Here is a 57,671-nt window from a genome sequence, read left to right on the forward strand (position 1 = left end):
TCCGGCGGTGCAGCAGCCAGCAGTTCCGGGATGATGTTGTTGAGCGAGAACGGTGCGGTAAGCCGGATCGCCCTTCGGCTTTTGTCGATGTCGGTAAATGCGTTGCCACAACCGGTGCAGCGGCATGGCCGCTCTGCCTCGACATCGTGCATCGCCATGGAGGACTTTCTGCTGTAGGGGTTCCAGACGATGCCTGCGAACTGCATCTCGCCATCCAGCGAGGCGATCTCGCCTGTCAGCGGGTTGAAGAAGGCCTCCCCGGTCGGTACACCTGCCCTGTTGTCCTCGAGGCTGCAGACAAGGACGCGGCTGTAGAGTCTTTCTTCCAACTGGTCATCGTCATTTGCTTCCACGTCAGCAAGATACTCGTCCTCCCGCTCTGCTTCCGCACGGACAAAGCGTCTGTCGGCAGACAACACGCCCTGCAGTGCAGCGGTACCACAGTCATTGCACAGCGACACCTCGAGAACCATGCTTCTGCAAAGCGGACAGGCCTTGTGCGACTGCATGAACAGTGCCCCGTAGCGCCATTCATCCAACGCGGCGTCCATGCGACCGGAACAGGCTGAGTTGATGCATGACCAGACGGAAGAAATCGTCCGTTGGAACAGATGGATTCTGATTGGCAGGAAGCGGCCGTCTGAGTGGTCTTCGTCCGCCACCTTTCCGGAAGAGGCTACATCGATCCAGCGCGCTGCATCCTGGAGGGTGGGCAGGTCTGCATGATCCGCAATCTCCCTAAGGTTGGCAGCTGACTTTCTGGTGAGGAGGTCTCGGATCGACATGGCAACAGGTGATCTGCGGAGCGCCATATGCAGGTCTGCCGCGCTGGTGTCTGCGTCCTGGCAAAGCAGCTCCAGTTCATCCAGTGCTGGTGCCTTGCCGCTTGCCGATGTGATCTGCGGGATCTCGCGATGGCCGCGCACCACCTCAACAGAATCCTCCGGGCACCCAGCGAGGTCGGCCAGAAACTTCCGGAGCGCGCGCGTAGATTCATCGCTCGCGTCACCAATCGTTGCTGAGGTAGCGATGAATCGGACATCTGACGGCTTTACGTTGAAGGCTTGAAGCGTGCGGCGCAGCAGAAGCGTCAGCTCGGCAGCGGCGCTTCCGGTGTAGGAGTGCGCCTCATCAATCACGATCCAGCGGAGCTTTCCTGAGGACGCTTCAAGGATCGGACGATCCTCCGGCCTGATCAGCATCAGTTCGAGCATCGTTGTGTTGGTGATCAGCAGTGGCGGTGGACTCAGTCGCAGCGTCTTCCTGTCAGGCACCTCGCAGGAAGAAAAGGCTGCGTGCTCATGGACCTTCAAGCTTTGCTTCATGTCACCGTTGTACAGCGCAAACCGGTGCTGTCCTGCACTCGGCTCCATCCATGCCTCGAGGCGTTCCTTCTGGCTGCGGATCAGCGCATTGAGCGGGTAGATGAAAAGCGCCTGCACTCCTGTCAACGGGGCCTTCCGCTCTTCAGTCTGCTCCCACAGGCTGCTGAGGATCGGGAACAGGAACGACTCGGTCTTGCCCGCGCCGGTACCCGCTGAGACCAGCACAGACTTGCCAGCCGCCACTGAATCAAGCGCGGCGCGCTGGTGCAAAAACGGCCTGCGGCTACGCGGGAAGTGGTAATCGCCGGACGCCTGGTCCAATGCATCAATGAAACGCGGATGCAGCAGGCCCTGCAGTTGCAGGTCGTCCAGGGTTGCTTCGCCACTCTGCCAGCGATACATGCACTCGATGAGTGGGACCCCGAGCACGGCGCCATCCTCGTTCGCGTAGCTGCCGAGCCATGACTGCAGCCAGTCGCGAAGTCCCGAATCCGCCGGCCGGTACATGCTCATCACGGCATCCGAAAGGCGCTTTGGAATGCGCTCCAGCAGAGGGTGGGTCTTCAGATTCTCGTAGGTGTTCAAGCTGCATTCTCCAACATTGCGATGGCCGAGCAGTAAGCGTCGTCAAAGAGCATCGGGTCGATCATGTAGCGCGCAAAGAGCAGGTTGTCCCGTAGCGATTGATCCATGTCGTGCCGGTACCAGGTGGCAACGGCAAGTTCATATGGGGCAAGAAGGAATGTCCGGTCAAGATCCACGCTTGGCGTGATGCTTCTTGAGCGGGTCCGCAGCGTGTCGACCAAGCCTGGAACGGAAAGCCTTTCCCACAGTTCCGCAGCCGCGTCCCTCACGGGAGGATCACGAAACTCCAGCTCCTGCTGCCGCCGGTCAGACCACTCGCCCACCGAGGTCTGCCATGCATCACTCCAAGGGCCAAACGCCGCTCTCAGCTTGACGAGCTCTCCAACACGTCCCGCCAGCGGAAGGCTGGCGAGAAGGCAGGACACATCGGTGGTCTGGGATTCGCCAAATTGCCTTCTACTCCATTCGAGCAGCTCTGCAGATGCCTGCGCGAGCGCCGCGTGCCAGAAGAAAGGCAACCCATCCAGGCCCCAGCGCAACCCCTGCTCTGCCTCCGTGTACCCGCGAAGGCGAGCCAGCGCGAGCAACCGAAGTGCCAGAAGCGGTTCTTTTGCCAGTACAAGGAACGGATCAAGCCAGCGCAGATAGAACTGGAATGAGCCAAGCCAGCCCAGCAATACATCCAGCTCCGCTGACGACTTTCCGCTGTGCGGGTCATCGGTGATGCGCCGGTAGAGCCCAATCAGGGCTGCAGATCGAGCGTGCGACTCACTAATGCCCACCGCCTGGAGAAACTCCGAAGCAGTGTCGGCCTGGTCTTCACCCAGGACCACGAGGCAGGGTGCGGCCTGGCGCGATGGATCAATCGCCAGGTAGACGCCAGGGAAGAGCTTGGCGTCAGGCAGCAGCCAGGCCTGGCTGTACTTTCGCTGCAGTTCGATTGGCTCATCGCCAGTCACGTGCGTAAGTTCCCTAAGCTGCACCCGCACGTCATCGGATGCGCCTTCCACCGTCACTTCAGCGCCGATACGCCTGATCCGATAAGGTTCGATCTCGATTCCGGGCCCATTGGGGAACTGGACCTTGAGTGCATGGGTTCTCGCGCGCGGATCGAATGAGAGTGCCTCAAGGAAGCCGCTCACTTCAGAAAGTGGCAGGCGGTTGGCACGCAAGGAGAGGCTGTGGACGGCATTCCAGGACGCGCTGGCCCGCCTCACCTCGAGACGGTTGTGCAATGCCGTGCCGGCCTGGGCCACGATCCTGCCCGCGGCGATCGAACTCACGCGGCGCATTCCAGTCGCAGTTTCCTCGCCACTTGCCAGGTCAATGAATGAAGCCGGCTTTGGGCATTCGAATAGCAGATCCGCCCTGGTGCCTGCAAACAGAAGTGTGACGGTGAGCAGGCTGGAGCCTGCGAATTTGATCGTGCAGGTTCCGTCGGCCGCCGTAGCGTGGCCAGCAATCGTAACGCCGGCTGGCAAGGACAGCGACAGGTGACGATTGGTAGTGCGGTGATCGAAGCCTTGAGGAAGCACGAGAACGCGTCGGCGCTCGGCAATCACTGCACTGGTGTCATCAACCAGACGGAATTGCATATCGCCACTGGCGCCTCTGGCCGATTGGCCTAGCCACGCACTGTCTCCCGCCCTGCGCCATTCAATACGGCCTGAGAGTCCGCCGAGCTTTCGGGGGTTTGCGTCTCCAACAAAGACTGTTGAATAGCCCTTCACGCGGAAGTGTGGAGTGCGTCCGGAGAAGTCGAGATAGCCTTGCGGGCCTGCATAGCCTGATTCAACAACGGCGAAGTCTCCGTCCGCAGCCGTAAAGACGGCCTTGCCGGAGACGCTCCAGAGTGGTCGCGCCGAGCCATTCACCATCAGTTTCTCGCCCAGGGCTGTCGCCTCTCCGGTGACGATAGTGCCCTCGGGTGCCGCAGCCAGCAGTGTGCGCGTGCGGAGCCTGACCGGTGCCGGAGAGCGGTAAACGGGATCGCCATCTCCAGGCTCGAAGACCCATACGCAACGTTCGTCGAGCGGTTCGCCACCGATACAGTCGAGGCGGCGATACGTGCCGGCGTCACTGATGACAAGCGAAACCGCGCGGTCGGAAACGTTCTCGGAAAGGTCCTGGACCGCGCTCGCCTGAAAGAACCTGCCTCCGTCTTTTCGCCTTGCCTTGAAGGCCTCGCCGACAGGCTCTCCCGCAATCGCATAGTGGACAGCAACAAGGCCTGGCACCTCTCCGGCTGCTTCGAAGCCCGTGCCGTCGATCATCGCGCGGGTGTTAAGCGTCCATGCGCCATGTCGCCTCGATATGATTCGCTCGATGGCACAAGCAGCGCCTTCGGTCGCAGCCAGCGCCACGTTGAGCAGATGCCCAACGATCTCCTTTGCCGCATCTTCCTCAACACGGAATGGCAGGGCCTGCATCCAACCCGGCATGCTCCAGATCCTGTCCAGCGCCCCACCTTCCCACTGCGCATCCGTGGTGAGCTTGAGGACTGCGCGAACAAGGTCAACACACAGGCCTGGCAGGTGCTCCGTGTGTTCATGTGCTTTGCGAAGGTCACTTCTTGCGTCCGCTGCACCGATGAGTGCCTGTGCAGTCGCTTGGGCATCCACTCCTCCGGCAACTTCGTGCTGCATGAGGCTGTCCAGGATCTTCCGGATGGGCTTCCCTTGCCGGATCATGCCACTCGGCAGTCCAGCTTGGCCGATCACGGTCTCAAGCAGAAGATCGGCTCCTGGGCGGCTGACGACAGGTATCCGATAGAAGCTGAAGCTCTCATCCATCAGCTCGCGGAAGCGCGCGCCATTCCGGTTATAGAGCCGCAGGATTTCCTCGCCGCAATGATTCCAGGAGGGTGAGCCCCCGTCATAGTTGGAAGCAAAACGTGCGGCCGCAACAGGTGCAAGCGCTTGCACCTGTATTTTCCTGGAGACCAGCGGATTATTGATTGAGGCTTCGAGGGCGGAAAGTGCCCAGAGACCTGCCCTGTAGCGGTACAGCGGCCGACCATCGACCGGCTCAGTGCCGAGCATTTTGATTCCCTTCATCGCCGCCCCCTCAGGCGCTTCCTTGCTATGCTCCAAGCATTACACAGATTTCGGGCAGTTGAGTAGCCATTGCTGGTGGCGCAGTCGTAGGACCTGAGGCCTTTGAGCGCCGGCGAGCAGTCCGCTGCCGATCGTGCTGTTTTTCATTTGGGCACTACTCCAGGCGCGCGTGCCATCGGCCTGGCTGCCAAGCGGTTTCACGAGAGAATGTTGTCTTCGCTTGCCGGCAGGGTTATCCATTCACGCCATGCAGTTGATCAGGCGAACGATGCCGAGACATCCAGATCCTTGATCAATAACGCGTTTTTCCGCGATTTCGTGCGTGAAGATCCGGCCATATCTTACTGGGGCCTTTGATCGGTATTCAACGAAGCGATCGTTGCTGACAACGTAGTCATGCTTATCTGGTGCAAGGTTCAGCACGGTCTCGTCACGATGTGGACAACGGCGCCTGGTCCAAGGACGTCGCGAATTAGCCGCTCGTCGAGCCCGTGCCGGGTACGGATGTTCTCGGTCCTGGTCGAGGTTTAAGACACGAGGCCAGGTAGGGAGTCGAGCATGCTCGACTCTACTTTGCGGGCTCCTGGAGGGAAGCTTCCAGCAACGCAACGTAGGTATCAAGTCGGGTTCGCTGGGCGATCAAAACCTACCCGATCAGGTACAGCAGCACCAGGGCGAAGATCAGGACGGCGCCCGCCCAGCCGATGTCGTAGACCCCCGTCCAGTCGCCCCAGCGCCAGTTGCGGAACTGCAGGTACAGCGCGATCAGGAGCGGAAATGGACCGAGGCGTTGCAGCCCTCCGTACATGATGCCCATCCGTTCGGTCATGCGGGTGCGCAGTGCGCTGACGTAGCGGAGCCGCTGCTCCCTATCTTCGCGCGGAAACATGCAGTGTTCGGCAATGACGGACTGCCAGTGCAGGAAATCGTTGTCCATTTCCCTGGCGTGCGACAACCGGGGCTGGGAGTACTGACGGTACTCCCGGCGCAGACTCAGGAATCCGCCAACCAGGAAGCCTCCGATTTCCACAATCAGGCAGGTAAGCGTCACTGGCAGAAGCACGATCGCAGGTATCCAGCGAACGAGCAGCAGGCCGCTGACCAGCCCGATCAGCGCCGCCCCCACGCCTACGCGGTACGACCATTTCTCAACCACGCCAGCCTCGGGGTAGATGGACTGGTTCCTCAGTCCCTGAATCCGGCTGTGCAGCCCATGGAACGTCAGGGCATTACTCTCTTCCAGGCCCGGAACCTGGGTGTCCTTGCCCATCTGCATTTCCATTGCGTATCCCGTTCCGAAGGCGCCTCTTGGCCGGCATCTTAGCCTTTGCGAGACCGCTGGCGGCGTCCTATCAGCTGTCGGACGAAAGTCGAGCAAGCTCGACCCTACCGGGCTCGGCACCAGGTACCACTCAATCCGAATCCCAGTAACGATTGAAGCGTCCCGTCTTTGTATCGTAGAGGAAAAACGAGGTGCTGCTTCCTTCTCGGAAGTAGTTGAGCGCCTGTGTCCGGCTGCAGATCCTTCCACCAGTGTCAACAAGGTCGTTCATCGTGTTGTAGAGGTGACAGCCCGGGGCGCGCACATCCAGCCCCATGATGTCATAGGCGTCTTCCAGGTCATCATCGACAAGAATATGGCAGTTGGACGGCGATTTTGGCGCCTTCTTCCCAAAGCAGACCCGCAGCCCTGAGTGGTGCCTGGCGCGGTCGATGACCAGTTTCGCTTAGTCTTTCAAGCCATCGCCGTTCATGTCGAGGCTTACTTTGGCGAACGCGGTAGGCGACGCTCGTCGCCATTCGTCCTGCTTCTTGAGCGCTTCGAATTTGACCGTCTCCCAACGCACCGAACGTTCGCCTGCGCTTGCTGGCACGGGTGCAGACAACGCCACTGCAAGGGCGGCCGCTGCGCTGAGAGGAGCTAGTCGATTCAACATGTGAACGATCCGTCTATCCAGCTGCCGGGATTCTGCTCCTAATACAGAGCGGGTGCGCAGTAGGGATTTTCCGTTTCGTACTGTAGGCAGCTCCTGATAGTGACTCCAGCGGTCATTTGGGCGCTTTCGACGGGTCCACCCTCACCCCTGAACCAGGCCCCGCGGAGTCAAAGCGGGTGCACGCGCAACAGCAACCCAGCCACAGAAATGCTGTTCACAGCCACATGATGGACGACTGAAAGCCAGTAGCCCTTATTCCCGCGCTTTGCACGCAGGATCAGAAGGCTCATGACAAGGAAGCTTGGGGACACAGCAACGTAGGCCGGCTGCCCAGACGCCAGGATTTGCGCGATCGCAGCGAGCATCGCTGCAGTGCCGGAGATCTGGAGGTCTCCCCTGAAGGCCCTTCCCAGCAGCGCGACAACTGCGTAGAGAATGAGGTTCTCGAACACTGGCGCTATCGACAGAGCGTAGACCATTTAGCCCGCGCTGACGCTGGCTTCTACTTGAGCCCAGCCGCCGCTCTCCATTGCGCTGGGAGTGAAAAACTCGACCAGCGAAATCAGTGCGCTCGAGGCGAGGAAGAATAATGGTGCTACGAAAATCGCTAACAGCCAGAGCTGCCTTTCATTCCAGAAACGATGCATTCGCGAGGCTTCCGAAGTGGGTGTGAACATGCCCCAGGATCACTGTCGCCACGCGCTACCCAATCCATGTCCAATCACATAGAACTCAACAAGCCCGAAGACGCCCAGAAACACCCAGGTTACCCAGTTGAGCGTCTCGAACGAGAGCCCAAGCGGAGCCTGCAGGGCGTCGGCGGCTGCGAAGGCCACCAGAGAGAACGGTAGCGTCACCATCACGACCAGGTAGATGAAATCCACGCTGTCCAGCAGATCCAACAGCAGGCAGGCCAGGTACAGGAGCGCGAACGCCGCCGCCTCCCACCTGCCCGATCTGGACCATGCTCTGCCCAGGACCGAACGCCATTCAATGGGGTAATGGCGTTGCTTTTTCGGCAGCCTCGCTGCCTCACGTGGTACACGGCGAACTCGGCTGATCATGGGCGCGCCCCTTGGCGAGTGGATCGTCGTCCAGATGAAGTCGGGACGTCAAGGGCCGAGTGATGGCCGGGATGACCACGCCGGTTCTGTTACTGCGCGGATGGCGGGTTGGCAGCCCCATGGCACTTCTTGTACTTCTTACCCGATCCGCACCCGCACGCCTCGTTGCGGCCGGGCGTCTCCACCGCCCTCAAGGGGCGGGTCACCGCTACCTGCGGTGCCGCGGTTCGTGCAGGCGGATCAATGCATGCCTCCCGACACATCATGAGGGTGTTGGTGATTACAGCACTACGTTCCGTCGACCGCACGATCTGTGACTGGATCTGGTCAAATCGCGCAGATCGATCTGTGACGGGGACGCAGTGTCTGTCGAAGAGCCAGAGCGTGTGCAAATGCCAAGTTTCCAGGGCGCCATGGTCGGCCTGCCTGATCAGATCTCGAGCTCGACAAACGATCCGCTTGCAGGCATCCAGGCAGTCATCCCGCAGCTGATGAGGATCCTCCGTGGCAACCATTTCAAAACAGACCTGCAGGTACTCGGCTGCCTTCACCCAGTCTTCCAAGTGCGTGGCCCGGCGTTCGATCATTCTGGCAGCGTACAAGGCAGAGCGCGCCCTGTAGTCGGGAAACTGTAGCGCACGAATGTACTGCTCCTCAGCGTCGAGTTCGGATCGTCCGGGGATGAGCCCACCCTCAATCGACGCCGCAAGGTTATAGATGGCGTCTGGATATCCTTGGGACGCTGCCTCCTGAAGATAGGTAAGCCCCTTTGCCATGTCCTTCTGGACGCCGTCCCCATGTAGATACATCACGGAAAGGTTGTACTGGGCCTGGGGGTCACCGGCATTGGCAGCCTCGGTTGTGTACCTGGCTGCGGCCGCCTTGTCCGCGATGCCGCCAATCCCAAGAGAGAGCATTGCTCCCAGTTGCGCGAGCGCTTCCGGATGACCTGACCGTACGGCCTTTTCATACATTTCCCTGGCCAGCGCGGGATCCTTCTGGAAGATTCCATTTCCGTGCAGGTAGGCATTGCCCACATAGACAAGCGCATCAGGAAGATCCGCCTTGGCGGCATGGGCTATGAAGTTCTGTCCACGGGTGTGCTGCGGATCGGTTGGCGTTGACTCGCTGACAAGGTGATGTCCAAATGAGTAGCTTGCGCCGACGTGCTCCTTGACTGCGGCCCTGCGCATCCAGAAGAGTGCGTGTTCCATGCTTTCCTCAGCAGCGACGCACTCATGGGCAGAAAGTTCGTAAGGCTGGCGGCCAGCGGGACTCGAGCACTCCATGAAGTACGATCCGGCTTGGAACATTGCCTCCGGATCACCGTCCAGCATGGCTTTCCCACACATCTGCCATAGAGCGTTGGACTTCACGGGGGCTACGATGCAGTCAATTTCGACATGATGCGTTCGCCAATACAGCTCCTTCAGAAGCCGCAGAGCGGCGTCGAGTGACAGCTTGGACATGCCACCGAAGTCGTGTGAAGTGTAGCCGTAGTGCTCGGGATGAGCCGCTATGTTGCCGTTGAAATGCAGTACACCCAGAGCACTCAACACAGGCCGGTTCGCTATGCCGCGAGTGCCGAGGTTTCGAATCTTCTGTGCAAGGGGCTCATTACTCTGAGCATTGCGCTCATCTACGAGCGTACAGAATCTATGGGCGAAGCCGCGAAGATGGGAAAGGCTGAGTGCCGGGGCCTCTCCACTCAGGTTCTTGCCGCTCTCGTACAGCCTGCCCAGCTCAGGGTCGAGCGCCATGGCAAGCTCAATGTCATCGATCATCTTGCGTGGCAGAATTCAATAGGTTGGCGAGATTCTAACGGTTGCCGCGAGCGCCGCAACGACGTCATGTAGGCGGTATGGAGCGGGTACACGAGAGTGGCCAGTTCCCGCACCCATTAGATTTCCCCAGCAGTGACCCGATGCCCTCTGGTCTTTATCGAACGTGATGACAGCGGCCCTCGATGCCTATAATCGCGAGCGATGGCCAGCGTGCCATCCAGGACATCACATAGCCACGAAGGCACAGGGGGATAACTTGGCACTGATCAATTGCTCGGAATGCGGGAGGCAGGTCAGTGACCGCGCTTCCTCATGTCCACACTGCGGAAACCCGATATCGGTCGCGCGGGAGCCCGCCTCTGGCATGCCCGTCAATGGCGACACGCCTGGGCCCCAACAGGCCGCGACAGCTTCAGCTGGCGATACTGCGCCGCTGCAGTTCAGGCAAAGCAAGGCCGAGCGGAATGCCCGGCGGAGCCCTTGGCCAGCGCCGCTGCTGGTTGGCGCTGTCCTCGCTGGCGCTGCTTGGTTTGCCTGCGGGCACCTTCCTACGGGCCAAGGTGCCGAGAACGAGAACTACGCGCTGGACTCAAAGGGCTACATCGCATCGATTGGGTCTGCATTCTTTGACAAGCCGAAATCCTTGCTTCTCGTGGACGACACCACAGGGAAAGCGCTGGCATCGAGGGCGCTGTCCGGGTGAGGGTCGATGTCGATGCGCAGGGTTATCCCACCGATGTGTCGGTGGAGACATCCTCCGGTAACAGCGACCTGGGTCGCGCCGCCAAGGAGGCCGCGCGGCGATGGACCTTCAACCCGGCAACCATCGATGGAATGCCTGCAAGAGGGCGTATCGTGGTTCCGGTGACGTTCGCCCTGAACTGATCGCTCTCAACGCGGCGCTGGGAAGTCCGGCCTCGCTCTCGTGAGTAGAACAGCTGCCCGGCTGATGAGCGCCGGGCAGCTGCCTTGAACCCTTGGTGGGCTTCCTGCACCGGGCTACTTCTGGAGGACGTCGCGCACCTGGTCCAGCTTCTTTGCGCTCCTGATGTAGTCCTCATGAAGGCTTTTGATGCGCGCACTCAGTGAAGCAGCAAGTTCTTTGCGCTGCGCCCCCGTAGTGGCCTTTGCCATGAGAGCCAGTTCCTTGTTGATCGCCTTGAAGCGACCAATCGCTGACTGCGAACCCGTATCGAGAACCACGGCGCGGAGCGCGGAGTACTTGACCTCCGGGAAGTGTTCCCGACGGATGTCGACCAGCTTCATCCCTTCCCGCGCAAGTCGATTTACCTTCTTCTGATCCGCACTGCTCAGCGTCACTGCCTTCTTTTCTTCAGCCATCTTGCTCTCCTTGAAAAAACGTTGATTCCATCCGCGGTGTGGGTCATGCGGCAAGGCCGCTACTGCTTGGGTGGCCACTGCTCCAGCCACCAGTCCTGCTCATCGCGTAGCACGGGAACCCACACGCGACTTTCATAGGAGGGGTTGTAGACGGCGGCCATCGAATCGCTCAGGGCGGATCGCTTCCTGGACACATCAACAGCGGGGGCAGTCCACCTGCGGCGCTTCCTGATGCGGAATCGATCCTCAGGATCGACCGTGACGTGAACACCAATGGCATCGCCATTACCAGCAAGCGCATACTCAAAGTTCGAAAGCTCCCATGAACCCTTGAGATCGGCAAGAAGCTCCAGTTCACCGAGCAGTTGTCCGTGATCGGTCGCGAGAACGATTGCCGTAAACGCCCTCTTGTTTGGATCCTCGATCGTCTGACTGCGGACCACGTTCAAGCGCGTACGAACAAGCATGGCAGTTGGCCCGTGCCTCGTCTTGGACACGCTGGTCAACACACCTCCGCAAGCGACGAGTTCGAATTGGAGCCAGTCGAAGGCGTCCCTGATGGCGACGCCCAGGCTGAACTCCCCATCGTGATCTGGAACCGCGTCCATGAATGGCAGCGGGTTGGGATAGCGAGGCTCGCCCTCAACGCGCACCTGCCGAACAGCGTCCCGATAGTTCATCCCCGCCAGTGCGTAGGCCACCAGATCTCTGATGTTCCGGCAGGCCTTGGGCGAGCTCCAGTTCTCTGGGAAGATGCGAGCAATGTCCGACGCGGCGCGATCGGCAACAAGCTCCAATACTGTCTTCATGCAACACAGTCCTTTGCGTTCAAAGAGGCGACGCAGGCGCAACCGCCCAAGTCCATGGCTACTTATCGGCTCGAACACAGGAACATTGAGTACTTTCTGCTGCGCACGTCATGCATGTCTGCCCGAGCAGAGGATCAACGACCGCAGATCGCAGTACGCCGCTCGGCGAGATACTGCTGGGAAGCACATGGAGCTGATCCGTGGCGAGGAGCTTCTCGGCATGATCCGTGCAGTGCAGAAGCCAGCTGCGAATCGTGTCGAACCACAGCTTGAGCCTGCACGTTGCCCCATCCCCAAGGCAGCTGCCTGCAGAAGGTGCGGAAGCGTGCTCGTCCAAAGGACCAATCGCCGAACCGGCGAGCAGTTCCACGGATGCAGCCAGTTCCCACGCTGCCGCGGCACGGCATAGCCATCGCCCGCAACGCCCTCACCCACATTCACCCCGCAGCAGCGAGAATGAGCAACCGGGCCCGCTGTCAGGCGTGCCGCTCACTGCCTGCAGGACCGCCGCCATGCCCCACCCGCCCATCGATCCGTCATCCTCCGCTGCCGCAGCCAGCGGTTGCATCGAGGTCCGCGGAGCGCGCGAGCACAACCTCAAGAATGTCGATGTCTCCATTCCCCGCAATGCGCTGGTCGTGCTCTCGGGGGTATCGGGTTCGGGAAAGTCATCGCTGGCCTTTGGCACTGTCTTCGCTGAGGCGCAGCGGCGCTATTTCGAGTCCGTAGCGCCTTACGCACGGCGCCTTATCGATCAGGTGGGCGTGCCCGATGTGGATGCCATCGACGGGCTGCCGCCGGCGGTAGCGCTGCAGCAGCAGCGCGGTGCCAGTAATGCACGTTCGTCAGTGGGCAGTGTGACCACGCTGTCCAGCCTGGTGCGGATGATGTATTCGCGTGCAGGGGCCTACCCGCCCGGCCAGCCCATGCTCTACGCCGAGGACTTCTCACCCAACACCGCGCAGGGCGCCTGCAGCACCTGCCATGGTCTTGGGCACGTCTACGAGGTGACCGAAGCGCTGATGGTCCCGGACCCGTCGCTGAGCATCCGCGAACGGGCCATCGCCTCCTGGCCGCCGGCATGGCACGGCCAGAACCTGCGCGACATCCTGGTCACGCTGGGCTACGACATCGACGTGCCGTGGAAGAAGCTGCCGAAGAAGGACAGGGAGTGGATCCTGTTCACCGAGGAGGCGCCAAGCGTGCCGGTCTATGCAGGCTTCACCCCGGCCGAAACCCGCGCCGCCCTGAAGCGGAAGCTTGAACCGAGCTACATGGGGACCTTCACCGGCGCCCGCCGCTACGTATTGCACACCTTTGCCACTACCCAGAGCGCGCTGATGCGGAAGCGGGTTTCCCGCTACATGGAGGGCAAGCTGTGTCCCGCCTGCCACGGCAAGCGTCTGAAACCTGAAGCGCTGTCGGTCACCTTCGCCGGCGTGGACATCGGCGAGTTCATGCACCTGCCATTGGATCAACTGGCGGATCTGCTGGAGCCTGTGGCACAGGGTGATTTCAGCGCACATAGCCGTGGCTCACGCAATAAGAACGCGACACGCCGCGACCGCGCCCAACGGGTGGCAAGCGGGCGAACTGCCCACGCGGCGGCCCCTGACGTACGCCTGACCTCGTCCCTGTCAGAGGAAAAGCGCATGGCGGCCCAGCGGCTGGCGGGCGGCATCATGGCGCGCGTCTCGCAGCTGCGTTCGCTCGGGGTGGGGTATCTCTCCCTGGATCGCGCGACACCCACGCTTTCGGCCGGCGAACTGCAGCGTCTGCGACTGGGTACACAGCTGAGCTCGTTGCTCTTCGGCGTGCTGTACGTACTGGATGAGCCATCGGCTGGCCTGCATCCTGCCGACAGCGAGGCGCTGTACGATGCGCTTGGCCAGCTGCGCGACGGGGGTAATTCGGTTTTCGTCGTCGAACACGATCTGGAGCTGATGCGCCGCGCGCAATGGCTGGTGGATGTTGGCCCGCAGGCGGGCGAGCACGGCGGGCGCGTTCTCTACAGTGGCGAGCCCGATGGCCTGCGGCAGGTGCAGGATTCCCGCACCGCCCAGTATCTTTTCGACCAGGTGCCTGCGCCTGCAAGCCGCACGCGCAAAGCCGGTAGCTGGCTGGAACTGAAGGGTATCCACCGCCACAACCTGCAGGGGGTGGATGCGCAGCTGCCGCTGGGATTGCTGACTGCAGTGACCGGGATTTCGGGGTCGGGCAAGTCCAGCCTGATGGCGCAGGCGCTGCCGGAGCTGGTGCTGCTGCACCTGGGCCACGAGCCGCCGGAGGATGGCGCCGATGTCGCGCCCACCGATGGGCCAACCGTCATCGAAGCAACGCGGGGGCGACTGGCAGGCGATGTGGATGCCATCCAGCGGGTCGTCCAGGTGGACCAGAAGCCCATCGGCCGCACGCCGCGGTCGAATCTGGCTACCTATACCGGGCTGTTCGACAATGTGCGGAAGCTGTTCGCCAGTACCCCGGACGCACGCCGACGCCGTTTCGATGCCGGCCGCTTCTCGTTCAACGTGGCCAAAGGCAGATGTCCGACCTGCGAGGGCGAGGGGTTCGTCAGCGTCGAGCTGCTGTTCATGCCGAGCGTCTATGCGCCCTGCCCTGCGTGCCATGGCGCGCGCTACAACGAGGCCACGCTGAAGGTGCTGTGGAATGGCCGCAACATTGCCGAGGTCCTGCAGTTGACGGTTGACCAGGCGCACGCGTTCTTTGGCGAGGAGGATGCGATTGCCCGCTCGCTGCAGGTGCTTCGGGAAATCGGGCTGGGCTATCTGCGGCTGGGCCAGCCGGCCACGGAACTTTCAGGTGGTGAGGCACAACGCATCAAGCTGGCAACCGAGCTGCAGCGCGGCCAGCGAGGTCGCACGCTCTATGTACTCGACGAACCGACTACCGGCCTGCATGCGTCGGACGCGGACAGGTTGATGCTTCAGCTGCAGCGGTTGGTTGATGCAGGGAACACGGTGGTGATGATCGAACATGACATGCGGGCGGTCGCGCAGGCCGATTGGGTGATTGACGTGGGGCCTGGCGCAGGTGCTGCGGGCGGCACCATCGTGGCGAAGGGAACGCCGCATCAGGTGGCTCGTGCCAAGGCAAGCAGGACGGCCCCTTTCCTCGCGCGCGAGCTCTCGCGCGGGGGCTGAGCCGGGAGCAGCAGTGTGCCGGCCTTGGTTGCCCTAGAAGGAAGCCGGATGCTGAGTGGGCTCAGCCACCTGCAATCTTGCTTAGCAGGTTCACGAGGACACCCTCGCCCATGCGCCTCACTACGCGTACCACAGGGTGCGGAGGCTGGCTCAGCTGCGGGAGATAGACGTAGCAGCCGGTTTTGAAGGTAAAGTGCTGGGCCAAAAAACAGAGTTCGGCAGCAATCGCCTCCTCGTGTACGCCGGTGCCATGCAATCGCACAAAGCGCTCCAGCGCAAGTGCTGCGATCGTTTCGCCTAAGACCTCCGTCTCCCGTTGCCGATCACCTTGCCAGCAGACCCGAATCCAACCTTCGTTGCCCGAATCTTCGCCCGCACTAAAAGGCAGGATGAGCGTGCCGTCCTGCAGGCTGCGAGCGCACCAGGCATTCTCATGGTGCTCACCGAAATAGAGAGGCATCAGGTTGGCAATGAAGCCGACGATTGCTGTACTTTTATTGGTCATTAGCATATCCATGCCGGTCCGTCATCCATTGCGTAATTGTGCGCACAGATACGATAGCCGCTCAAGCAGGATCATCGCGGTATCTCGCTCTCCCACCTCAAACCAAACCTCAACTCCAGCCGCTCCCCTGCCACCAACCGCCTCGGCAGCAACGTGAACCCATCAGGCGGACCCGTCTGCGGTTCCAGACAACTCGCGTGCGCAGCCCCGTCATACACCACCCAGTGGTCCGTATCCGCTCGCAGCCGCAGCCGCTGCCCCGCATATTCCAGCGTCACCTCAGCCTGGTTGATGAAGCAGTCATCCCACGGCCCAGGCACTGGGCTGACACAAGGCAGCGTGGCGATGCCCTCCCCGTCCCGCGGATACATCGCACGCGGCGAAAACAGCAGCTGATCCGGCTTGCGAAACCACGGATGCCAGCCGATCACGGCAGGCATTGCCCTGTCGCCGGCCTGCACGGCAAGTCGCAGGTCGAGCCCATCGGGCAGCACGCGGACAGCCTGTGTCGCAACGCCTCCAAACGGCCAGTGCCGGTCCTCGGGAAGCGCCAGTGACAGCGTGGCGGTGGCCGCATCGAGATGATCGATCTGCCAGGGCCGTGTGAATCCCACCCCATGGATCGCATGCGCCCCAAGGTTCGCAGGCAGCACGAAATCCTTGCCATCAAAGCTGAAGCGCCCACGCCGGATGCGCCCAGCCCAGGGCACCATCGGGTAGCACCCCCAGCCGATCACAGCCGCCCTGCCCTCGCACTCGCCTACCAGCCAGTCCACGTCGTCGTACCGCATCTGCGCGATCCGTCCGCCGGCTTCAGGAGCGAGCGCGATCGCCACCCTGCCCGCCCGCAGCCAATGCAGCTGGCCACCTGCCAGCGGCGCATGCGCATCATCCAGCGGTGAACTAGCCTCAAGCGCCATAAGGGTCGATGGTGCGGATGCTGCCATCGGCTTCCATGTGCAGCGGCGTGCACTTGACCGAGCGCAGGTGGGTGACCCCGCCAGACGCCAAGGCATCGTGGTAGAACAGATACCACTGCCCCTCGAATGCGCAGATGGAATGGTGCGTGGTCCAGCCCACCACTGGCTTGAGGATCACCCCGCCATAGGTGAACGGTCCATACGGACTTTCGCCCGTTGCGTAGCACAGAAGGTGCGTATCACCGGTGGAGTACGACAGGTAATACCGGCCTTGGTACTTGTGCAGCCAGGGGCCTTCGAAGAAGCGGCGCGCATGGTCATCGGCGCGCAGCGGCAGTCCGTGCTCATCCAGGATCACGATTTCCCGTGTGGGCTCGGCAAGCTGGGTCATGCCTGCTTCCAGCCGACCAACGCGTGGCCCCAATGCAGGCGCATCGCCGGTGGGCTCCTCGTGCGCCGCATCGAAGCGGTTGTCACGGTACTTCTGCAGCTGCCCCCCCCAGATGCCACCGAAGTACAGGTAATGCGTGCCGTCGTCGTCCTCGAACACCGCCGGGTCGATTGAGTACGTGCCCTCCATCGCCTCTGCGTCGGCAGTGAACGGGCCCTCCGGACGATCCCCTACCGCCACGCCGATGCGGAACATGCGCTGCGCATCCTTGGCGGGGAAATAGAGGTAGTAGCGGCCATCACGGCTTGCCGCGTCCGGCGCCCACATCTGCCGGCTGGCCCAGGGCACGTCGCGCACATGCAGCGCGATGCCGCAGTCGATGGCCTCGCCAGCGGGCGTATCCATCCGCAGCACGTGGTAGTCCTCCATCCCGAAGTGACCGCCCTCGTCATCGAACGGAGCACCGCTGTCGATGTCGTGCGAGGGATAGATATACAGCCGCCCTTCGAACACGTGGGCGGACGGATCTGCCGTGTAAAGGTGGCTCAGCACGGGCTGGGAGATCGCACGCGCCGCCAGCTGGTCAAGGTTGCCGGTCTGCCGGCGCTGCAGCAGCTCCTGCTCGATCCGGTTCTCCATGCGCTTGTCGATCTCATACAGGAACAGCAGCGCCACCGCGAGCAGGAAAGGGATCGAGCAGTAGACGCTGACCGTAAGACGGATGCCGTCCACCACCGCCTGCGGTTGCTGTTCCGCGCCAGCCTGGTAGCCATGGTGCGCGAGGATCCCCGCGACCAGCGCACCGCCAATGCTCAGGCCGATCTTCAGGCCGCACAGCATCGCGGAGAACACGATCGCGGTGGCGCGGCGATGGTTCTTCCACTCCGAATAGTCTGCGACGTCGGCGATCATCGCCCACAGCAGCGGGATGGTGATGCCGTAGCAGAACCCATGCAGCATGAAGGCGATGAAGGCCACGCCGACTGCGGTGGGCGGAAAGAAGTAGAACGCCAGCAGGAACAGCGTGCAAACCAGCAGCGCGCCACCGAAGACATCCCGCTTGCCAAAGCGGTCGGCAAGCCGGCGTGAGACGCCAATGCCCAGGATCATGCAGAGGATGCCGCACGCATTGAACAGGCTGAAGGCCGAGGTCGCCGGGTCTTCCGGCCAGGTGAATCCGGCCAGGCCCCACCTGCTCAGCGTTGCGTTCAATCCACCGATGAAAGCGTTGAAACCGGAGCTGTCGAGGAAGCCCGCCAGCGCGGCATCTCGCATGTAGTACTGGAAATAGTAGATGTAGGTGCCGCCCTTCAGGGCCAGGTTGACGAACACCAGGATGGTCAGCAGCAGCATCACCTTCCACGGCCGGTTGCGCAGCAGGTCGGACAGGTCCTGCAGTACGCCGGCGGTCTGTTCCCGGGCCGGAACGATGCGTTCGCGCGTGGTGGCGAAGGTGGTCAGGAAGAACAGCGTGCCCACCACCGCGAACACCGTCATGACCCGCTCAAAGCCCAGCATGCGATCGCCATCACCGAGGATCAGCACCAGCGGCAACAGCAGCACCTGGATGATGAACTGCGCGATCATCACCGCCACGAAGCGGTAGGCTGACAGGCTGTTGCGCTGGGCCATGCTGCCGGTAAGCACCCCGCTGAGCGCGGAGTACGGCAGGTTGTTGGCCGCGTACACCAGCATCAGCAGGCCGTAGGTGGCCACGGCGTAGACGATCTTCGCGCGGGGCCCCAGGTCCGGCGTGCTGAAGGCGAGCAAGGACAACACCCCGAACGGGATCGCCGTCCACAGGATCCACGGCCGGAACTTGCCCCAGCGGCTGACCGTGCGATCGGCGGCAATGCCGATCAGCGGCGTGAACACGAACGCGCCGAGCACACCGATCACGAAGATGATCGTTGCGGCGGTGGCGGGCGGAAGCCGGTATACGTCGGTGTAGAAGAACGCCAGGTAGGTGATCAGCGTCTGGAAGATCAGGTTCGCTGCGAGATCGCCCAGGCTGTAGCCGAGCTTTTCCCGGATCGACAGCGTGTGTTCGGTGTTTGCCGCGCTGCCTGCATCAGTCACGGCCGGCCTCCACGGTGAACCTGCCGGTCGCACGGATGTCGGTGCTGGAGCTCCCTACCCTCGCCTCGTAGGACCCGGCCGGCACGGCATACGCCGCACGGACCTCGTCGTACTGGCGCAGGGCGTCCTTCGCCTGCAGATCAAAGGTGACCGTTCGGCGTTCGCCCGGGGCCAGGTGGACACGCTGGAAGCCGCGCAGCTCCTGCTGGGCATCGTCGGGTTGTGCCTGCATGCGCCGCACATACAACTGCACGACTTCATCACCCGGGCGCTTGCCGGCGTTGATTATCTCGACCTGCACCTTGAGCGTCCCGTCGTCGCCGATGCGGGCGGAATCGAGCTGCAGCGTGCCGTAGTCGAACCGGGTGTAGGACAGCCCGTGTCCAAACGGATACAGCGGGGCGCCACGGAAATAGCGGTAGGTGCGTCCTTCCATCGTGTAATCATCGAACGCCGGCATCGCCTGGTCCGCCTTGTAGAAGGTGACCGGAAGGCGTCCGCCGGGGTTGACGTCGCCAAACAGGGCCTGGCCTACGGCGGTGCCACCACGTTGCCCGGGGTACCAGCTCATCAGGATTGCCGGCACATTCGTATCGGCCCAATCCACGGCCAGCGCGGAGCCGCCGGTCAGCACCATCACCACCGGCTTGCCGGTGGCATGCAGCGCTTCCAGCAGTGCACGCTGCGGTGCGGGCAGGCGCAGATCGGTACGGTCACCGCCGGCGAAACCGGGGTAGTTGACCTTCATTTCTTCGCCTTCCACATCGCCGGTCAGCCCGCCGACAAACACCACCACGTCCGCTTCGCGGGCTGCGTCCACTGCTTCCTCGAAGGGCGGCTTCGCTCCGGGCATGCGCCAGCCCAGCCGCACGCCGGCATCGCGCTCGGCATCGAAGTATTCAAGCTTCAGCGCGTAGGCGCGTCCGGCCTGCAGGTCCAGTTCCACGCCATCGCCCTGCAGGCGATCGCTGTCACCCCACCGGTCCAGTACCCGCTTGCCATCGATGTACAGGCGGTAGCCGTCGTCGGCGGCTGCTTCTATGCGGTAGCGGCCAGACACCGGCGGCATCAGTTCGCCACTCCAGCGGATGCTGAAACCATCGCTGGGAATGCCCTGCCCCGGTGCGGCTTCACCGCGGGCCAGCAGGTTGTCGGTCGGTGAACCGCGATCCCAGCGGAAGCCGATCTGGGCGTCGGTGCGCACCAGGGCCGGCGTGCCGGACAGATCGGCTGTGCGGAAGTACTCCCCGCGCAGGCCCCGTTCCGGCGAGTCGGCCGACGGCCGCAGGTAGGCCGCTTCGATCAGCGGGGTGGCATTGGGATCGTCGCGCCCTTCGACCAGGTCCACGCCGCGTGCGTAGCGCACCTCGATGCCCTTCGCTGCACCGCGTATTCCCTGCAGGACGGTCACCGGTGCGGCCGGGGTGCCGAAGTAGTTGCCGAGCAGTGCCATGGTGTCATCGGCGGTGGGGCCGACCACGGCGATGCGCTTGAGGTCGCGTGACAGCGGCAGCACGCCTTCGTTCTTCAGCAGTACCAGCGATTCCTGCGCGGCCTTCAAGGCCAGCGCATCGTGCGCCGGGGCCTGGTTCACCGATGCGGGGATCCGCGCCCAGCGCACCCGTTCGGCCGGGTCGAACATGCCCAGTCGCATCCGCGCGGTGAACAGCCGGGTCACCGCATCGTCGATTTCTGCTTCCGTGATCAGCCCTTGCCGTACCGCGGCAGGCAGCGTGGCGTACTCCTGGCCACACTCCAGTTCGGTACCGTTCTTGACCGCCAATGCCGCGGCGGCTTCACGGCTGGGAACGATTTTGTGATGCTTCCAGATATCCACGATGGCCCAGCAGTCGGACACCACGTAACCCTTGAATCCCCAGTCACGGCGCAGCACATCGCGCAGCAGGAAGCGGCTGGCGCTGGCGGACTCGCCGTACACGCGGTTGTAAGCGCCCATCACCGCATCCACCTGCCCCTCCTTCACCAGCGCCTCGAAGGCCGGCAGGTAGGTGTCATACAGATCGCGCTTGCTGGGGCGGGCATCGAAGTGGTGGCGGTCGGCCTCCGGCCCGCTGTGCACGGCCAGGTGCTTGGCCGTGGCATCCAGCTTGCGGTACACCGGGTCGTCGCCCTGCAGTCCGTGCACGAAGGCCACGCCCATGCGCGCGGTGAGGTACGGGTCTTCGCCGTAGGTTTCCTGGCCGCGGCCCCAGCGTGGGTCGCGGAAGATGTTGATGTTCGGCGACCAGTAGGTCAGCCCCTGGTAGCGGCCATGTGACCCTTCGCGGACGAACTGGTGATGCTTGGCCCGCGCTTCGTCACTGATGGTGGTGGCCACTTCGCGCACCAGCGGCACGTCGAAGGTGGCGGCCAGTCCGATGGCCTGCGGGAACACCGTCGCCTGCCCTGCGCGTGCCACCCCGTGCAGCCCTTCGTTCCACCAGTCGTAGGCGGGAACGCTGAGGCGCTCGATGGCGGGCGCGGCGTTCTGCATCTGCGCCGCTTTTTCCTCCAGGGTCATCCGGGCCACCAGCGCGGCGGCGCGGCTTTCAAAGCTCGCCGAGGTGTCGCGCCAGGGCTGGGTTTCGGCCGCCTGGCCGACGCTGCTCAAGGCGATGGCGGCGCACAGCGCCAGCGTGCGGAACATCGGGGGATGGAGCCGGGGCGTGCGCGTCATCATTTACTCCTCAAGGCACGCTCATCGCGTGCGAATGGTCCCAGCAGAGCGCCCACGAAGCCGCCTGCGCGATCAGTACTCAATACCGTTCCATCCACCTCGCCTGCGAGGGTCTGCCAGCCGTGCCCGTCGCCGCTGTCGAATGCAAAGGCATAGCGGGCTTCATCACCGGTGATCTTCAGCCGCAGTGAAGCGCTCGCGTCCACGTCGCGGCTGGCCAGCAGCCGCGTCGTCCCGCCGCCGTCGCGTCCTTCCAGGAAGACCGTCACGCGATCACCGCCGAGGCGGCGCACGCCAAGGAAATACCAGTACGCCTCACTCTGGAACGCAGCCAATCCAGCCGCCACGCCTGCTGCCGGGCGGCTCATCGCGGTGCTGGCCTCGAAGCGCAGGTGCTGCTGGCGTCGGCCCAGGAAGGCGGGATTGCGCAGCGTGTCCAGGTCCTCCGCCAGCGGGTGCACGGTCAGCGCGCCGGGGCGCTCGCGCAGGTCCGCCCATGGTTGCTTGGGCACACGCACGCGCAGCCAGCCGCTGCCCAGCGTCGGCGCATCGAACTCATCGCGATCGACGAAATTGCCGGTGAACGGTGCCTGCGACGCATCGCCCTGCATCCATGACGGTGCCTTGAGCGCATACGGAATGGCCTGGTTGGCTGGCAGGACCACCGGCCAGCCATCGCGCCATCGTACCGGCAGCAGGTAGGTCTCCCGCCCCGTGTTGTAGTGGCGCTTGGCATAGTTGCGGCTGGCAAGGAACACCGCCCACCACGACCCATCCGGTCCCTCCACAAGGTCCGCATGGCCGGCATTGGTGATCGGCAGCGGCCGGTCCTCCGGCAGGTCGCGCTGGGTCAGGATGGGGTTGCCCGCATACGGGACATAAGGTCCCCAGACATCACGGCTGCGCAGCACCACCTGCGAATGCTGCGGCCCGGTGCCGCCCTCTGCATCGGACAGGTAATACCAGCCCTCGCGTTTGTACAGGTGCGGTCCTTCGATCCAGATCGGGTTCTTCGCCGGCTCCACGCCGCCATCGATCAGCACCTTGCGCGGGCCCATCGGCGCGTAGTTGTCCATGTCGATCTGCTGCATCCAGATCGCACGGTGGCCCTCGTAGCGCGGCGGACCGGGCGGCACGTCATTGTTCAGCAGGTAGACGCGGCCGTCGTCGTCGAAGAACAGCGATGGATCGATGCCCTCCACGCCCGGCAGCCAGTGCGGGTCTGACCACGGCCCGGCAGGATCGCTCGCGGTAGCAATGAAGTTGCCGCCACTGTCCACTGCGGTGGTGACCACATGGAACAGGCCGTCGTGGTACGAAATCGCCGGAGCGAAGATGCCACGCGACACGCCCAGGCCATCGAAATCCAGCTGCGTCGGGCGGTCGATGACGTTGCCGATCTGCTTCCAGTGCACCAGGTCCACACTCTCGAAAACGGGGATACCGGGGAAGTAGGTGAAGCTGGAATTGACCAGGTAGAAGCGGCCGTTCGCACCGGTGATGCTGGGGTCGGCGTGGAAGCCGGCGAGGATCGGGTTGCGGTAGTGCCCGGGTGGCAGGGGCGCTTCGAAGGCAACGTCACGACCGGTGTACTCGAACCAGTCGAAATGAACCGGTGGCGCAGCCCGCAGCGGCGGCGTCGCAGCGGCTGACAACAGGATCATCGTGGCGAGCAGCAGGCGCGTCAGCATCATGGAATCTCCGCAGCGTCGAGGGACAGTTCGAAGGGTCCGGCCGGTGCCCCGCTGCGATCGCGCAGCGTGCAGATCGGGCCATCGGCCCAGCAGTAGCGCACGCGCGCGCCGGGTACTGGCTGCGGGCTGCGCAGCACCACGTCATGGCCGTCCAGCAGCGCTTCCGCATAAGTGCATTGCCGCGCCTGCGCATCGCACAGTTCGAAGCCGATGGGTCCGTTGGCACCGGTGGTGGCCAGGGCGCCGGTGACATCATCGAAGGCGATCCGTATCCCCGCAGGAGTACGCGATGCCGTGCGTGCGGTCGGGCCGGACGGGGCGATCGCGCGCTCGCCGTAGACGACGTGGCGTGCCACGCGCGCCAGGCGCCGGCCCAGTTCCTGTTTGTTGGGCGGATGGATGTCGTAGGCGTCGCCGATGTCGATCGCCAGTGCGAGGCCGGCGTGCGGGTCTTCTGCCACGACCCGCCGCTGCGCCTCGCGGACCTGTGCCCAGCCGCTTTCCGCCGGTGTCTCGGGCGGTTGGCCATAACCGGCCAGCTGCACCACCAGCAAGGGCGTCTGCGCACCGAACCGCCCGCGCCAGTCAGCGCGCAGGCCGCGCAGGCGTGCCGCATAGGCCGCGGCGTCGCCGGTATTGGATTCGCCCTGGTACCACAGCATTCCGCGCAGCCCAGGCTGGCCCAGTGGGGCAATCATGCCGTTGTGGAGCGTCGACACGCCCGTGGCGGCATGCCACGGCGCCAGCGGCGGGGCCTGTGCGGTGGGCGCTGGCTGGTACTGCCACGGTGCGTCCAGCACCAGGCGCGTGCCATCGTCCAGCACCACCGCGTGGGCGCTTGCAGGGCCTGCCAGGCCGCCATCGCCATAGGTATCCAGCACATTGATCACCACCGTGTTGGCGCCAGCCTTCAGCAAGCCGGCTGGCAGCGCATAGGACCGCGCCGAACCGGGCGCGTTCTCGCTGCCCACGGCCACGCCGTTCACCCAGGTCATGTCCGTCTCATCCACCGCCCCCAGTTCAAGGCGTGCGCCCTGCCCTGCCTGTGCCACGGTCAGGGTCACCTGGCTGCGGTACCAGACCATGCCGTTGTAGCGGGAAAGCGCAGGCACGCCCCAGTGCTCCCATGCCCCCAGCAGGGACGGCGCTTGCTGCCAGCCAGTGCGATCTGCCGCGGGCTGCCATGGGCCTTCATCGGCGCCCGCGCCCGTGTGCGCGGACCACCACTGCTGCCAGTGTTGACCCCATCGGGCGTTGGCGGCCATCGGATCGGTTGCGTACAGCGCCAGTACGTCCAGCGCCGGGTCCATGCCGCCCTGTCGGCGCAGGGCAGAGGCGCTGGTCCATGCCTCGATGCGGGAACCGCCCCACGCCGCTTGGATCAGCCCCATCGGTACCGCGACGGTCTTCTGCAGCTCGCGTGCGAAGTAGAAGCAGGCAGCGGAAAAGTCGCGCACGGTATCCGGCGACGCGGGGTGCCAGGCAACGGGTCCTGCAAACTCCCGTCGTGGCGAAACGGCCGCTGCCTTTGGCACGGTGAACAGGCGGATCATCGGCTGCGTGGCGGCAGCGATTTCGCTGGCTGCGTCGAGCGCGCGCCAGACCGGAAGTTCCATGTTCGACTGCCCGGAACACAGCCAGACATCGCCCATCAGCACATCGCGCACGACCTGGATGGCATCCCCGGCCCGGATCGCCAGCTCGTACGGGCCGCCTGCCGCCAGCGGCGGCAGCACGGCCTGCCAGTGGCCGCTGTCATCGGCGCGGGTGGTGGCTGTCCGGCCGGCCAGCTCCACCCGGACCGTGACGCCCGAAGCGGCGGTCCCCCAGACCGGAACCGGCTGGTCCCGCTGCAGGACGGCGTGATCCTGGAACAGCGGATGCAGCAATGGCGCCATCGTGTGCTGCGCCGGTGCGGGCCCTGCGCAGCAGCCCAGCGTGATCGCCAGCAGCCAGCCCCTCCACGCTGCCCGGCTCATCGGCCATCTCCCGGCGCAGACGGAGACTGCAGGGCCTGGTACCACGCCAGCGGATGCGGTGGCGCGGCCTCTCCCACCGGCAAGGGGCGGCCGCTGACCGACTGGAAGTACGCCACGCTGGCGTCGCGCCACCACTGTGCTTGGCGGCGCTGGATGCGCAGGAACGCTTCAACCTGCGCGTAGCGTTGTGCATCCACCCTGCCGCGCAGGCCTGCCCAGGTGCTCTGCATGTCCTCGACTCCGCGCACGCCCTGCGCATAGCGCCGGACCAGTTCGTCCCACAGTGTCTGGCCGGACGCCATGCGGTGGTCCCATGGCAGGTGGTGGAACCACAGCAGCAGCGATTCGGGAACCTGCTGCAGGTCACCGTAGCGGCGTGCCACGTGCGGCGCGTACTGGGCCACCGCATTGCTGCCGCGCGCCGTGCGGTCAAAGCCGATGCCATCGCGGTCGGCGCGGTGGTAGTACACCGACGTCCAGTCCGCGCGCGGACCGCCGTCCACCCAAGGACCGGGGCCATGGTGGTGTCCGCGTGCCATCAGGTGATGCAGGCCTAGCGGGGTCATGTAGTTCACCGCCGCCTCGCGCGAGCCCATCATCATGCCGACGATGGGCTCTACCACCTCGCGATCCGGGGAGAACGTCATCGCCGCCCACTCCGCCGCGATGTCGGCGGCGGACTGCGCGGGATTCCACGAAAGACGGCCGAAGGTGTACCAGTTGGCCTGGTCGAAGTGCGATCCACTCCAGGTGCGATCGTTGCCGATATTCGCGACGCCGGCCATGCCCGTCAGGCGTTGCGCCACGGTGGAACGTCTGTCGCGTGCATGGGTATCGGCGTGCAGTACTTCCTCGTACAGCGGCCCCAGATACACCAGGTGCGTGGCGAAGCCGAGATACTCTTTGGTGATCTGGACCTCCATCATCAGCGGGGTACGCGGCATGGCACCGAACAGCGGATGGAACGGCTCCCGCGGCTGGAAATCGATCGGCCCGTTCTTTACCTGCAGGATCACGTTCGGGCGGAAGCCGCCATCCAGGCCGGCAAATTCGGTAAAGGCCTGCGTGGCACGGTCTGCAGGAACGTCGTGCGCATAGACGAAGGCGCGCCACATCACCACGCCGCCGTACGGGGCCAGCGCATCGGCCAGCAGATTGGCGCCGTCGGCATGAGAACGACCGTAGTCCTGCGGGCCGGGCTGGCCTTCCGAATTGGCCTTCACCAGCAGGCCGCCAAAATCCGGAATGCGGCTGTAGATCTCTGCGGCCTTGTCCCGCCACCAACGTCGTACCGCCGGGTCGAGGGGGTCGGCGGTTTCCAGCCCGCCCAGCTCGATCGGCGCGCTGAAGCGCGCGCTCAGGTAGACGCGGATGCCGTAGGGCCGGAACAGGTCGGCCAGCGCCGCTGCCTTGTCCAGATACTCCGGTGTCAGGCTCTGCGCGCTGGCATTCACGTTGTTCAGCACCGTGCCGTTGATGCCCACCGACGCGTTGGCCCGTGCGTAGTCGGTATAGCGCGGGTCCCGCCATTCCGGCAGGGTCTGCCACTCCCACAGCGAGCGGCCTGCATAGCCGCGTTCCACATGGCCGTCCAGGTCGTCCCAGTGGTTGAGTACGCGCCGACCGAGCTGCGGCGATTCGCGCACCGCAAGGGTGTCCAGTGCCGTGCCGGCCTGCAGCAGGCGCAGCAGATGGAACGTGCCGTACAGCATGCCGATATCCGTGCGAGCGGCCACCAGCACCACATCGTGCCCACCCAGACGCGTACGCTTGAGCAGGTAGCCCTCCCCGCCCAGCGATGCAATCTGCTCGCCGAACGGCGCGATCAACGGCGATGACTGCGGCGTACCCAGCACCACGGCAGGGCCGGTGGCCGCCGCAACCCGCATGGGCGGGGCGCTGCCAAGCAGTCCGGCCAGGCCACGCTCCAGCTCTTCGCGCGCGGCACGCTGGGTCGGTGTGTGATCAGGCGCCACCACCTCGGCCAGCTGTGTGCGGTAGACGGCGGCAAGCGGAGCATCGAGCGGTACATAGCGCATCCACATCGCGTAGCCATCCTCTGCCTGCGCGCTGCCGATGCAGGCCATCAGGGCCACCATGGCAGCGAGCATCCAATGACACCGCTTGCCATCCGGGCGACCCCGCAGCGCGGGCGGTAAACCTTGTAAGCTCGGGACGTGCGCGGCTGGCGATGGCGCCACGAAGCACAACGGGAGCGCGTATTGGAGAAGCCGAAGAAATCGGTCCGCCGCAAAACCAGCGGCGTGACGATCGATGAAGTGGCGGCCTTGGCCGGGGTCTCGCCGATGACCGTATCGCGCGCGATCAACCAGGGCAAAGTCCGCGATGTCACCCGTGAGCGCGTGATGCGCGCGGTGCGTGAACTCGGCTATACGCCCAACCTCGCCGCCAGTTCGCTGGCCGCCGCACAGCACACGCGCATCGCGCTGATCTACACCGACCCCAGTGGTGCTTACCTGCGCGAACTGCTGGTCGGGCTGCTGCGCGTGGCGTCGGGCGCCGCCATCCAACTGGTCGTCGACTACTGGGACGATCTGGGCCCTGCCGCCGAGCGCAGGTCGGCGCGTGCGCTTGCCGGTCGGGTCGACGGTGTCATCCTGCCGCCGCCGTTGTGCGAGTCGCAGCCTGCAGTGAACGAACTGCTGAAGGCAGGCATCCCGGTGGTCGCGATCGCATCGGGCCACCTCGGCAACGACATTTCCTGCGTGCGCATCGACGATTTCCACGCCGGCAGGGAACTGGCCGAACATCTGATCCAGCACGGCCACAGCCGCATCGGCTTCATCTGCGGGCGCAGCGACCTCAGCGCAAGCGCGCGGCGCTACGACGGCTTCGTCAGCGCGCTGCATGACGCAGGGCTGGAAGTCGACCCTGCCCTGGTCCAGCAGGGCGACTACACCTACCGCTCCGGGCTTGCCGCTGCCGAGAAGCTGCTGCGCCACCGTCGGCCGCCCACCGCGATCTTCGCCAGCAACGACGACATGGGGGCGGCGGCGATCTCCGTTGCCCACCGACGCGGCCTTGAGGTGCCACGCGACCTGTCGGTGGTCGGTTTCGATGACACCTCGGCCGCAACCACCGTCTGGCCCGAGCTCACCACTGTCCATCAGCCGATCGCCTCGATGGCCGATGCCGCGGTCGAAATCCTGCTGCGCACCATCCGCCGCCGGCAGGAAGGCGTACGTGTACTGACTGACCACGTCGTGCCCCACCGCCTGGTGGTGCGCGATTCGGTCGCGCGTCCTCCCGGGCCTCGCTAGCGCAGCACGCACCGTCACGCGCCCGTGCACTCGATGGTGGTCTCCGCCTCGTTCAGCGCCCCGAGCGCTACGCGCGATACCGCCAGCGTCATCTTCCCTGCCGTGCCGATCGACCAGGGGCGATCCAGTTTGCCGACATCCGCACCCGCGGCGGCAAGGCACTTCAGCGGCACCCCTACGCGGGTCCATTGGCCTGCCGGCAATCGCCCCAGCGTGGGTCCGATCGCAATGCGCGCCGAGCAGCCCGTGCCGCAGCCCACCGACAGCCAGGTATCGCCCTGCGGTGCGGACTCCACCCGCAGGGTGGTCAACAGCATCAGGTCGCCGTTGCTTTCCCGCTGAAGGTCCAGCGCCGTGTGCGATTGCAGTGCGACAGTGGCCTCGCCCTTGCCGGACCAGCTGAGCTGGCGCCCGTCTTCCTGCGCCAGATGATCCACGCCGGCAACCGTGAGCAGGTCGGACCCGAGGGCATCCGGCACCTTCGTGACCGTCACGCCCTGCCCGGTGCCGCCTTCCAGTCGCAGTGCCATGCCGGGGCCGGCATCACCGCGTGCGAAGAACACCCCGACCGCCCCTTCCTTGCCGGTCACGCCTGAAATTTCCGGCAGCGGGGCCAGCGCGCCGTTGTCGGCGTAGGTCAGTCCGAAGCCGAACGGGAACAGCGGGTTGTAGTCCTTCTGGCCCACGTTGTTGGCGTACTGGGTCGCCGTGCGCGGCCAACTGAAGCTCAAGGTGCCTTTGAAGTCGTGCTGGACATTGCCATCGGCACCGCGCAGCAGTACATCGGCGATGCCCGCGCCCTCCGATCCCGGCAGCCACGCCGCGACGAAGGCATCGGCGGCATTGAGCTCACGGTTGACCCACAGCGGGCGTCCGCTGAGGAACACCGCGACAACGGGAATGCCATCGGCTTTCAGGCGCTTGAGCAGCGCCAGGTCCGCATCGTCGCCCGGCTTGTACGCCAGTGTCGGCAGATCGCCCTGGAACTCGGCGTACGGGTCCTCCCCGAACACCACCACGGCCGCATCCGGCCGGCTCGCATAGCGTCCGTCAACCGCAAGTTCGGCGTGGCCACCTGCTGCCTTCACCTGCTGCGCGATGCCCTCGAAGATGCTGTCTGCATTCGGGAAATCCTTGCGGGTCGTGCCGGTGCCCTGCCAGTTGAGCGTCCAGCCGCCCGCCTGCTTGCCGACATCGTGGGCGCCGTCACCGGCCACCAGGATGCGTTGCTTCGGCGACAGCGGCAGCACGCCGCCCTGGTTTTTCAGCAGCACCAGCGACTCGCGCACCGCCTGCCGGGCCACCGCGCGATGGGCCGGTGCACCGATCAGCGCGAACTGGCCGCCGACCGCACGCGTCGAAGGTTTCCCCGCCTCGAACAAGCCCAGGCGCAGCTTGACCCGCAGGATGCGACGCACCGCGTCATCCAGGCGTTGCTGGCTGATGGTGCCGGCCTTGGCCGCCGCCAGCGTGGTTTCGTAGAAGCCCTTCCAGCTGTCCGATGCCATGGCCATGTCCAGGCCGGCGTTGATGGTGGCGGGGCAGTCCGTGGTGGTGCAGCCCTTCACCTGCCCGTGGCCGTTCCAGTCGCCTACCACGAAGCCACCGAAGTTCATGCGTCCCTTCAGCGCATCGGTCAGGTACGGCTTGTGGCCGTGCATTTTTTCACCGTTGACACTGTTGAACGACGCCATGACGGTCTGCGCGCCTGCGGCAATGGCCGGCGGATAGCCGGCCGCGTGGATGCGCACCAGTTCGGTTTCATCGATCCGGGCATCGCCCTGGTCTTTGCCATCGACGGTCCCGCCATCACCGAGGAAATGCTTCACCGAAGCGATCACGTGGCGCCCGTCCAGGAAAGTGGGCGAGCCCACTTTGCCCTGCAGGCCTTCGACCATTGCAGCGGCGTAGCTGGCCACCACCTCCGGCGACTCGGAGTAGCCTTCGTAGGTGCGTCCCCAGCGGTCGTCCTGCGGTACCGCCACGGTCGGTGCGAAGGCCCACTCCATCCCGGTCACGCGGGTCTCCAGTGCGGTGATCTCGCCGATCCGGCGCAGCAGTTCCGGATTGCGGGTCGCGCCCAAGCCGATGTTGTGCGCGAACAGGGTCGCGCCGATGATGTTGCTCTGCCCGTGCACGGCGTCGATGCCGAACAGCACCGGGATCGCCTTGCCGCCCTGCGAGGTGTCCATCGACGCGGCATGGAAATCATCGGCCAGTGCCAGCCATTGCGCAGGCGAGGCATCGTAACGGCCGCCGGGGTCCGAGTTGCCGCCTGCCAGGATGGAACCCAGCCGGTAGCGGCGCACGTCGTCCGGGGTGACGCTGGCGATGTCCCCCTGCACCAGCTGACCGACTTTGTCCTCCACCGTCAGGGTAGCCATGAGCTCGGTGATGCGTTTCTCCAAGGCCGCATCCTCGGCCAGCGGCCAGGCGACCTGCGGCCACGGATCCGGGTCGGCCGGCGCAGCGGCAACGGGTTTCCCATCGTTCCCGCAGGCCGCCACGGCCAGCACCAGCGCGGTCAGCAGTACGCCACCACGGGCCTGCATGAAGCGTCGATTCGTCATGGTGTTCATCCTTCCATCTGCTCCAGTTCCTTGCCCTTGGTTTCGTGCACGAAGCGCAGCACGAAGAACACGGAGATGACCGCCGCCACCAGGTAGAGGCTGTAGGTTGCGGCCAGCCCGATGGCGGCCAGCAGGATCGGGAAGGTCACTGTCACGGCGAAGTTGGCGGTCCATTGCGCCGCACCCGCCACCGCCAGCGCCGAGCCGCGGATCTGGTTGGGGAACATCTCTCCCAGCATCACCCACATCACCGGCCCCCAGGAGACGTTGAAGAACACTACGTAGGCATTGGCAGCCACCAGCGCCAGCGTGCCCATGCCACCGGGCAGCTGCAGGCGCCCATCGACCAGCGAGCCGCTGGCAAAGGAAAACACCAGCAGCGTCAAGGCCACCGCCATGCCGGCCGAGCCGACCCAGAGCAGCGGCTTGCGCCCGATGCGGTCGATCAGCAGCACGGTCACGATGCAGGCGCCGATGCTGAGCGCACCGGACAGGATATTGATCAGCAGGGCGTCGTTCTCAGAGAAGCCGACCGCCTGCCAGAGCACGGCGCCGTAGTAGAACACCACGTTGATGCCAACCAGTTGCTGGAAGGTCGCCAGGCCGATGCCCACCCAGACAATCGGGCGGATCCTGCCGCTGGCCTTGTCACGCAGGTCCGAAAGCCGCGGGCGATGGTGGTCGGTCGACAGCGAGGCATCGATCTCGGCCAGCTTGGCCTGCGCTTCGGCCGCGCCGAACAGCCGCCCGAGCACCTGCAATGCCTCGTCCTTGCGGCGCTTCACCATCAGGTAGCGCGGGCTTTCTGGAATGGCCAACAACAGCACCAGGAACAACAGCGAGGGTACCGCCTGCATCCAGAACATCCAGCGCCAGGCTGCGTGGCCTGCCCACAGCGGCTCGGTCGAGGCACCGGCGGTGGCTGCCAGCAGATAGTTGGACAGGAACGCGGCCGTCAGCCCGCCGATGATCGCTATCTGTTGGACCGTGGCCAGGCGGCCACGGTAACGCGCCGGCGCCACTTCGGCGATGTACGCCGGGGAGATCACGCTGGCCGCGCCTACCGCGAAACCGCCCAGTACCCGCGCGATGATGAACATCGCCGACGACGGGGCTGCACCGGCGCCGATCGCCGACAGCAGGAACAGCACCGCCGATACGATCAGCACGTTGCGGCGGCCAAGGCGGTCGGCCAGGCGGCCGGCGCTGAAGGCGCCGAACGCGCAGCCCAACAGCATCGAGGCGATCTCGAATCCCTGCATCCATTCGCCGGACTTGAACGTCTGGTGCAGTCCGTCCTGGGTGCCATTGATCACGCCGCTGTCGAACCCGAACAGGAATCCGCCAATGGTCGCCACCACGCTGATCAGGACGATCAGTCGGGTGTTCTCGCCGCTGCTCACTGCCTGTTGCATTGCCCTGCCCCTCCCCGGTTGGGTTTCATCGACGCGCGCTTGTGCGGTCAGCGCAGCAGGTACTGGTTGATCAGGTTCTCGTAGCGCTCCTGCTTGCCGCTGACCTGCCTGGGCTCGCCGCCCTTCGCACCCAGCGCGGCCAGTTCGGCGAGGCTGAGCGCGCCACTTGCGAATGCCTTGCCGGTACCACTGTCGAAGCTGGCGTAACGCTCCTTCCGCCACTGTTCCAGCGGCGAATCATTGATCAGCGCATGGGCGACTTCCAGCCCGCGGGCGAACGCATCCATGCCACCGACGTGTGCGATGAACAGGTCTTCCAGGTCGGTCGATTCACGGCGCACCTTGGCATCGAAGTTCAGGCCGCCCTCCAGCCCGCCCTGGCGCAGCACCACCAGCATCGCGCCGACGGTGTCGTACAGGTCGGTGGGGAACTGGTCGGTATCCCAGCCGTTCTGGGCATTGCCGCGGTTGGCATCGATGCTGCCCAGCAGCCCGTGGTCCGATGCGACCTGCAGATCGTGCTCGAAGGTGTGACCGGACAACGTGGCGTGGTTCGCCTCGATGTTGAGCTTGAAATCCTTGTCCAGGCCATGTTCCTTCAGGAACCCGACCACCGTGGCGCTGTCGAAGTCGTACTGGTGCTTCATCGGTTCCATCGGCTTGGGCTCGATCAGGAAATTGCCCTTCAGGCCGATGCTGCGGCCATGGTCGCGCGCCATGGTCAGGAAGCGTGCAAGGTGGTCGACTTCGCGCTTCATCTGCGTATTGGCGAGTGCGGCATACCCTTCGCGGCCTCCCCAGAACACGTAATGTTCGCCGCCCAGTTCGACGGTTGCTTCCAGCGCCGCCTTCACCTGGACGGCGGCCCGCGCCACCACCGCGAAGTCCGGATTGGTGGACGCACCGTTCATGTAGCGCGGGTGCGAGAACAGATTGGCCGTGCCCCACAGCAGCTTCATGCCGGTGTCGTCCTGGCGGGCCTTGGCCAGCGCCACCATGTGCTTGAGGTTCTTCTCGTAGACACCGACGTCGTCGGCGTCCGGTGCCAGGTCGATGTCATGGAAGCACCAGTACGGCACGCCCAGCTTGGTGAAGAACTCGAACGCCGCGTCCAGCTTCGCCTCGGCGCTGGCCATCGGCGAGCCGGCTTCCCAGGGGAAATGCCGGGTACCCGGGCCGAACGGATCATGCCCGGCATTGCAGAAGGTGTGCCAGTAGCAGACCGCGAAGCGCAGGTGCTCCTGCATGGTCTTGCCACCGACGCGCTTGTCCGCGTCATAGACCTTGAAGGCGAGCGGGTTGTCCGAACCCGGTCCTTCGAAGGGGATGCGGCCGATGCCGGGGAAATATTCCTTGCTGCCGATGAAGGGCTGGGTGGTCATGAGGGGTCTTCCTGTCGTTGTGCGGGGTGTGGCGTTGAGGGGGATCGGCCGCGATACAGCGGCGTGATGGCATCGAGGTGGCGCAGGAACCGTGCATAGGCGGTGGCGTAGGCCTGCATGCGCGCCGGGTCCGGGCGTGCGGACCGGAGCGGATCCAGCGCCACGTGCTGGTCAACGATGTCGGCGATCGAGGTGGCTTCGCCCCGCGCAAGGCCCAGCGCCCAGACCGCCTGCAGCGCCGCACCGAACGCGGCGCCTTCCGACTGGCTGGGGACCTCCACCGGCAAGCAGAACACATCGGCCACCAGTTGCCGCCACTGCGCGCTGTTGCTGCCGCCGCCGGTCAGCACGATGGAATCGAACGACATGCCCGCGCGTACGAAGGCATCGAAGCCGTACTTCAGGCTGTAGGTGGCCCCTTCCATCGCCGCGCGATAGACATGCGCCGGCGTCATGTTGGTGGTGTCCAGCCCCGCGAGCATGCCTTTGCCGAACGGAAGGTCCGGCGTGCGTTCGCCGTTGAGGTACGGCAGCATCACCAGCCCGTCGGCACCGGGCGGAGTCGCTCGCAGGTGCGCGTCGCCGTCGCGCGTGCTGAAGCCGAAAGCCGCCGCGACCTGCTCGGTCGCCACGGTGCAGTTCATCGTGCAGATCAGCGGCAGCCAGCCGCCGGTGGACGAACAGAAGGCCGCCCATGCCCCGTCCGGATCGACCACGGGTGTATCGGAGTAGGCGAACAGCGTGCCCGAGGTGCCCAGGCTCATCGCCAGGCGACCCGGCACCACGCAGCCGGTGCCGATGGCCGCCATCATGTTGTCGCCGCCTCCGACAGCCACTTTCACCGTCGCCGGCAGCCCCAACGCCGCCGCCGTGGCGGGGTCGATGTCGAACACTTCTTCAGGCCCGGCGATGCGCGGCAGGCTGGCCGCAAGATCCCGCTCGGGATCGGTCGCATGCAGTAGCTCGCTCGACCAGGTGCGGGTGCGTACGTCCAGCCAGCCGGTGCCGGACGCATCCCCATACTCGCAGAAACGCTGTCCGGTCAACACGAAATTGAGGTAATCATGGGGCAGCAGGATGCTTGCAAGGCGGGCATAGGCCTCGGGTCGGTGGGCCTTGGTCCAGGGCAGCTTGGATGCGGTGTATCCGGTGAGGATGGGGTTCCCGGCCAGCGCGATGGTGCGCGCCCTGCCGCCTGCCGCCTGCATGATCTGCCCGCACTCGGCCGAGGTGCTGGTGTCGCACCACAGCTTGGCCGGTGCCAGTACCTCACCCTCTTCATCGATCGCCACGAACCCGTGCTGTTGGCCCGAGACGGCCAGCGCGGCAATGCGCGAGCGCAGCGCGGGATCGATGTCGGCGAAGCAGGCGTGCAGTGCCGCGACCCAGTCCGGCGGCTGTTGTTCACGGCTGCCGTCGGCACCGCTGGCCAGCGTCAACGGCACGCTGGCGCTGGCCACCACGTTGCGCCCGGCAGGGTCGTAGACCACCACCTTGAGGCTTTGCGTACCCGCGTCGATTCCGGCAACCAGATCCATCGTTTCCACCCGTTTTGGCTTGAAGGTAGCGCTACCAATCAGCGGCAACAGCATGTCGGGCGGCTATGTCACCGCCATGCCCCGTTGCCATGCCTGCGCCGACGCGTTGCAGTAGCGCTCGATGAACGCGGCCTGCGACGGCATCTTCGCCACCTCCTTCTGCACCGGCCGACGGATGCGATCCAGCAGCGTGCGCAGGTCCGCATCACTGATGGCGCGCGTCAGCGAATGCGGCGGTCCCGGCTGGATGCCCTGCCCGGTCAGGACGCTGGTCCAGGAGTCGACCCGGAACAGTTCGCCGGGGTCCTGCCAGGCGTGGGCGCGCTCGCGCCACGCGCGCAGTCGGACCTGCAGCGACTCAGGCAGCGCCATCTCCCGACACGCTTTCCACATCGGCTCGTCGCGCTGGTTGGCGTGGTAATGCAGGATGATGAAGTCGCGCACGTGTTCCATTTCCTGGCGGCTGACATCGTTGTAGAGCGCCATCAGCGATGGGCTGATGCCCTCCAGCGGGAACAACTGGATCAGGCGCACCACCGCGCTGATGGTCAGGTGGATGCTGGTGGATTCCAGCGGCTCGATGAACCCACTGGCAAGCCCCAGCGCCACCACGTTCTTGTTCCATGCCTTCAACCGGCGCCCGCTGCGGAACGGCACCAGCCACGGGTCGCGCAGGGGCCGGCCCTCGATGTCACGCAGCAGCTTGGCCTGCGCCTCGTCATCGGACATGTGGCGGCTGGAAAACACCAGCCCACACCCCACCCGGTGCTGCAGCGCGATGTGCCAGCGCCATCCGGCCTCGTGTGCGATGGCGCGCGTGTACGGGACCGGCGGATTCACCGACTCGGTCTGTACCGCAACGGCGCGATCGCTGGGCAACCATTCGTGCCAGTCTTCATAGCCGGTATGCAGGGTCTGCTCGGTCAACAGGCCGCGGAAGCCGGTGCAGTCGATGAACAGGTCGCCGTCGATGACCTGTCCGTCTTCCAGCACCAGCGACGCCACCGCGCCGTCGTGGGCGTGCTGGCGCACTTCGCGGATCTTGCCTTCCACCCGGCGCAGGCCGTTTGCCTCGGCCTTGCCGCGAAGGAACCTGGCGTAGAGGCTGGCGTCGAAGTGATAGGCGTAGCTGGCCTGCGGCTGGGTCTGCAGCGAGAACCGGTCTTCCAGCGAGGCCGCGCTTTCCAGGCAGAATTCGCCCAGGTCCGAGGGCATGCCCCGGCGCAGGCTCTCCAACCAGAAGTGGTGGAACGGCGTGGCCCAGGTGCCCTGCCCGATGGTGCCGAACGGATGGATGAAACGGTCCCCGGGGCGACGCCAGTTCTCGAACGAGATCGAGAGCTTGAACGTACCAGCCACTGCGCGCAGAAACTCCTGCTCGTCGATCTGCAGGAACCGGTGGAACATGCGGATGGGCGGCACGGTGGATTCGCCCACGCCGACGGTACCGATCTGCTCGGACTCCACCAGCACGATGTCCAGCTGATCGCGGAACTGGTGGGCCAGCGCGCAGCCGGCAAGCCAACCGGCAGTGCCACCGCCGGCGATGACGACCTTGCGGATCCGCCCTTCTGTTGTGTCCACAGCGTTCAATGCGATGTCCCCATCAACGGTTGAGTAGCGCCAGCAGCCGGGCGCGCATGCGCCGCGCCTGGGTCGTATCGAACGGTGCCAGCTCGCCCCGTGCGGCTTCGGGCAGATGCTGCCCGGCGCGCTCGGCGGGGCCGAATACGTAGTAGTCGAAGATCGCCGCCCAGGCCTGTTTCTCACGCGCTGGCAGGTCACGCAGGGCCCACATCGCATGCTGCAGCGCCGGCAGGGGCGAGGCCAGCATGCTCGGCGAACTGCGCCACCAGTAGTTCACCAGCACGTTGAACGGCTCCAGGCTGCGCACGTGGTGCCACCACAGGCTCGGGATGAAGATGGCATCACCGGGCTCCAGTTCGGCGCTCTGCGCACTTGCCAGAGCATCACGGAAACGGGGATGCAGATCGAAATCCGGGCGATCGAAATCCACCACGCTGACTGCCTGCCCGCCGGGGGTGGGATCCATCGGGCCCGGGTAGAGGTTGTCGATCTGCTCGGGCGGAAACAGGGTGAACCGGCGTCGGCCGACCGTGCAGCACGCCAGGTTCTGCGGGGTGTCGTAGTGGCAGGAGGCCGTGACCCGGTTGCCGATCCAGATGCTTGCCGGCGCGTCGATGCCCTGCCCGGCCAGCCCGGCGTCGTTGTGCTCGGTGAACCCGGGCAGCGCACGCGCGACCGGCAGCGAGGCGACGTAGTAGGTCGGCGGGCTGGGCGAAGCGAGATGGTCGGAGATCGCCTCCAGGACCTCTGACAGCGCGCCGCGCCGGACCTCGATGTTCAACGCGGTGAAGTCCGCCGTGTAGAACGGTCGCCCTTCAATCCCGGGATCGCCGAAAGAATACGGAACCGGCAACCCTGCATCGAAGCGGCGCAGGTAGGCCATGGCCTCGTGGGGGCCCTGCAATCCGGCCTGCACCAGTCCCCAGTCGCGCACGATGCCACGCAGCACCACCGGCTCGCCAGCGTCCACCAGCGCCTGCAACGGCAGCGAGCCGGGGTCCAGGCCTTCCAGTGCGCGCATGGCAACGGCCTCCCGCATCGGTCAGTTCCTGCCCGCCGTAGACGCAGCATCCTGCATGCGCAGGCGTCGTTGTTTCTCGGCGATCAGGCGGCGCATGTTGTGCAGCGATGCCAGCATCAGATAGGCCCCTTCCAGATAGCCGGCGCGGTTGAGTCCGGCCAACGCGGCGCCATCCAGCAGCGCCAGGCGATCACGGTCGATCGCGTGCAGCCCGTTGACCGTGAACCGATGTTCCGCGTCGACCTGCACATCCAGCGTGACCGGTTGGATCAGCCCTTGCGCGTCCAGCGCGGCGAACATGTCCGCACCGAACGCGTGGCCATCGTGGATGCCGCGCAGTACGCTGGCGATGTGGTCCAGGTAAGGGGAGTTTCCCCCCTGCGGCAGGAACACCGGCTCACCCTGCATCGCGGTCACGCGCGGATGATCAAGATCCACGTGCAGCACCGCTTCTTGGCTGAGCGTGCCATCGATGTGGCGGTCCTGGAAGCCGATCAGGAACGGCCCTTTTGCCGCGGCCCCGGGCAGGTAGGAGGCATTCCAGTGGCCGTCCTGCAGGAACAGATTCTCGTGCTGCTCGAACCCGAGCAGCGCTACCGCTTGCCAGGCGCCGCTGTCGGCATCGCGGCGCAGGAAGATGGGATATTCCCGCTGCAGTTCGGCGAATTCGCTCGGGTAGGCCGGCAGCATGCCCACCGCGTCGCCGAATTCGGGCCCGAAGCCGGTCGCCACGCGCAGGTCGTGGTGGGCGATGTTGTTGAGCATTTCGTATCGCGACACGGTGTCGTCCCCTCCCAGCAGGAGCCTTGAACGGGTGCCGCCGGCAAGGCAGCGGCACCCCCACGGTTCAGAACCTGTAACGCACGCCGAGCATGTAACGCGGACTCTGGTCAGCCAGCTTCACGATCATCTGCGAGGTGCGCGAACGCCAGCGGACGTCCTCTCCGGTCAGGTTGATCGCCTCCAGGCCGAAGGACCAGTTCTCATTCAGTGTGTAGTTCACGCTGAGATCCCACTGGTCGTATTCTTCCACATAGTAGGGATTGCGGCTGGTGCCCTGGTTGGCGAGGATCAGGTACTCGTCACGCCAGTTCCAGGCCAGGCGTATCGACCATCCGTACTTTTCGTACATCAGCATGGCATTGGCGGTGTCGCTGAGGCCGGTGAGCGAGAACTGGTCTATGTTCGGATCCCCCGCATCGTTGTAGCCCACGTCGCCGTTGACGATGGTGTAGTTGGCCAGCACGCCGAACCCGGTATCGCCGAAGAAGTACTGCCCACCGAGCTCCCAACCACTCAGCTTGGACTCGTTCTGGTTGATCGGGCGGTTGACGTTGAACTGGTACAGGGGGTCGGCTGCGGTGCCATACAGATCGTAGGCGGCTTCGGTGGACAGCACCTGCGCGTCTGTCCCGTTGTAGGCACCCAGGCCGGCAGGATTGTTGCGCAGCAGTGCCAGCGCGGTGAACAACGCGGTGTCGTTGGCATTGCAGGCCGCCGCATTCGCCGCACCCACCTGGGTAGCGCAGGCGCCGCTGGTGAGGAAGGCCAGCGCCGCCTGCGCATCCGGGCCGGCAGTGGGATCGCGCAGTCCGTACAGGTTCTCCTGGACCACGGTATTGCCGATGAAGTTGGCGACCCGCTTGTTCCAATACGTGACCGACACGTAGCTGGCATCAGCGAAGTACCACTCCAGCGCCATGTCGAGGTTGTCCGACTCCAGTGGCTTCAGTTGCGGGTTCTGTGCGGTGCCGCTGGCGCGCGAAGAGGGGTCGATCAGCACTGAGCCGAACGGTTGCTGTGCGGTCGGACCTGCGTACAGGTTTCCGATCGGCGCGCGCGCGATGCTCTTGCCGAATGAGACGCGCCCCTTCAGGTCGTCCATGAGGTCGATGCTGAAATCGAGGTTGGGCAGGACGTAGCTGTAGCTGTTCTTTTCGGTGAACGGCTGTTGCTCATCGGACAACACCACGCGGAAGTCATTGTTGGACTGCCATTCGATGGCCTCCGGGATGGCGATGACCGAAGTGGACACCACATCGGTGGTTTCGTAGCGCACGCCCAGGCGGGTATTGGTGCGCAGCCCGCCCAGCTCGCCGTCCAGCTCGACCTGGAAATAGGCGGATTTCGTCTTCTCCTCCACCAGGTTGTCGGCGGCGCGCTGCGGGCTCACGCCGAGACTGGCGCCATAGTTGTCCGCCGCCCACTGCGCCAGGCGGCCAGCATCGCCGCGCCAGGCGGTGAAGCTGTTGGCATTGAAGTCGTTGAACAACCCGACGATGTTGACCGGCTGCAGCAGGTCCATCAGCCCATTGGCCACGTCCCCGTCGACGTTGGCCACGCCCCAGTCGCCGAGGGTGTTGTAGTTCTCCGCTGCCTGGATGCGGTGCGTGGTCTGCTTGCTCGAATCCACGCCGAACTGGAAGCGACCCTTGTCGAAACTCCACTCGCCGTCGACGCGGCCCTGCTTGATCTCGCTGACCTGGGTCTGCGAATTGATGCGCAGCACCTGCGAACCGATCTCGCCCGGCACGAACCCCGGATTGACCACGCCGTTGACCTTGGCGAGTGCATCGGCCGTGCTCGGGTACCAGACCTGGGTGCCCACCGGCAGGCCGTTGTTGAAGTTCATTTCCTGCACCCACGACCCACCGCAATGCGGCCCGGTGGTGCAGTTGTTGGTACCGGCGATGCTGCTGAAGATGGAGCCGCCCCCGGTGAGCGGATCGTTCGGCCGGCTTTCGTTCTTGGAATCGTGCGCGTCGAAGCTCAGCTTGAACCGATCGGTAAGTTGCCACAGTGCGTTGAAGCCAAGCGATCCCAGCTTGTACTTCTGCATGCTGCGCTGTTGTTCAAGCCCGAAATCCTTGGTGCCCGCGACCTCTCGGATGTAGATCGGCGTGGCTACCGCGCCGCTGGTGTCGAACTCGACGTCGGTGTAGTTGCTGTTCTGCAGCCACATGCCCTGTTCGCCACGATTTTCGGTGATCTCGTTGGTCGAATAGGTGTAATCCAGGGTCAACGTCACCGCGTCGGTCGGCGCGAACTGCAGCACGGCCTGGCCGTTGATGCGCTCGCGCTCGAACTCGGAAAACGCATAGCGGAGGTCGTTCGGGCGACCGTACAGCGCGCCCACCGCCGGTGCATTGACCACGGTCGGGTTGCCCGGCAGCGTGCCGGTCCACGGCTGGATGTTCCAGTAATTGTTGGTGGCCTGCACCGAGCCACCCTTGCGCTTCTGGTAGCTGGCGCTCACACCAACGCCGAAGGTCTTTTCCGGGTTGCTGTAGCTGAAGAGGCCGGACAGTTCCGGCGTCAGGTCGTCACCGAACGGCTGGCTCTCGTCGGAAACGATCTTCGCGCCGGCACTGGCGACGGTGCCTTGATGGTCGAAGGGACGCGCCGTCAGGATGTTGATCGTGGCGCCGATGCCACCGCTGGGCACATTGGCCTGGCTGGTCTTGTAGACCTCGATGCCGTTGATGGCCTCGGCGGCAAGCTGGGCGAAGTTGAAGGCACGGGTACCGCCGTCGACGCCGCCGATGGCGACCTGTCCGGATGCACCGAAGGCATCGGCGCCCGGCATCTGGCGCCCGTTGAGCGTGACCATGTTGAACTGCGGGCCGAAGCCGCGCGCGGTGACCTGTGCGCCCTCACCATCACGGCGTTCGATGGAAATACCGGTGATGCGCTGCAGTGACTCGGCGAGGTTGGTGTCGGGGAACTTGCCGATGTCCTCCGCACTGATGGCATCCACCACGCCGGCCGAGTCGCGCTTGATGTCCATCGCCTGGCTGAGGCTGTTGCGGATGCCGGTGACCTGCACGGCGTCCAGCTGGGTCGGGCTCGCCTGGCCCTGCTGCTGCGCCACGGGCGCCGGCGTGGCCGGGTCCTGCGCGAAGGCGGGATTGATGACCAGGACGCCGCCGACGAAGGTGAACATGGCCCTGGAGGTGAACTTCGCCAGCGTCCGGCTCATGGCAGAGCCCTCCAGCCGGGTATACGACGGACAGTAACAGCGCTCATGACTCTCCCCTCTGACATACGATCGAATGGATACACCGCCCCTTCTGGGGCACGTACGGGCGACGCCCGTCTTCCAAACCGAACATCGCAGTGCGCGTTGCCTTCACTGCGACTCAAACTCGCTTGCGGATTTGCCAGAACAGCCGCGCGGTAAGGGGGGGTACCTGCTGGCCTTACCCTGGCTCAGTGGTAGCGCTACCATCACGTCTCGGGCGCAGACTACTCACCCCGGATCGCGCTTGTCATCATGCAGCGCAGCAAAGGAGTTGATTGTTTGAAAAGCAGCCAAAAAGCGGTACGTCGCAAGGCAAGCGCCGTCACCATCGATGACGTGGCCGCGCATGCTGGCGTTTCGCCGATGACGGTTTCACGTGTCATCAATGGCCATGCCGGCGTGCGCGAAGGCAACCGCGATCGGGTCATGCGCAGCGTGCAGGAACTGGACTACCGGCCCAACCCTGCCGCCAGTGCGTTGGCCGCCGCGCAGCACACCTGCATCGCGTTGATCTACACCAATCCCAGCTCCAGCTATCTGCGCGAGCTGCTGGTCGGCGCGCTGCGCGGGTCTACCCGGTCAGCGGCGCAGCTGGTGATTGCCAGTTGGGATGAGCTGGACGGCCAGGCGCGTCGGGAGGCCGCGGGGCAGCTCTCCATCACGGTCTCGGGCGTGATTCTTCCGCCGCCGCTGTGCGAAACAAAGGACATCGTCGATGTATTCGTCGACGCCGGCATTCCCGTGGTTTCCATCGCGTCCAGCCATTTCAGCGATCATATTTCCTGCGTACGCATCGATGACCGCCAGGCAAGCCGGGACGTAATGTCGCATCTGCTGGCCCACGGGCACACGCGCATCGGCTACATAAAGGGCAATCCAAACCAGACCGCCAGCGCGCATCGATGGCAAGGTTACCGGGATGCACTGGCTGACGCCGGTATCGATTATGACGCCTCCCTTGTGCAGCCCGGTTACTTCACCTACCGCTCCGGACTGGACGCAGCCGAACGGTTATTGGCCTTGGAAGAGCGGCCCAGCGCGATCTTCGCCAGCAACGATGACATGGCATCGGCCGCGGTTTCAGTGGCGCACCGGCGCGGCCTGGAGGTACCAGGCGATCTATCAGTCGTTGGTTTCGATGACACGTCCGCCGCGACGATGGTGTGGCCGGAACTGACCACCCTGCATCAGCCCGTGGCAGACATGGCGGACAGCGCGGTGGACATCCTGTTGCGGGAGATCCGCCGCTCCGCCACCGCTGGGCGCGTGGCCGTCAATCAGGTGCTTGCGCACCGGTTGGTCACGCGCGCGTCCGTATCCGCGCCGTTGCCGCCGAAGGAAGCCGCGCCCCGTCCAACGCGCTCGGAGTGACGTTTGCCGGCAATGTCGTGGCCCCGTGATGGAACGGCGCATCCGCAGTGACATCGCACTGGCGCTGGCAGCACCGCGCGCTACATCGCGCTGCGCAGACTGCCTGCATCGCCCATCCTGCGAGGTACCGACGGCGCGCATCCACCATCTCAATTGTATTTCCACCTGCCCGCCCGGCGGCCGCCTCATTGACGGGCGCAAGCACGGGGTGCTGCGGCGGCAGACCGCAGGCGATGCGCTATCCTTGCCCGCCGCATGGCAACGCTCCCCTGGATATGAAAGAACGAGACGGCATTCCCGCTGCAAGGCTGCCCGCCACACGGCTGCGTAGCCGGCGCGTGCGTTGGACCGGCGCGGCGCTGCTGGCGTTGGCCAGCCTGCCGGCGCTGGCTGCCACACCCCTGGAACTGGCCCACGAGGTAAACACGGAAATCGTGACCAGGCAGGTCATCGAAGAGGGCGAGGCCTTCCTGCGTGCCTTTGGCAGCGGCGAAGGTATCGCGGCTCCCGACGATCCCCCCGCGTGCCGCGAAGCGATCAAGAACGCGATGGCGGCACATCTGTCAGCCGGCGTGAGGCAGGTAGCCGAAGGAATCCAGGACCCTGTCCAACAGGCCAGGTTCGATCAGTTGCTGGCGAGCGTCTACACCCCTGCCGAGCTGAAAGCGTTCCTTGGTCAGCGCAACCAGGTCGAGCTGCCCGAGCTGCTTGCCGCCGTGTTGGCTGCCCCCAAAGTGCGCGCCGCGCATGATGCGCGGATGGAGGCGTTCACCCTGGGCGAACCTGATCCCGCGTCGCCGGAGGGCATGGGCCTGCAGCGTGCCAAGGAAACCTGCGAACGCCTGAGGGCGCAAACGCGTTGACGGTCTGCGCCGCGCGTATCAACGCGCGGCTTTCTCGCCGTTGTCTTTCATCGCGGCACGTGTCTGTGCGAACTCGGGAAACGTCTCGGCCACCGACGCTTTGTCCGGAAGCACATAGAACACGCCACCGCGCTCGAACGTGGTGCGGACGATCTGTTCGTAGAACGTCGGCGAGATGTTGATGCACCCGTGGGTGACGCGGTTGTCATCGGGCGAGGCCGAAGCAAGTCGCTCGGCACGCTTCTCCGATGGGACGCCGGTGGTGATGGGATGCAGCGCGACACCCGAATCGTAGTCGACCCAGAGCACGCGCCCTGCATCGATCGAGGGTCCGTAGCCGCCGATGAAGCGACCCGCCGGGGTCGTGCGGTCACGTCCCGGAATGGCCCGCAGGGCCAGGCCAGCGACGCCGGGCGCGGTGTGGTCACCGGTGGCCGACCCGAACAGCGCTGGCGCGGCACCGCGCAGTCGGCCTTCCCCGTCGAAGACCAGGACCTGCGCAGCCGCCTTGTCCATGATCGCGAATGGGTAGCCTTGGCTGTCTTTGGAAGCAACGACCCAGCCGGCCAGTTCAATCACGGTGTCCGACACCGTTTGGCCTTCCGGGAGTTCGTCGACCGCAGCGGCGGATTGCGCGGCGGCGTTCTTCGCGCTCACCGGTGCGGTGCACGCCAACGCCAGCGCGAGTGCCAGCACACCGCAAACGGGCCGCATTCTGGAGGATGGATGAGTACGGATGGGACACTTCCTTTGAATCGGTTTCTACTGCTCCCGAGGAAACCAGTGGCCTGTGCAGGCCACCGGTGCCTGGTTCAAACGTGTCGGGCGATCAACCGCGCGGCTTGCGGCGCGGCGCCTGCTCAAGCTGCTGGACGCGGCCTTCGATCTGGTCGAGGCGCTGGTTGGCCTGCGTGGCGGACTGGTTGGCCGATTCGGCGCTCTGTGCGGCGCCCTGCACCTTCACGTCGAGCTGGTCGAGGCGCGAATCGATGCGTGCGAAGTCGTCCTTATAGGTGGCGCAGGCGCTCAGGCTGACGCCAGCGATAAGGGCGATACCAAGGTTGCGTGCGGTCGTCAGATTGGGTTTGCTGAGGAACATTTCACTATCTCCTTCTTCGGGGGTGTTCGGACTATAGCGGCGTTTTCGGCTGTGCCAAGACCGACGTTCAGTTGATGCCGGAAGAAGTAGAGGCAGCGTGAAGGCAGCGCATTCCCGCTCAGCTTCTATGCATCAGGATCATTTTTTCCTGCGACATGTCCCGCATGGTGTACGGAATGCCGCCGGTGCCGTAACCCGATTCGCGGCGGCCGGCGAACGGCATCCAGTCGGTGCGGAACGCGGTGGCGTCGTTGATCATCACCGCCGAGGCATCCAACCGGTTGGCCGCGCGCATGGCGATGTCGATATCCTGCGCGAAGATGCTGGCCTGGAAGGCGGTCGGCAGCGAGTTCGCCCGGGCAATGGCTTCGTCCAGATCCGAATAGCGATACACCGCCACCACCGGCCCGAACACTTCCTGCGTGGTCACCCGCGCATCAGCGGCCGGGTCGAGCAGCACGGTCGGCTGCAGGGTGGTCTCGGAAAGCCGCTTGCCGCCACTGGCGAGCTTCGCACCGCCCTTCACGGCTTCGTCGATCCACTCCACCACCCGGTCGGCCTCGCGGGGCTGGATCAGCGGCCCCACGTCGGTGTCTTTCAGGGTGGGATCGCCGGTACGCAGCCGTTCCACACGGGCGATCAGCGCCTCGGTGAAGTCATCGGCGATATCGTTGTGGACGAAGATGCGCTGGGTGGAAACGCACACCTGGCCAGCATGGTAATAGCCGCCCTTGATGATCGGCTCGATGATCCTGGACAGGTCCGCACTGCGGTCGACAATAGCCGGCGCAACCCCGCCGTGCTCCAGTGCCGAACGTGCGCCGTGTGCCAGCTTGCTGTGCAGCGACCACCCTACCCTGGCCGATCCGATGAAGCTCAGGAAGGCAACGCGCTTGTCGGTGGCCAGTGCCTCGGCCAGGTCGTTGCCTTCCGGCAGGAAGCTCTGGCACCACGGCTCGGGCAGCCCGGCTTCATGCACCATCGCCACGAAATCCAAGCAGGAAAGTGGCGTTGCCGATGCGGGTTTGATGATTACCGGGCAACCCACGGCGATCGCCGGGGCGACCTGGTGCACTATCAGGTTGAGCGGGTGGTTGAAGGCCGAGATCGCCGCCACGATGCCGATGGGCTCGCGGGTGGTGAATGCCCAGCGCCCCACCGCCGCGGCTGAAAGACCCATCGGGATCTCCCGGCCACCAAAGTTGCGCAGCTCGTCGGCGGCATTGTGGACGCCATCGATGGCGCGCGTGGTTTCAACGATGGCGTCCGGCAGCGGTTTGCCGCCTTCGCGTGCGATCTGCAGCGCGAGGTGGTCGCGCTTGGCGTCCATCAACGCGGCCAGCCTGCGCAGGATCGCGATGCGTTCGTGCGGGGGCAGCCAGCCGTCGCGGTCCTTGAAGACCCGCTCGGCGGCGCTGAGCTTGTGTTCCAGTGCCGCGGCGGTGTCGAATCCGATTTCAGTGATGGGGGCGCGGTCGAAGGCCTGTACGACGGTCAGCATGTTGGGCTCCTTTACAGGGTCACGGGCGGTCATGCACAGCCCACGTCGGGCGTGCGGTTGCGCAGTTCATCCACCAGCACGCGGGTGTTTTCGGAATAGTCGATCGGCACATCCAGCACGTGCACGCCACCGCCGGCGAAGGCTGCTTCAATCATCGGCACCAGCTCCTCCACGGCGCTCACCCGGCTGCCCTTCGCGCCGTACGCCTCGGCATATTTCACGAAGTCCGGGTTGCCAAAGCGCATACCGAAGTCCTCGAAGCCATCCACCGCCTGCTTCCAGCGGATCATGCCGTAGGCGCTGTCGTTGAGGATCACCACCACCAGGTTCAGCCCCAGCCGCACGGCGGTTTCCATCTCCTGCGAGTTCATCATGAAGCCGCCGTCGCCACACACCGCCATGACCCGGCGCTGCGGGTACAGCATCGCCGCCATCATCGCCGACGGCAGTCCGGCGCCCATCGTGGCGAGCGCATTGTCGAGCAGCAGCGTATTGGCCACATGCGTGCGGTAATTGCGGGCAAACCAGATCTTGTACATGCCATTGTCCAGGCAGACGATGCCATCGTCCGGCACGGCCTGGCGTACGTCGTGCACTATCCGTTGCGGGGTGATCGGGAACCGGTCTTCTTCGGCACGATCGTTGAGCCGGGCGAGGATGTCCTGGCGCAGTCCGGTCATGCCTTCGTCGGTAGACAGGCGCCCTTCCAGCCGCTCGGCCAAGGCATCGACGGAGGCGCCGATGTCGCCCAGCACTTCGATATCCGGGTGGTAGACCTGCTCCACCGTGGCCGACTGGAAACTGATATGGATGACCTTCGGCCCGCCGCTGCTCTTCATCAGGAAGGGCGGCTTTTCGATCGTGTCATGGCCGATGGCGATGATCAGGTCGGCGCGGGCCACCGCCTCGTGGACATAATCCCCTTCGGACAGTGCGGCCGTGCCCATATAAAGGTTGGAGCCACCGGTGACGGCACCCTTGCCCATCTGGGTATTGAAGAATGGCAGGCGTGTGCGCGCCACGAACGCGGACAGTGCCTCGGTCAGCCACGGCCGGCTTCCGGCCGCGCCAATCATCACCAGCGGTCGCTTTGCCGCGAGGATGGCCGCTTCAGCCCGATCAAGCGCGGCAGGCGCCGCGATGGGCCGCTCCAGCGCATGGACGGGGATGACCGGGACATCCTCCACTTCCTCGCCGGCGATGTCCTCCGGCAGTTCCAGATGGACCGGGCCGGGCCGCTCTTCCATTGCCACACGGAACGCATCGCGCACCATGGCGGGGATCGAGGCCGGGCTGACAATCTGCCGCGTCATTTTCGTGAGCGGCTTCATCGACGCCACGATATCCACGATCTGGAAGCGCGCCTGCCTGGCACTCATAACCGCCTTCTGGCCGGTGATGAGGATCATCGGCCACGCGCCCAGGTGGGCATACGCCGCACCGGTGGAGAAGTTCAGCGCGCCCGGGCCGAGCGTAGCCAGGCACACGCCGGGCCTGCCAGTGAGCCGGCCGTGGGTAGCGGCCATGAAGGCGGCTGCCTGCTCATGGCGGGTGAGAATGAGTTCAATCCTGGAGTTCCGAAGCGATTCCAGGAAGTCCAGATTCTCTTCGCCCGGCACGCCAAAAATGCGGTCTACGCCTTCGTTCTCCAGCGCCTTGACCAGTAGATCCGAGCCCTTCTGCATAGCGTCGATCCTTGCGGTGAGGATGCAGCCACTATACGCCCGGGGTATTACGCTGAGCCTGTAACGGAATGGCGACGCGTGGAACGCTCTGTAATCATTACAAGCCGGTGACGGCTTGGGCCGACTGCTCAGCCAATGAAGCTTCAAGCAGATTCACATAGGTCTCCAGCCTGCTGCGGATGCCGACCAGAACCCAGCCGAGGGCATACAGCAGGACCATGCCGAAGATCAGCACAGCGGCTATCGGATTGACATCGAAGGCACCGGCCCAGTCACCCCACTTCCAAGTGCGAAGCTGCAGGTAGAGCGCTCCCAACACGGGGAAGAAGCCGAGCTTCTGCAGCCCGCCGAAAGCCAGGCCCATCCGCTCCGTCATGCCTTGCCGAAGCGTGCTCGCAAAGCGAAGCCGCTGCTCGCGCTCTTCTCTTGGGAATGCCCTGAGCTGATCAACCAGATACGCCCAGTACGCGAAGTCACCATCCATCTCTGCCGCATGGGTCAGGCGAGGTTTGATGTACTGCCGCCCTTCCCGCTTGAGCATCAGCACGAACGACAGCAGGAACCCGGTGATCTCGGTCAGCAGACACCCCATCAGGATCATGATCTGTGAGCCTGCGGGAAACAGGCTGTCTGGCAAGGCGGCAGTGAGCAGCCCCAGCCCGGTGGCCCCCACACCCACCCAAGTGCCACCCTTTTCCAGGCGCGACGGCTTCGGATGGATGCTCTGCGCTGCGTAGCCCTGCACCTGCTCGAACAGCCAGGAGAAGGTCAGCTCACCTGTAGCCGGCTTCGTACCGGCGTCGGCGCCATTGCACTCACTTGCCTGCATATCCATTGCGGGGTCCTTCGGTCTGACTGTCGATGTCGCCAGCTGGCCGCGCGCCAGCTCGCTGTCCGCCGATAGTAGCGTGACCCCGGACTGGGAAGGGGGTGATCCGCTGTAGCCACCGCCCCCGTCGCAACCACCAACTTCGCAACTATCCTCATGGACGCCTCCCCCACCCCATCGCAAGCTGGCCGTGCTGAAGCCGAAGAGCAACGGCCGGGATTGGCATCCCGTTTGGTAACAAAGCAATTGGCTCTGTTTTGCCCCCTTGGGCACGGCGGAGAATGCACAGCATTGCCCGTAGGTTTTATGGCGGGCGATGTGTGGGGATCCCAATCCGCCGGATTTTTTGCTTTGTAACCACCGGTATGCCAACCCGCATCGCCTGCCACCTTGCGCGCTCGCGCAGGTGGCCCCACGCCATGCGAAGGAGAACCGATGGAAACCAACTATCCTCTCAGCGCCGAGCGCCTGTATTCCCTGATCGGGGACAAGATCAGCGAGTTCCCGCCGCATTTCATCGAGCGCCTGGAACGGAAGCTCGAAGAGTTCGCGCAATTGCGCCCGCGCGGCGACCGCGTGGTACAGCTGCAACGGGTACCCAGTGTCGGCAGCAATGCGCCCTCGAGCGGCCCGCACGGCCCTGCCGACCGGAACGTCGCCGTACCCTTCCGCACCCTGCTGGCACTGGGTACCGTTCTTGAAATACTGCACGCGGTGCACGTGGCCAGGCCAGAAGAAACCCCCGAAACTATGATCAGCGATCAGATGGTGGAGGGCCTGATCGTATGCGGGAGGGAGATGGTCGAATCCGTGAAGGCTGAAACGTGGGGCAAGCAATGAGCAGCACGGAGGTCGGGGGCCCGGCCATCAACAGCCCACAGGCGCGTGCCGCCCAGCGGGCGGAGTTCCTCGACGCCCGACTGAACGTGGACAGCTGTGACGAGGCCAACGTCGCGCGCGCACTGCTGCTCGTTGCCGAACTCGACGGCATCGACGCGGTTGCGAACGAATGCCGCCTGAGCACGGCGACATTGCGCAGGCAGTTGAGTGGCTCATTTCCGCTCTACCTGGGAACGATACTGCTGGTAACGCGCGCGCTCGGGCTCCAGCTTCGGGTCGAAGCGGCGGCCGGCTGACAACCGGTTCAGGCGACGCCCCTCCCCTTCTGCGTCCCATCGAGGCGCCGGCCGGCGCCATGTCCAATGCGATCATCCGTGAGCTGGCTTCAGATCGCCATGCCTCAGGGCCGGTGGCCGGGGGCGCTGTCAGGCAGATGCCTCAGCACGAAACGGCACAGCGCGTCCAACCCGGAGGGCGCTGCGTTCCCTTCAGCGAAGCCCTGCGTGGCGGAGGCGTCCCAGGTCCCGGCGATAAGCGTATCGACCTCTTCCGCCGTGGCGGGAAGCAGCTGCATCGACCCGTACGGAAAATGGCGCGCGCCGGTCCGCGCTCGTCCCAGCTCCACGATATTGATGTGCGATGTGGCATTGAGGATGCGGCCATAAACCGCCGCCAGCCCATCTTCCGGCCCTTCGATGTATTGGAAGAACCGAGCGCCGTCATGCAGCAGGATGCCGGTCACACCGGCCTGCATGTTGAAATCAGCGGCGTTGCGGATCATGGCGACCGTCGCGTCCGGGGTCATCCCCGGCGCCGCATCACTGACATAGGCAATGGCTCGAATCGGCATGGCTCTGCATCTGGGTGAAAGGTGCGTACGCTTGCGCTGAACGCCTGGTGATCTTAGGGCGCTGCAAGTACGCGGTCAATTTCACACGTGCCGGCATAGGCTCAAACCAACGCATTATCGGGATCAATCATGACCAACACCGGCGCCTTTCAGATCCTGTCCTTCGAGATGGTCCGGATACCGGACATCGATGACGAAGTCGTGGATTCGATTACGGCGCGCTGCCACAAATGCGGGCATGTGACGACGGTGAACGACGGCGCCATTCATCACCTCTCTGGTGGGCTCGTGATCAATTGCGCGCAGTGTGGCAATCGCCAGGCGCTTTCAAATGCTGGATTGGCGCCCGCCGCTGCTGACCTGCGCAGGGTTTGACTCCCTTATCCTCGCTTCTGGCAGCTACGGTGAAGAGCTCGGCACTGTCCTTGTCTCACCATGGCCGGCTACCGCGCCTGCCCTGCGGGGCCGGGGACCGGGGCCAACCTTTGTTAACGAAGCCTCAAGGTCAGAGGCCCCGCCTTCACGTGTATTGGGCGAGGCTGGCGGCAAGGTAGCGGCTTGCCCCGGCGGAGGACTGACATGCCGCGCACGGCCTTGCTCATCGTTGATCTCTTTTCGCGCTTTGATTTCCCGGACGGTCCCCAACTCGCACCGCTGGCATTCAAGGCCGCCAAGAAAGCTCGTCAGATCCGAGACGCCTTTGATGAAAAACAATGGCCGGTGATCTACGCCAACGACAACTTCGGCGACTGGAAGTGCGGCTTTCATCAGTTGGCCGAGGTCTGCCGCCACACAGAAGGCCCTTCAGGTGGTATCGCCAGACTACTGTTCCCCGGTCCGGATCACTACACGGTACTCAAACCAAAGCACTCGGCTTTCCTCGCCACCCCGTTGGCAGTGCTCCTGGCAAAGCTGGACGTTGGCTCCTTGGTGCTCGCAGGGATGGCCTTGGACTCTTGCATCATCGCCACTGCAATCGATGCCAACTCCCGAGAGTTCTCCACGGTGGTGGTGTCTGACGCGACGGCCTGCCTGCCGCTACGCAGGCCTTCGGCTCTAACGCTGCTGCGCTCCACTGGCGGAGTCCAAGTGCGCACGACCCGGGTGCTTTTACGCTCACTCGAGAGCGGACATGACCGGCAAGCAGGTCAACCAACGTCATAGAGAGAGGGACGCCAGTGGTCGAGCAAGCCCGTCTGTCCGCTTTGCATGCACTGAGCATTCTGGACTCGGACCCGGAACCGTTTTTTGACGCCCTTGCGCGCGCCGCACAGTTGGCCACAGAAATGCCCATCGCGTTGATCTCGCTGGTGGATGGCGGCCGGCAATGGTTCAAGTCTCAAATAGGGCTCGAAGACGTGCGTGAGACCCCGCGCGACGTTTCCTTCTGCACGTGGACGGTCCTTTCAGGAGAGATCTTTGAGGTGGAGGACGCCTCCATTGATCCCAGGTTCTCCGACAACCCATCGGTGCAGGGCGCCCCCTATGTCCGCCATTACGTGGGAGCACCGATTCAGGTGGCCGGCGGACACCGGGTTGGCACGTTGTGTCTGTTGAGCCAGATGCCAGGCAAGCTGGCGCCCTGCCAGAGGGCAGTCCTTCAGTGCCTGGCAGAAGCCGCTGCCGCGGGGATGGAACAACGGGCCCTGCTGCTTGATCGGGTGTCCGAGGCTACTCGACTGCACGGTGACCTGCAGAAGAGCCAGGCGCTGCTTGAACAGACCAACGCCCTGGCCAAAGTGGGTGGCTGGGAACTCAACGTTGATACAAACGAGCTGGAGTGGACCCAGGAGACCCGCCGTATCCATGGGGTGGCCGATGCGTCTCCCTCGTTGGAGGCGGCGCTCTCCTTCTACCCTGACGCGGCACAGGGGCCCATTCAAACCGCTCTTGCAGAGTGCGCCGAGCAGGGCACTCCGATTGATCTGACGCTGCCCTCAACAAAGGCTGACGGAGAGCGGATCTGGGTGCATGTCGTCGGACAGCGCCTCCAGGACGACCGTGGTACGCGGCTGATCGGAGCGGTACAGGACGTGTCGCTTCAGCGCTCCGCCAGCGAAGCATTGACGCTGAGCGAATCGAAGTACCGTCGGCTGTTTCAACACAGCATGGGTTTGATCTGCACGCATACCCTTGACGGCACTATCACGTCCATCAACCCGGCCGCCTCCCTTTCATTGGGTCGGGAAGAGCAGGAGTTCATCGGCCGCCCGCTGTCAGCGATCCTTCCGCCGGACAGGCGGATGCATCTCCATGCCTATCTGGCCAAGATCAAGGAGGATCTGAGCGACTCAGGTGTGATGGAACTTGTCGCCTCCGATGGGTCGCGGCGCTTCTGGGCCTATCACAACGTTCTGGATACGGAGGCGGACCCCCCCTACGTTCTGGGGCACGCCCAGGACATCACCACGCAGCACCTGCAGGAACAACAACTCCAAGAGTTGGCCATCCGGGATCCATTGACCCGATGCTTCAACCGGCGCCATCTCACGGAGCTCGCTCATCGCCAGCTGGACGCTTGGGGCTGCCTTGTGTTCGACCTGGATCACTTCAAGGAGATCAACGACACCCAGGGCCACGCAGAGGGGGACGCTGTGTTGGTCAAGTTCGCTGCGTTTCTGGAGTCCAAGCTTCTGGACGACGAGGTCGTCATCCGTCTTGGAGGGGACGAATTCCTGGTATTCGTTCCCGGCGCGACGGGCGAACGCATGAACCAGTTGGAAGCCTGCTACCGAGATCGCGCGGATGAGGCGCCGATCCGATTTTCGGGGGGTTGCGCAATCAGCCGACCTCACGAGTCGGTGGGCGACACCATCAATCGGGCTGACATGAAGCTCTACGATCGACGGAAGCAAGAGCGTTCGTGAGCCTTTTGGGGGGTGTCTGTGCGATAAAGAAGCCCGCCTCGCGGCGGGCTGGGATGGATACCGTTCACGGCTCTCGGGGATTGACGTCGACGGCCCCGGCACCGGGGCCTGCGCCCAGCTCAGCGCCCGTCGCCGGCCGCGCTTCCGGGTCAGAGAGCGTCCGGGCAGCCATGGCATCCAAAGCGACTTGCTCCCTTGCGGTGAGGTCCACCTCGCAACTCCCATCCCCGCCGTCCAAGGCCGCTTGAGCGTCCCGATCAGTGACACGCTCCCAAAGTTCACCGCTGTTCCAGCTGCCCTCGACGTCCCCCTCGCCCTGCGACATGTCCATGTAGAGGTCGGTGAACGCAGGATCCCCGGGCAGCTTGCCCGGCGGGAAGTTGGGCTGGATGCTGTAAAGCGCCTTTTCAAACGATTTCTGATGCGCGATTTCACGGGTCATGAGGAAACGGAGGGCATCCTTGATGCCAGGGTCATCGGTTACGTTGATGAGCCGCTCGTAGACGATCTTCGCGCGTGCTTCTGCCGCAATATTGGATCGCAGATCAGCCGTGGGCTCGCCAATGCTGTCGATGTATGCAGCCGTCCAAGGCACACCGCTTGAGTTGACCAACGCCGGGCCACCGCCATACAGAATCTGCTCGGTGTGGCTCGTGCTGTTTTGGCCCATCAAACGCATGTCCTCGGCTTCCATCATGCCTTCAGACTGAATGGCCTTGGGGCCACGGTTGAGCATCGCGATGATCGTGCCAATGATCTCAAGGTGGCTGATTTCTTCAGTCGCGATGTCCATCAGCAGATCCTTGCGGCCCGGATCGGCCTCCGCGAGACCCTGCGTGAAATACCGCATCGCTGCGGCCAGTTCGCCTTGCGGACCTCCGAATTGCTCAAGCATCAACGCCGCCAAGGCGGGGTTGGATTCTTTGACCCGAACCGTATACATCAACTTCTTGTGGTGAAGAAACATCTGCGCATCTCCTTGGGCTGGCTTTGGCTTGCCTTGGTGGAACCGGAAAGAGTGGTCGTCTCTTTTCGTCGGCAAATCCATCGTGCCTGCCTGGCCATCGTTTTCGCGTCGAGAACCGTGACGAAAAGCCTGCCCTGGCGCACACGCTCTCCTGATGCGCGCCTAACGTTGTGCGCCACGTCTGGCCTCCGCGTCGCCCGTGTCTCCGGCGCCGTGGTCAAAATTTCATGATGTCGCCTTCGAAGCCGACATGGACCACGGGATGATCTTCCGGCAGCTGTGGCGTCAGGTCACTGCATTGCCGGTGTTGGGGACACGCTGAACGCAGTCGGCCGAACGGTGGCCGACGCATAGGCCATCTTGCCTGCAGCCGCAATCACATCCAGCAGGTGAGCCGCAACGGGGCCACGCGCTTTCCGCACGCCGATGAAGTGGACCCATGAACCCTCCACCTCCACCCGTGTTCCGGCAAGCTCTGGGGACCGGCTGACAAGCCCTTGCAGGTTCTGGATCCAGATATCGCAGGGGATCGCGTCCAGCTGGACCACGGTGGTGGCATCGCCCGCGTAGAGGTCGGCCATCTCCATGCGGGTTACTCGCGGTGTTGCAGCCAGAAACTGTGGATAGGCGCTCATAAGTTTCTCCTGACAAGGTTGGCGACGAATATCCGCTCCAGAAAGAGCACGGCGTGTCGCCAAGGCGTCAAGAGAACGTAAAACGATTGCAGCGCTTCAGTCTGGGTGCGATTCATGGACAGATGCTCGGCCGGTGCAGCCAAATACACACCGTCCTGAGCGGCCGTCCCTTAGAATTCCCGGTGGAGTCACGCATGGACCCACTTCGCGGGAGTCACCATGAAACGTAATTGCAACCGAGTCCGGGATATGAAATGTCCAACCCAGCCATGGACGTGACGGTCTGGCATGGCCTCTATCTGCTCTGGCTTACCGCAGGGGCCATGGACTTTCGCCTGCACAGAGCCAGCAACATTGAATCCACGTCGGGGCTTGAAGAATCCAGGCTCCACTTGGTTCAAATCGCCCTGCTTGGGTTGGCAACCCTACTGTGGCTCTGTTTTCGAGCGTCGCACGCGCTTTTCCTGATCCTTCTGGCGCTGGTATGTCTGCATGCCATCACAGGCTATTGGGATACACGCGTCGCCTATCCCAAGCGAGCCATTCGCCCCCTTGAGCAGCACGTCCATAGCATTCTGGACTTGGCCCCTTGGATCGCCATCGGGGCCGTTTATTGGTCCATGCCTGATACACACGTTGAAACTGGCCCGGCGCTTGAACCGGCCCCCATCACCTTGTGGCTATTTGCCATCGTGCCGGCGCTGCTTCTCGCGGTGGTTCCCGCCCTCGTTGAGTTCCGACGCTGTCTTGTCTGCCGCCCACACTAGGGCGTATGGAAAGAGGCCCCGCAGGAGCGTTGCAGCGCATCCGACGGGGCACTGATGACGACTCGACCCTTACTTCTTGGCTTCAACGCCCGGGGTCGCATCGCGCACCAGAAACTCTTCGGTGACCTCCGGCAGGTGCGCAGCGAGCCAATCGGCCATTGCTTCTTCCTGCACCAGGATAGCCTCGCACACGCGTGCCGTTTCCGGATCGCCGGCGGTTTTAGCTGCCGCAATGAGCGCGGTATAAGACGCGATTTCGAAGTGCTCAAAGACATACCCAGCCATAGCGCCCTTCACGATCTCATCGGACGCGGTCATCCCGCCCAGCGCTTGGCCAAACGCGGCCATCTTGCCCATCACGTCTTTAATGGTGGAAGGAGAGCCGCCCAGGCGCTTGATGCACGCTTCCAGCTGCTCTCGCTGGCCAATCGTTTCCTGGATGTGTTCTTCGATTCGTGCTTTCAGCACGGGGTAGTGCTCGATGCGGGACGCTTGGCCCTTCAACATGCTTTCAGCCTGCTGCTCCATCGCATGGGCATCGCGAAGCCAATCAAGCAGGTTTTCTTTGGGTTCGGCCATGGGAATCTCCTTGTTCGATCGGGGGAAACCGAACCCTATCCAGACAGGCATGGAGGAAAAGCGATGTCGAAGTGACGGCCGAGCGAATGCGACCCGCAACGCGGCGCGCCTGCCCAGGATCAACCACGCGCGCGGCGCAGCACCCACCCACCCGCCGGCCACACCAGCCGGTGCGCAGCGGCCGAAATGCCCGCAGCGAACAGACGCCGGCAAGCACATGACAGTGTTCAGTCTGATGTCCGCTTTGGCGGAGTTCCGCATACGCCGGGAGTTCCGCCGAGCATGGCTCGGCGTTATCGGGTCGGTGTGGGCGCTGTTGGCACGGCTTCGAAGCGCGGGGCGTTGTCGTAGTCCGTTTGCTGGAATGGCGTATCGGTGAACAGGTAACCGTAAAAATAGCGCCGCAGCTGGGCGTGGTAACCACGCACGCGATCCTGGTACGCCAGGTGCGCGTGCATGTCCGTATGGGCCATGCGGGTCAGGGCAACCTGCAGCCCTACCGGCGGCAACAGCCAACCCAGGGTTGATGCGGCGGCCGTACGTTGCTCTATCCCCTGCCGGTAGCCAGCGACCAACGGTGCTACCTCGTCATCGCCGTTCTGGTGGAAGGCCAGATACCACTTGTAATGGAACCCGGTACCCAACGGCGGCGAATCCCGCCATTCGGGATACGCGGCGTAGAAGCGCTGCATGGTA

At 64.3% G+C, this 57,671-nt stretch carries 48 protein-coding genes and 2 pseudogenes (2 of these 50 only partly in view); 14 read left to right on the top strand and 36 right to left on the bottom strand.

The window, feature by feature from the left end; genetic code table 11:
- A protein-coding gene (locus SOM47_RS10705; protein WP_320505525.1) for a DEAD/DEAH box helicase family protein crosses the window boundary here: on the bottom strand, positions 1-1,910 show its 5' end (the start). The gene continues 4,222 nt to the left of window position 1, outside the view; the window shows 1,910 of its 6,132 coding nt (coding positions 1-1,910); its start codon is at positions 1,908-1,910; the stop codon falls past the left edge of the window.
- Entirely contained in the window at positions 1,907-4,966 is a 3,060-nt protein-coding gene (locus tag SOM47_RS10710) for a hypothetical protein (protein ID WP_320505526.1), read from the bottom strand. Before SOM47_RS10710 ends, SOM47_RS10705 begins: the two co-directional genes overlap by 4 nt.
- Before the next feature lie 102 nt (positions 4,967-5,068).
- Here SOM47_RS10710 and SOM47_RS10715 point away from each other — a divergent pair, with 102 nt between their 5' ends.
- Positions 5,069-5,323 carry a hypothetical protein gene (locus SOM47_RS10715; protein WP_320505527.1) on the top strand — a complete coding sequence of 85 codons (255 nt, stop codon included), beginning with the start codon at positions 5,069-5,071 and terminating at the stop codon, positions 5,321-5,323.
- Between the two features lie 289 nt (positions 5,324-5,612).
- On the opposite strand, the gene SOM47_RS10720 is transcribed toward SOM47_RS10715, so the two are convergent.
- The 6 genes from SOM47_RS10720 to SOM47_RS10745 form a co-directional block, all read right to left on the bottom strand.
- Complete coding sequence (locus SOM47_RS10720; RefSeq protein WP_320505528.1) at positions 5,613-6,248, bottom strand: hypothetical protein; 636 nt, start codon at positions 6,246-6,248, stop codon at positions 5,613-5,615.
- A gap of 445 nt (positions 6,249-6,693) precedes the next feature.
- On the bottom strand, positions 6,694-6,903 hold the full coding sequence (locus SOM47_RS10725) for a hypothetical protein (RefSeq protein WP_320505529.1): 210 nt from the start codon (positions 6,901-6,903) through the stop codon (positions 6,694-6,696).
- 167 nt (positions 6,904-7,070) lie between these two features.
- Positions 7,071-7,355 (bottom strand): hypothetical protein, encoded by a 285-nt coding sequence (locus SOM47_RS10730; RefSeq protein WP_320505530.1) that lies wholly within the window; start codon positions 7,353-7,355, stop codon positions 7,071-7,073.
- 27 nt (positions 7,356-7,382) lie between these two features.
- Positions 7,383-7,550 carry a hypothetical protein gene (locus tag SOM47_RS10735; protein ID WP_320505531.1) on the bottom strand — a complete coding sequence of 56 codons (168 nt, stop codon included), beginning with the start codon at positions 7,548-7,550 and terminating at the stop codon, positions 7,383-7,385.
- A 39-nt stretch (positions 7,551-7,589) separates the two neighbouring features.
- Positions 7,590-7,967 carry a hypothetical protein gene (locus SOM47_RS10740; RefSeq protein WP_320505532.1) on the bottom strand — a complete coding sequence of 126 codons (378 nt, stop codon included), beginning with the start codon at positions 7,965-7,967 and terminating at the stop codon, positions 7,590-7,592.
- Between the two features lie 89 nt (positions 7,968-8,056).
- Positions 8,057-9,751, bottom strand: a complete 1,695-nt coding sequence (locus SOM47_RS10745; RefSeq protein ID WP_320505533.1) for a tetratricopeptide repeat protein — start codon at positions 9,749-9,751, stop codon at positions 8,057-8,059.
- Positions 9,752-9,917: 166 nt separating this feature from the next.
- Between SOM47_RS10745 and SOM47_RS17650 the strand changes: the two genes are divergently transcribed.
- Both SOM47_RS17650 and SOM47_RS10750 read left to right on the top strand, forming a co-directional pair.
- Positions 9,918-10,454, top strand: coding sequence for a zinc ribbon domain-containing protein (locus SOM47_RS17650; RefSeq protein WP_414715790.1), 537 nt, complete (start codon positions 9,918-9,920; stop codon positions 10,452-10,454).
- Entirely contained in the window at positions 10,433-10,636 is a 204-nt protein-coding gene (locus SOM47_RS10750) for an energy transducer TonB family protein (RefSeq protein WP_320505647.1), read from the top strand. The genes SOM47_RS17650 and SOM47_RS10750 overlap by 22 nt, the downstream gene beginning before the upstream one ends.
- A 114-nt stretch (positions 10,637-10,750) precedes the next feature.
- On the opposite strand, the gene SOM47_RS10755 is transcribed toward SOM47_RS10750, so the two are convergent.
- Positions 10,751-11,092: a hypothetical protein gene (locus tag SOM47_RS10755; RefSeq protein ID WP_320505534.1), complete on the bottom strand. Its 342-nt coding sequence runs from the start codon at positions 11,090-11,092 to the stop codon at positions 10,751-10,753.
- 59 nt (positions 11,093-11,151) lie between these two features.
- A complete protein-coding gene (locus SOM47_RS10760; protein WP_320505535.1) occupies positions 11,152-11,901 on the bottom strand; it encodes a hypothetical protein in 750 nt (249 codons plus the stop codon).
- 307 nt (positions 11,902-12,208) lie between these two features.
- Here SOM47_RS10760 and SOM47_RS17655 point away from each other — a divergent pair.
- Together SOM47_RS17655 and SOM47_RS10770 are read left to right on the top strand one after the other, a co-directional pair.
- Positions 12,209-12,310: pseudogene (locus SOM47_RS17655) on the top strand (topoisomerase DNA-binding C4 zinc finger domain-containing protein); the annotation flags it as partial.
- A 103-nt stretch (positions 12,311-12,413) separates the two neighbouring features.
- Positions 12,414-15,062, top strand: coding sequence for an excinuclease ABC subunit UvrA (locus SOM47_RS10770; RefSeq protein WP_320505536.1), 2,649 nt, complete (start codon positions 12,414-12,416; stop codon positions 15,060-15,062).
- 61 nt (positions 15,063-15,123) lie between these two features.
- Here the strand turns inward: SOM47_RS10770 and SOM47_RS10775 are convergent, their stop codons facing one another.
- The 8 genes and pseudogenes from SOM47_RS10775 to SOM47_RS10810 form a co-directional block, all read right to left on the bottom strand.
- Entirely contained in the window at positions 15,124-15,567 is a 444-nt protein-coding gene (locus SOM47_RS10775) for a hypothetical protein (RefSeq protein WP_320505537.1), read from the bottom strand.
- A 71-nt stretch (positions 15,568-15,638) separates the two neighbouring features.
- Positions 15,639-16,487, bottom strand: coding sequence for an aldose epimerase family protein (locus SOM47_RS10780; RefSeq protein WP_414715796.1), 849 nt, complete (start codon positions 16,485-16,487; stop codon positions 15,639-15,641).
- A complete protein-coding gene (locus tag SOM47_RS10785; RefSeq protein WP_320505649.1) occupies positions 16,477-17,493 on the bottom strand; it encodes a glycoside hydrolase family 43 protein in 1,017 nt (338 codons plus the stop codon). The genes SOM47_RS10780 and SOM47_RS10785 overlap by 11 nt, the downstream gene beginning before the upstream one ends.
- Positions 17,467-18,957, bottom strand: a pseudogene (locus SOM47_RS10790) (MFS transporter); the annotation flags it as partial. The pseudogene SOM47_RS10790 and the gene SOM47_RS10785, both read right to left, overlap by 27 nt.
- The gene (locus tag SOM47_RS10795) at positions 18,950-21,604 is read right to left on the bottom strand and encodes a glycoside hydrolase family 3 protein (protein ID WP_320505650.1); all 2,655 of its coding nucleotides are present in this window, start codon (positions 21,602-21,604) and stop codon (positions 18,950-18,952) included. The gene SOM47_RS10795 and the pseudogene SOM47_RS10790, both read right to left, overlap by 8 nt.
- Before the next feature lie 29 nt (positions 21,605-21,633).
- Positions 21,634-23,328: a glycoside hydrolase family 43 protein gene (locus SOM47_RS10800; protein WP_320505539.1), complete on the bottom strand. Its 1,695-nt coding sequence runs from the start codon at positions 23,326-23,328 to the stop codon at positions 21,634-21,636.
- On the bottom strand, positions 23,325-25,307 hold the full coding sequence (locus SOM47_RS10805; RefSeq protein WP_414715791.1) for a sialate O-acetylesterase: 1,983 nt from the start codon (positions 25,305-25,307) through the stop codon (positions 23,325-23,327). The genes SOM47_RS10800 and SOM47_RS10805 overlap by 4 nt, the downstream gene beginning before the upstream one ends.
- Complete coding sequence (locus tag SOM47_RS10810; protein WP_320505540.1) at positions 25,304-27,418, bottom strand: alpha-glucuronidase family glycosyl hydrolase; 2,115 nt, start codon at positions 27,416-27,418, stop codon at positions 25,304-25,306. The genes SOM47_RS10805 and SOM47_RS10810 overlap by 4 nt, the downstream gene beginning before the upstream one ends.
- Before the next feature lie 111 nt (positions 27,419-27,529).
- On the opposite strand from SOM47_RS10810, the gene SOM47_RS10815 reads away from it, so the two are divergent.
- Positions 27,530-28,588 (top strand): LacI family DNA-binding transcriptional regulator, encoded by a 1,059-nt coding sequence (locus SOM47_RS10815; RefSeq protein ID WP_320505541.1) that lies wholly within the window; start codon positions 27,530-27,532, stop codon positions 28,586-28,588.
- Positions 28,589-28,602: 14 nt separating this feature from the next.
- On the opposite strand, the gene SOM47_RS10820 is transcribed toward SOM47_RS10815, so the two are convergent.
- The 8 genes from SOM47_RS10820 to SOM47_RS10855 form a co-directional block, all read right to left on the bottom strand.
- A complete protein-coding gene (locus SOM47_RS10820; protein WP_320505542.1) occupies positions 28,603-31,167 on the bottom strand; it encodes a glycoside hydrolase family 3 N-terminal domain-containing protein in 2,565 nt (854 codons plus the stop codon).
- The gene (locus SOM47_RS10825) at positions 31,164-32,573 is read right to left on the bottom strand and encodes a sugar porter family MFS transporter (protein ID WP_192083523.1); all 1,410 of its coding nucleotides are present in this window, start codon (positions 32,571-32,573) and stop codon (positions 31,164-31,166) included. The genes SOM47_RS10820 and SOM47_RS10825 overlap by 4 nt, the downstream gene beginning before the upstream one ends.
- Positions 32,574-32,620: 47 nt before the next feature.
- Positions 32,621-33,955 (bottom strand): xylose isomerase, encoded by a 1,335-nt coding sequence (xylA, locus tag SOM47_RS10830; protein ID WP_320505543.1) that lies wholly within the window; start codon positions 33,953-33,955, stop codon positions 32,621-32,623.
- A complete protein-coding gene (xylB, locus tag SOM47_RS10835; RefSeq protein WP_320505544.1) occupies positions 33,952-35,493 on the bottom strand; it encodes a xylulokinase in 1,542 nt (513 codons plus the stop codon). The genes xylA and xylB overlap by 4 nt, the downstream gene beginning before the upstream one ends.
- A 63-nt stretch (positions 35,494-35,556) precedes the next feature.
- Positions 35,557-37,086 carry a tryptophan halogenase family protein gene (locus SOM47_RS10840; protein ID WP_320505545.1) on the bottom strand — a complete coding sequence of 510 codons (1,530 nt, stop codon included), beginning with the start codon at positions 37,084-37,086 and terminating at the stop codon, positions 35,557-35,559.
- A gap of 13 nt (positions 37,087-37,099) precedes the next feature.
- Positions 37,100-38,119, bottom strand: a complete 1,020-nt coding sequence (locus tag SOM47_RS10845) for a cupin-like domain-containing protein (RefSeq protein ID WP_320505546.1) — start codon at positions 38,117-38,119, stop codon at positions 37,100-37,102.
- A 3-nt stretch (positions 38,120-38,122) separates the two neighbouring features.
- On the bottom strand, positions 38,123-38,881 hold the full coding sequence (locus tag SOM47_RS10850; protein ID WP_320505547.1) for a SapC family protein: 759 nt from the start codon (positions 38,879-38,881) through the stop codon (positions 38,123-38,125).
- 67 nt (positions 38,882-38,948) lie between these two features.
- Positions 38,949-42,080: a TonB-dependent receptor gene (locus SOM47_RS10855; protein WP_182656049.1), complete on the bottom strand. Its 3,132-nt coding sequence runs from the start codon at positions 42,078-42,080 to the stop codon at positions 38,949-38,951.
- A gap of 405 nt (positions 42,081-42,485) precedes the next feature.
- On the opposite strand from SOM47_RS10855, the gene SOM47_RS10860 reads away from it, so the two are divergent.
- Positions 42,486-43,493: a LacI family DNA-binding transcriptional regulator gene (locus SOM47_RS10860; protein WP_414715797.1), complete on the top strand. Its 1,008-nt coding sequence runs from the start codon at positions 42,486-42,488 to the stop codon at positions 43,491-43,493.
- A 368-nt stretch (positions 43,494-43,861) separates the two neighbouring features.
- A complete protein-coding gene (locus SOM47_RS10865) occupies positions 43,862-44,356 on the top strand; it encodes a hypothetical protein (protein ID WP_152620574.1) in 495 nt (164 codons plus the stop codon).
- A gap of 18 nt (positions 44,357-44,374) precedes the next feature.
- Here SOM47_RS10865 and SOM47_RS10870 read toward each other — a convergent pair whose 3' ends face one another.
- The 5 genes from SOM47_RS10870 to SOM47_RS10890 all read right to left on the bottom strand — a co-directional run bounded on the left by SOM47_RS10870 (position 44,375) and on the right by SOM47_RS10890 (position 49,476).
- On the bottom strand, positions 44,375-45,070 hold the full coding sequence (locus SOM47_RS10870) for a L,D-transpeptidase (RefSeq protein ID WP_042612884.1): 696 nt from the start codon (positions 45,068-45,070) through the stop codon (positions 44,375-44,377).
- Between the two features lie 115 nt (positions 45,071-45,185).
- Positions 45,186-45,455 (bottom strand): hypothetical protein, encoded by a 270-nt coding sequence (locus SOM47_RS10875; protein WP_042612885.1) that lies wholly within the window; start codon positions 45,453-45,455, stop codon positions 45,186-45,188.
- Positions 45,456-45,573: 118 nt separating this feature from the next.
- Positions 45,574-46,956 (bottom strand): aldehyde dehydrogenase family protein, encoded by a 1,383-nt coding sequence (locus SOM47_RS10880; protein ID WP_320505548.1) that lies wholly within the window; start codon positions 46,954-46,956, stop codon positions 45,574-45,576.
- 29 nt (positions 46,957-46,985) lie between these two features.
- Positions 46,986-48,641 (bottom strand): acetolactate synthase large subunit, encoded by a 1,656-nt coding sequence (locus SOM47_RS10885; protein WP_192083533.1) that lies wholly within the window; start codon positions 48,639-48,641, stop codon positions 46,986-46,988.
- Positions 48,642-48,738: 97 nt separating this feature from the next.
- On the bottom strand, positions 48,739-49,476 hold the full coding sequence (locus SOM47_RS10890; RefSeq protein WP_320505549.1) for a hypothetical protein: 738 nt from the start codon (positions 49,474-49,476) through the stop codon (positions 48,739-48,741).
- A gap of 429 nt (positions 49,477-49,905) precedes the next feature.
- Here SOM47_RS10890 and SOM47_RS10895 point away from each other — a divergent pair, with 429 nt between their 5' ends.
- Both SOM47_RS10895 and SOM47_RS10900 read left to right on the top strand, forming a co-directional pair.
- On the top strand, positions 49,906-50,310 hold the full coding sequence (locus SOM47_RS10895; RefSeq protein ID WP_320505550.1) for a hypothetical protein: 405 nt from the start codon (positions 49,906-49,908) through the stop codon (positions 50,308-50,310).
- Positions 50,307-50,606 carry a hypothetical protein gene (locus tag SOM47_RS10900; RefSeq protein ID WP_320505551.1) on the top strand — a complete coding sequence of 100 codons (300 nt, stop codon included), beginning with the start codon at positions 50,307-50,309 and terminating at the stop codon, positions 50,604-50,606. Before SOM47_RS10895 ends, SOM47_RS10900 begins: the two co-directional genes overlap by 4 nt.
- A gap of 104 nt (positions 50,607-50,710) precedes the next feature.
- On the opposite strand, the gene SOM47_RS10905 is transcribed toward SOM47_RS10900, so the two are convergent.
- Positions 50,711-51,160, bottom strand: a complete 450-nt coding sequence (locus SOM47_RS10905; protein ID WP_320505552.1) for a BLUF domain-containing protein — start codon at positions 51,158-51,160, stop codon at positions 50,711-50,713.
- A gap of 129 nt (positions 51,161-51,289) precedes the next feature.
- Between SOM47_RS10905 and SOM47_RS10910 the strand changes: the two genes are divergently transcribed.
- The 3 genes from SOM47_RS10910 (at position 51,290) to SOM47_RS10920 (ending at position 54,027) form a co-directional block, all read left to right on the top strand.
- Positions 51,290-51,535 carry a hypothetical protein gene (locus SOM47_RS10910; RefSeq protein ID WP_320505553.1) on the top strand — a complete coding sequence of 82 codons (246 nt, stop codon included), beginning with the start codon at positions 51,290-51,292 and terminating at the stop codon, positions 51,533-51,535.
- Positions 51,536-51,739: 204 nt separating this feature from the next.
- Positions 51,740-52,324 carry a cysteine hydrolase family protein gene (locus SOM47_RS10915; RefSeq protein ID WP_320505554.1) on the top strand — a complete coding sequence of 195 codons (585 nt, stop codon included), beginning with the start codon at positions 51,740-51,742 and terminating at the stop codon, positions 52,322-52,324.
- A 14-nt stretch (positions 52,325-52,338) separates the two neighbouring features.
- A complete protein-coding gene (locus SOM47_RS10920; RefSeq protein WP_320505555.1) occupies positions 52,339-54,027 on the top strand; it encodes a diguanylate cyclase in 1,689 nt (562 codons plus the stop codon).
- A gap of 64 nt (positions 54,028-54,091) precedes the next feature.
- Here the strand turns inward: SOM47_RS10920 and SOM47_RS10925 are convergent, their stop codons facing one another.
- On the bottom strand, positions 54,092-54,994 hold the full coding sequence (locus tag SOM47_RS10925; protein WP_320505652.1) for a manganese catalase family protein: 903 nt from the start codon (positions 54,992-54,994) through the stop codon (positions 54,092-54,094).
- A gap of 290 nt (positions 54,995-55,284) precedes the next feature.
- A complete protein-coding gene (locus tag SOM47_RS10930) occupies positions 55,285-55,629 on the bottom strand; it encodes a hypothetical protein (protein ID WP_042612896.1) in 345 nt (114 codons plus the stop codon).
- Positions 55,630-55,883: 254 nt separating this feature from the next.
- On the opposite strand from SOM47_RS10930, the gene SOM47_RS10935 reads away from it, so the two are divergent.
- Entirely contained in the window at positions 55,884-56,396 is a 513-nt protein-coding gene (locus SOM47_RS10935) for a hypothetical protein (protein ID WP_320505556.1), read from the top strand.
- Positions 56,397-56,465: 69 nt separating this feature from the next.
- Here SOM47_RS10935 and SOM47_RS10940 read toward each other — a convergent pair whose 3' ends face one another.
- Both SOM47_RS10940 and SOM47_RS10945 read right to left on the bottom strand, forming a co-directional pair.
- The gene (locus tag SOM47_RS10940; RefSeq protein WP_042612897.1) at positions 56,466-56,975 is read right to left on the bottom strand and encodes a ferritin-like domain-containing protein; all 510 of its coding nucleotides are present in this window, start codon (positions 56,973-56,975) and stop codon (positions 56,466-56,468) included.
- Between the two features lie 293 nt (positions 56,976-57,268).
- Positions 57,269-57,671, bottom strand: partial view of a DUF3526 domain-containing protein gene (locus SOM47_RS10945; RefSeq protein ID WP_320505557.1) — the 3' end only. The gene runs 875 nt beyond the window's last position; only the last 403 of its 1,278 coding nucleotides appear in the window; its start codon lies off the right edge, out of view — the gene reads right to left on this strand; it ends in the stop codon at positions 57,269-57,271.

Origin of the sequence: Stenotrophomonas sp. CFBP8980 (assembly GCF_034046095.1) — a bacterium.
Taxonomy (GTDB): Bacteria; Pseudomonadota; Gammaproteobacteria; order Xanthomonadales; family Xanthomonadaceae; genus Stenotrophomonas; species Stenotrophomonas lacuserhaii.

Bases quoted from the DNA above. Each gene is read 5' to 3' on its own strand.
- SOM47_RS10870 (WP_042612884.1), bottom strand. From the start codon at position 45,070: ATGCGGCCCGTTTGCGGTGTGCTGGCACTCGCGCTGGCGTTGGCGTGC.
- SOM47_RS10890 (WP_320505549.1), bottom strand. From the start codon at position 49,476: ATGGATATGCAGGCAAGTGAGTGCAATGGCGCCGACGCCGGTACGAAG.
- SOM47_RS10775 (WP_320505537.1), bottom strand. From the start codon at position 15,567: ATGACCAATAAAAGTACAGCAATCGTCGGCTTCATTGCCAACCTGATG.
- xylB (WP_320505544.1), bottom strand. From the start codon at position 35,493: ATGGATCTGGTTGCCGGAATCGACGCGGGTACGCAAAGCCTCAAGGTG.
- SOM47_RS10770 (WP_320505536.1), top strand. From the start codon at position 12,414: ATGCCCCACCCGCCCATCGATCCGTCATCCTCCGCTGCCGCAGCCAGC.
- SOM47_RS10810 (WP_320505540.1), bottom strand. From the start codon at position 27,418: ATGCTCGCTGCCATGGTGGCCCTGATGGCCTGCATCGGCAGCGCGCAG.
- SOM47_RS10885 (WP_192083533.1), bottom strand. From the start codon at position 48,641: ATGCAGAAGGGCTCGGATCTACTGGTCAAGGCGCTGGAGAACGAAGGC.
- SOM47_RS10725 (WP_320505529.1), bottom strand. From the start codon at position 6,903: ATGTTGAATCGACTAGCTCCTCTCAGCGCAGCGGCCGCCCTTGCAGTG.
- SOM47_RS10720 (WP_320505528.1), bottom strand. From the start codon at position 6,248: ATGGAAATGCAGATGGGCAAGGACACCCAGGTTCCGGGCCTGGAAGAG.
- SOM47_RS10760 (WP_320505535.1), bottom strand. From the start codon at position 11,901: ATGAAGACAGTATTGGAGCTTGTTGCCGATCGCGCCGCGTCGGACATT.
- SOM47_RS10845 (WP_320505546.1), bottom strand. From the start codon at position 38,119: ATGCGGGAGGCCGTTGCCATGCGCGCACTGGAAGGCCTGGACCCCGGC.
- SOM47_RS10930 (WP_042612896.1), bottom strand. From the start codon at position 55,629: ATGAGCGCCTATCCACAGTTTCTGGCTGCAACACCGCGAGTAACCCGC.
- SOM47_RS10825 (WP_192083523.1), bottom strand. From the start codon at position 32,573: ATGCAACAGGCAGTGAGCAGCGGCGAGAACACCCGACTGATCGTCCTG.
- SOM47_RS10880 (WP_320505548.1), bottom strand. From the start codon at position 46,956: ATGCTGACCGTCGTACAGGCCTTCGACCGCGCCCCCATCACTGAAATC.
- SOM47_RS10915 (WP_320505554.1), top strand. From the start codon at position 51,740: ATGCCGCGCACGGCCTTGCTCATCGTTGATCTCTTTTCGCGCTTTGAT.
- SOM47_RS10780 (WP_414715796.1), bottom strand. From the start codon at position 16,487: ATGGCGCTTGAGGCTAGTTCACCGCTGGATGATGCGCATGCGCCGCTG.
- SOM47_RS10925 (WP_320505652.1), bottom strand. From the start codon at position 54,994: ATGTTTCTTCACCACAAGAAGTTGATGTATACGGTTCGGGTCAAAGAA.
- SOM47_RS10905 (WP_320505552.1), bottom strand. From the start codon at position 51,160: ATGCCGATTCGAGCCATTGCCTATGTCAGTGATGCGGCGCCGGGGATG.
- SOM47_RS10935 (WP_320505556.1), top strand. From the start codon at position 55,884: ATGTCCAACCCAGCCATGGACGTGACGGTCTGGCATGGCCTCTATCTG.
- SOM47_RS10895 (WP_320505550.1), top strand. From the start codon at position 49,906: ATGGAAACCAACTATCCTCTCAGCGCCGAGCGCCTGTATTCCCTGATC.
- SOM47_RS10795 (WP_320505650.1), bottom strand. From the start codon at position 21,604: ATGTTCCGCACGCTGGCGCTGTGCGCCGCCATCGCCTTGAGCAGCGTC.
- SOM47_RS10805 (WP_414715791.1), bottom strand. From the start codon at position 25,307: ATGAGCCGGGCAGCGTGGAGGGGCTGGCTGCTGGCGATCACGCTGGGC.
- SOM47_RS10800 (WP_320505539.1), bottom strand. From the start codon at position 23,328: ATGATGCTGACGCGCCTGCTGCTCGCCACGATGATCCTGTTGTCAGCC.
- SOM47_RS17650 (WP_414715790.1), top strand. From the start codon at position 9,918: ATGACAGCGGCCCTCGATGCCTATAATCGCGAGCGATGGCCAGCGTGC.
- SOM47_RS10855 (WP_182656049.1), bottom strand. From the start codon at position 42,080: ATGAGCCGGACGCTGGCGAAGTTCACCTCCAGGGCCATGTTCACCTTC.
- SOM47_RS10860 (WP_414715797.1), top strand. From the start codon at position 42,486: ATGACGGTTTCACGTGTCATCAATGGCCATGCCGGCGTGCGCGAAGGC.
- SOM47_RS10755 (WP_320505534.1), bottom strand. From the start codon at position 11,092: ATGGCTGAAGAAAAGAAGGCAGTGACGCTGAGCAGTGCGGATCAGAAG.
- xylA (WP_320505543.1), bottom strand. From the start codon at position 33,955: ATGACCACCCAGCCCTTCATCGGCAGCAAGGAATATTTCCCCGGCATC.
- SOM47_RS10745 (WP_320505533.1), bottom strand. From the start codon at position 9,751: ATGATCGATGACATTGAGCTTGCCATGGCGCTCGACCCTGAGCTGGGC.
- SOM47_RS10710 (WP_320505526.1), bottom strand. From the start codon at position 4,966: ATGAAGGGAATCAAAATGCTCGGCACTGAGCCGGTCGATGGTCGGCCG.
- SOM47_RS10940 (WP_042612897.1), bottom strand. From the start codon at position 56,975: ATGGCCGAACCCAAAGAAAACCTGCTTGATTGGCTTCGCGATGCCCAT.
- SOM47_RS10900 (WP_320505551.1), top strand. From the start codon at position 50,307: ATGAGCAGCACGGAGGTCGGGGGCCCGGCCATCAACAGCCCACAGGCG.
- SOM47_RS10820 (WP_320505542.1), bottom strand. From the start codon at position 31,167: ATGAACACCATGACGAATCGACGCTTCATGCAGGCCCGTGGTGGCGTA.
- SOM47_RS10875 (WP_042612885.1), bottom strand. From the start codon at position 45,455: ATGTTCCTCAGCAAACCCAATCTGACGACCGCACGCAACCTTGGTATC.
- SOM47_RS10740 (WP_320505532.1), bottom strand. From the start codon at position 7,967: ATGATCAGCCGAGTTCGCCGTGTACCACGTGAGGCAGCGAGGCTGCCG.
- SOM47_RS10735 (WP_320505531.1), bottom strand. From the start codon at position 7,550: ATGCATCGTTTCTGGAATGAAAGGCAGCTCTGGCTGTTAGCGATTTTC.
- SOM47_RS10910 (WP_320505553.1), top strand. From the start codon at position 51,290: ATGACCAACACCGGCGCCTTTCAGATCCTGTCCTTCGAGATGGTCCGG.